Here is a 55,965-nt window from a genome sequence, read left to right as displayed (position 1 = left end):
CTCGCAACGCGGAGCGGGTTGGCGGCGTTCAGCGCCCCGGCGGATGAGGATCATCCTTCACCGTCTTGTCACGACACGCCGCCTTGCGAGGCGAAGGCCGAGACAACACTGTTTGCGCGACGGGCCGTGCCTCGCGCTCGCCGGGGCGTTTCGGCGGTGCGGGTCGTGTCCGTCTTGGTTTGGAGTTCGAGTTCATGCGCGTTCCGCTTCCCGGTCGCGACTATTTTCCGCCCCGCGTTCTGCTGCGCGGTGCTGCCCGTTCCACGGTGGACACGCTGTCCGCCGAGAAACGGGTGATGGAGCCGCGTGGTGGCCTGCTGGCCTTGCGCCCCGGCCCGATGGTGCTGCCCGCCTCGCCGCCGACGCCCATGATGGAATTGCACCCCACGGCCGCCTAAGCGGCCGAGGGAGGGAGATCAGGGAAGAACCGGCCGAGGGTCAAGCGAGGTCGAGAGCCAGAACAAGCCGAGATGCAGGTGCGGGCCGGTGACGCGGCCCGTAGCGCCGGAAAGGCCGATCACCTGCCCACGCGAAACCGCCTCGCCCTCGCGCACGTCATGCCGGGACATATGGGCGTAGAGGGTGGTCACCCCATGCCCGTGCTCAATCAGCAGCGTATTGCCGGTGAAGTAGAGATCGGCCGCCAGCGTCACACGGCCTGACGCGGCGGCCACTAGCGGCGTGCCGGTGGGCACGGCGATGTCCAGCCCCAGATGCGGCGCACGCGGCTGCCCGTTCAGGATCCGCTGGCTGCCATAGACGCCGCTGATCCGGCCCTGCGCGGGCCATTCGAAGCCTTCAGCGAAATAGGGCGTGGGCGTGTTGGTCCGGCGGGCGGCATTCAGCCGCTCCTGCTCCGCCCGGATGCGTGCCAGTGCCATGGCATCGGGCGTGACCATGCGGGGTGGCAGGCCGTGCAGCTGCTGGATATCCCATTCACGCGGAACCACGGTGAGGCGGCGCTCCTCGCGCCGGCCATCGGACGTGGTGATGCCGAGCGTGGCATGCGACCCGGCGTCGCGGCCGAAACCAAAGGCAAAGATTCCGTCCGGTGAAACGCGAAGATCGCGGCCCTCGAAAGTAAGGCGCGTGCCAGGATCCGCACGACCCGTCACGAGGGCGCCCTGCGTGACGTGCTCTGGGAGGATGACGGCGGCCTTGGCTCGCTTGGCGAGAAGCAGCGCCGGAAGGGCCAGGGCGGCGCGGCGGGAGAAAAAGGCCGGGGAGAAGAAATTCTCTCCAGGCTCCTTTTCATGTTGGGGCGCGCGAGTGGTCATCGGTGCTCCAGGAGTTAGATGGGGATGGAAGGGAGCCTTTCCCCGGTCCATCACAGCAGCGTCTCCTGCGGTGCAGCGGCCTTGCCGCGCCGCTTCCCCCTGTCATCCGTCACGCTCACGCTGCCATCCGCAAATTGCAGCGTCAGGCGCTGTCCGGGTGCCACGGCGGCGGCGGCGGTCACAGGCTGGCCACCATTGTCGCGCACCAGGGCGAAGCCACGTTCCAGCAGGGCCTGATAGGAAGCGCCCTCCAGCCGCGCGGAAAGTCCGCGCAGCGCGGCACGGCACTCGCGCAGGCGTGCGGCGACCAGCGGCGTCGCATCGGGAATGCGGGCAAGAGCGCTGCTGCGCTCCGTCAGGCGGCGCTGGGCCGCGGCGTCCAGCCGCTCCCCGATGCGGATGAAACCAGCGCGGCCCTCGCGCAGCCGGGCGCGGAGCAGCGGCGCCGGATTGGGCAGGGAGACCAGGGTGCGGGATTGCCGGTCCAGCACGGCCCGAGTGGCGCCGCCCAGGCGGAAGGCGATCAGGTTAAGGGCGCTGCGGCGCTGGGCGATGGCCTCCTGTGGCCGGGGCAGGCGGGCGGCAGCAGTTTCCAACGCGCGGCGCTTGGCGGCGATCAGCGCCCGGGGGGCGAGTTGCAGGCGATGGCCGCGGTCCTCCACCCGGTTGCGGCCGGCGGCGATCAGGGCGGGCAGGTCCGGCAGGCCGGCGCCGGCACGGCTCAGGCGCAGGCGGGCGCGGTCGAGCACGGAATGGCCGGCACGGGCCAGGCGTGTGGCACGTTGCTGCAGCGCGGCAAGAAGTTCCTCCCGCGCCGGAACGGCCAGTTCCGCAGCGGCGGTCGGGGTGGGGGCCCGGCGGTCGGCGGCGAAATCGATCAGTGTCGTGTCGGTCTCGTGCCCGACGGCGGAGATCAGCGGGATTGGTGAGGCGGCGGCGGCGCGGACGACGACCTCCTCGTTGAAGGCCATCAGATCCTCGAGGCTGCCACCGCCACGGGCGACGATGATCACATCGGGGCGCGGGATGCGGCCGAGAGGCGAGAGGCTGCCCATGGTGGCGATGGCGGCTGCCACCTGCTCTGCGGCGCCCTGGCCCTGCACGGCCACGGGGATCAGCAGCACGCGGCGGGGAAAGCGGCGGGCCAGGGTGGTGCGGATGTCGTGCAACACCGCGCCCTTCTCGCTGGTGATCACCCCAACCACTTCAGGCAGGAAGGGCAGGGGGCGCTTGCGGGCCTCATCGAAGAGGCCCTCGGCGCCGAGGCGCAGGCGCAGCTTTTCGATGCGGGCCAGCAACGCGCCTTCGCCGGCATATTCCAGCTTCTCGATCTGCAGCGCGTAGTCGGAGCGTTTGTCGGAGGCGGTGATCTTGCCGGTGGCGATCACCTCCACCCCGTTCTCGGGTTTCACGGCCAGCTTGGACATGGCGCCCCGCCAGATAATGGCGCGAATCGTGCCAGTCTCGTCCTTCATCGAAAGATAGGAGTGGCCGGAAGGATAGGTCTTGAACTCGCAGATCTCACCGCGCACGCGGATGCGGCCGAAGGCGCCTTCCAGCGTGCGCTTCACCGCGCCCGAGATCTCGGAAACACTGTATTCGGGAATGTTGCTCGGCGTGCCGTCCATCCCGGGATTATGACGCTTCACGGGCAAGGGCGCCACGGATCGGACAGAAACTTCTCTGCTTCGTCGCCCTTCCGTCCCTGCAACAGCAGGAGACTATACTTCTTCATGCCAGTGGAGACCACCGAAACGCCAATAGAGGGGCAGCTTGCGCGGTTGCGCCGCTATGGCGAAATGCTCAGCGATTTCGGCCGCATGGCGGCCGATAGCAGCGACGTGGAGCGGCTGGTCCAGCTCGCCTGCGTGCAGGCGGCGCGGGGCATCGGCATCCGTCACACCAAGGTTCTTCGGCACCGGCCCGAACACGGGGACCTGGTGATCGTAGGAGGCGTGGGCTGGAATCCGGGGGTGGTCGGCCATGTGCGCCTTGCGGCGGACCTTGCCTCCCCGCCCGGCCAGGCGCTGCGGACGAGTCAACCCAACATCATCGACGATCTGCCGAACGACCCGGAGTTCCGCTATGCGCCGGTGCTGAGGGACCATGGTGTCGTTTCGGCGCTCAATGTGCCGGTGACGGTAGACGGCGATGTCTGGGGCGTGCTGGAGGTGGACAGCGACGTGCCCCGCCATTTCGGGCCGGATGATGTGCAGTTCCTCTCGGCCCTGGCCAATACACTGGGGCTTGCACTGCGCAGCCGGCTGGGCCTGAGGGGGGTGCTGGACACTGCGGCCGACACGGCCCGCCTGCTGGCCCAGGAACGCATGTTGCGGAGCGAGTTGGAACACCGCAGCAAGAATGACCTGCAGCTCATCATGTCCCTGCTCGTCATGCAGCGGCGGCGGTCGACAGACCCCGAGGTGAAGCGCATGCTCAGTCATGTGTTGGACCGGGTGACCGCAATCGGCGTTGCGCATGATCAATTGAACCTGGACCGCAGCACCGGACAGATTGAGTTGTCCGATTACCTGCAAGCGCTCTGCGCCAACCTGTCACAACGGCGGGAGGGGGTGGCGATCGAGACGATGCTGGACCGGGTCGAGATGCCGCATGTGCGGGCCGTGCCGCTCGGGCTGATCGTAAACGAATTGGTGACGAATGCGCTGAAGCACGCCTTCCCGGAGGGGCGCTGCGGGACGATCCGGGTGGAATTCGCCAACTCGCCAGGGGGCGAGGGGCGGCTCTGTGTGCGCGATGATGGGGTGGGAATGGGGCCGCCGCGCCCGGGCAGTTCGGGCACGGAACTGGTGCAGCGCCTGGTGCAGCAGGTCGGCGGGCGGCTGGCCCGGGCCGAACAGATGCAGGGAACCGGCATCTGCGTGTTCTTCCCGCTGGTGACCTGAGGCCGGAGGGCAGAGCCTCCGGCCTCGCCAGCCGCCTCAGCGGATGACTGGCAACTCGTTGAAGGTGTGGAAGGGCGGCGGGGAGGCAACCTGCCATTCCAGCGTCGTCGCGCCTTCACCCCAGGGGTTCGCCGCTGCCTTGGGGCCGCGGGCCAGGGTCATAACCACCACGACCAGGAAAACGAGGAACGAGACCCCGCTGATATAGGAGCCAATGGAAGCAACGAGGTGCCAGCCGGCGAAGGCGTCGGGGTAGTCCGGATAGCGCCGCGGCATGCCCTGGGCGCCCAGAAAATGCATGGGGAAGAAGGTCACGTTGACCCCGATGAAGAAGGTCCAGAAGTGGATCTGGCCCAGCCGTTCCGGATACTGGCGGCCACTCATCTTGCCGACCCAATAATAGAAGCCCGCAAAGATGGCGAAGGCCGCTGCAATCGCCATCACATAGTGAAAATGCGCGACCACGTAATAGGTGTTGTGCAGGATCACGTCCACGCCGGCATTGGCCAGCTTCACGCCGGTCACGCCACCAACCGTAAAGACGAAGAGGAAGCCGATGGCGAAAAGCATCGGCGTCTTGAAGCTGATCGAACCGCCCCACATCGTTGCAATCCAGGAGAAGATCTTGATGCCCGTCGGCACCGCGATGATCATCGTCGCGGCCATGAAGTAGGCCCGCGTGTCCACCGAGATGCCCGAGGTGAACATGTGGTGTGCCCAGACCACGAAGCCCACCACGCCGATCGCCACCAGCGCGTAAACCATGCCCAGGTAGCCGAAGATCGGCTTGCGGCTGAAGGTGGACAGGACGTGGGAGATGATCCCGAAGGCCGGCAGGATGATGATGTAGACTTCGGGGTGGCCGAAGAACCAGAACAGGTGCTGGAACAGCACCGGGTCGCCGCCGCCCTCAGGCTTGAAGAAGGCCGTGCCGAAATTGCGGTCCGTGATCAGCATGGTGATTGCGCCGGCCAGAACCGGCAGGGACAGCAACAGCAGAAAGGCAGTGACGAGCTGTGCCCAGACGAAGAGCGGCATCTTGTGCAGCGTCATGCCCGGGGCGCGCATGTTGAAGATGGTGGCGATGAAGTTCATCGCGCTAAGGAGGGAGCTGACGCCGGAGAGGTGCAGCGAGAAGAGCTGCAGGTCCATCGCCGGCCCCGTATGGTAGGTATCGTCGGACAGCGGTGGATAGAGCGTCCATCCCGCCCCGGCATTGCCGATGAACAGGCTTGCATAGAGCATAATGACGGCGGGCACGACCAGCCAGAAGGAGATGTTGTTCAGGCGGGGGAAGGCCATGTCCGGCGCGCCGATCATGATCGGCACGAACCAGTTGCCGAAGCCGCCGATCAGGATGGGCATGATGACAAAGAAGATCATCGTCAGCCCGTGGATGGAGACAGTCGTGTTCCAGCTCTGTCCGTCCGGGAAGATCTGCAGCCCGGGCTCCATGAGCTCCGCCCGCATCAGGATGGAGATCGCGACCGCGAGTGTCGCCGAAAAGATGGAGAAGATGAAATAAAGTGTTCCGATATCCTTGTGGTTCGTGGAGAAGAGCCATCGGCGGATGAAGCCAGGCGGTCCGTGGTCGTGCTCGGCATGCGCCCCGTCATGGCCTGATACAGCATTGGGGTGGTGCGTGTTTGCCGCCATGCTCTTCAGCCTCGTGAGCCCGCGCCGAGTTGAGCGCCTCGCCCGAAGACCGGCCGCGGGACAATGTGTTTCGCGCAAATGCGTGGCCAAGCGGGCCGGCCGGACGCTGGATGATTCCGCTGCACTGCGCACTAACCTGTGTGAGCGGCGGCGGGCCTCCGGCTGATCCGGTCAGGTCTGGCGCTGATTGGTTTCCGGCGCGACTTGCTCGCGGTTGAGCACTGCGACCAGCGTGACACCCCCGAAGATTGCGCCCAGCAGGGTGAGGAGGAGAAAGCGCACGGCATAATCGCTCCAGCCCGCCTCTCCCGTTGCCACGAGACAGAATGCGTCCACGGATCCGGCGATGATATGTGAGAACTGCCCGAGCGAGACGAGATAGGTCAGGACCATGATGACCAGGGGGGCGGGCGGTTTCCGCCGCCGGCAGGAGCCAGACCATCAGCGCGATCAGCCACCCCGCGAAGATCGCCCTCAGAGGGGGCGTGCCGAATGGGTGGGCCAGGGCGTGGCGGGCGATTTCGGCGAAGGCCGCCTTGGCCTCCGCGTCGAAAACCGCAGTATGCACAACCGCATTGGCGAAGATCCAGGTCGCCGTCAGATTCCCGGCCAGGACAAGGCCCCAGAGGCGCAGCACGCGCCAGAGCGTGTGGATGCTGCGGTTGTGAAGGAGCGGAAGGATCGGGAAGAGCGTGTTCTCGGTGAAGAGCTGCTGCCGCCCGAGCACGACGATCAGGAAGCCTGTCGTATAGCCAAGATTGGTGACGAGCGGCCGCCAGGGTGCATCCGTCCCCACGCTCGATCCTCTCTTGGGCGACCGGCGCCTGGCAGACGCGGTCCGCCCCCATGAGCGCCCCGTTCCGCTGGCCGTTGGAGGTGGCGATACTTCCGCTTCTGCAGGCGGATGCAGACCGCACCTGGCGGAGCGCGGGGCGGCGAGATCGTATCAGCCGGGTCAGAGACCGGCCGCCTTATGCCGTGGAAGGGGCGCAGACGCGCGGCCCCTTCCACGGCATAAGGCGCCGCGACGGCTTCAGGGGGTTTGGGCGCGCATGAAGGTTCTTCTGGTCGGCGGCGGCGGCCGCGAGCACGCGCTGGCATGGCGGATTGCGGAGAGCCCGCTACTGACGAAGCTGTGGTGCGCCCCGGGCAATCCGGGAATCGCGGCCCATGCCGAATGCGTGGCGATCGGGGCGGAGGACATCCCGGCGCTGGTTGGCTTCGCCAGGGAGAACGGGGTGAAACTGGTGGTGGCGGGGCCCGAGGCGCCGCTGACGCTGGGTCTGGCCGATGCCTGCGCGGAGGCTGGGATCGCCTGCTTCGGGCCGAGCGCGGCGGCCGCCATGCTGGAGGGATCCAAGGCCTTCACCAAGGAGGTGCTGGATGCCGCCCAGGCGCCGACCGCCGCCTGGCAGCGCTTCGAGGATCCGGTGGCCGCGCGGGCCTATCTGCGGGCCCAGGGCGCTCCGATCGTGGTGAAGGCGGATGGGCTGGCCGCCGGCAAGGGCGTGGTGGTGGCCGCGACGCTGGAGGAGGCCGAGGCCGCCATCGCCGACATCATGGAAAGCCGTGTCCACGGCGCCGCCGGCGCCCGCGTGGTGATCGAGGAATGCATGATGGGGGAGGAGGCCTCCTTCTTCGCCCTCTGCGACGGCACGCGCGCCATTCCCCTCGCTGCCGCCCAGGACCACAAGCGCGTGGGCGATGGCGACACCGGCCCGAATACGGGTGGCATGGGCGCCTATTCTCCGCCCCCGGCCTTCACGGATGCCATGCGGGATGAGGTCATGGCCCGCGTGGTGAACCCCGTGCTGGCCGAGATGAGCCGGCGCGGCGCGCCTTTCCGGGGCGTGCTCTTTGTCGGGCTGATGCTGACCGCGACCGGCCCGCGCGTGATCGAGTTCAATGTGCGCTTCGGCGATCCTGAGTGTCAGGCGCTGATGATGCGGCTGAAGAGCGACCTGTTGCCGGCCCTGGTGGCCTCGGCGAAGGGAGACCTGTCCGGCGTATCCTTGGAATGGTCGGAGGATCCCTCCCTGGTCGTGGTGATGGCCGCGCGCGGCTATCCGGGCACGGTGAAGAAGGGCGAGCCTATCGGCGGGCTGGAGAAGGCCGCCGCGGTGCCGGGCGTGCGCGTGTTCCATGCGGGCACCGCGCGCGGGGCGGATGGGTCGGTCGTGGCCTCGGGCGGCCGGGTGCTTGGCATCGGCGCCACGGCCCCCGACCTGCGCGCGGCGCGGGAGGCTGCCTATGCTGCCGTCGACGCGCTGGACTGGCCCGGTGGCTTCTGCCGGCGCGACATCGCCCACAGGGCCTTGTGAGGGGGAAGATCCTGATGGAGGGCACAGCCTCTGTCCGCTGCGGCGACGATCTGCGGGGGCGCGTGCCCGGGGAGTATTTCTGCCTGGCCGATCCGGTATGCCAGGGGCCGGTGCAGGCGGGCTCCCTGCCCGAATACCTCTCCCGCCGGGCCGTCTTCGTGGCCGGGCATTACGGGCCGGACTTGGCGGCGGTGCGGTCCCGGCTGGGCACGGAATACACGGCGCTGCGCGGGCTGGCGGCGTATTCGCGCATCCTGCTGTGGTTCGAACACGATCTGTGGGACCAGGCGGTGCTGATCCGCCTGCTGTCGCTGCTCGCCGACATGCCGGTCCTGGCCGGGCGCCTCTACCTGATGCCCGCCGATGGGCGCCGGAGTTTCCCTGATCTGCCCCAGGGAGAACTGGAGGCGCTGGCGCCTGAGCCCCTGCCCTGGTCGGCGGTGGAGGCTGGGGCCGAGGCTTGGCGCGCCTTCGCCTCGCCGGACCCGACGGCGCTGGACCGGTTGTCACGCCGCGCCCTGCCCCTGCCACATCTGGCCCGCGCCATGCGCCGCCACCTGCAGGACCTGCCCTGGGTGACGGATGGCCTGGGCCTGACCGAGCGGATGATGATGCAGGCCATCGCGGAGGGCGCGCGGGACGAGGCCGCACTGTTTCGCCAGCTGCGCCCGGCTGATCAGGTCTTCCATTTCACGGATCTGATCGTGCGGGACTTGCTGAAGCGGCTTTCCACCAGCACGCGGCGGCTGGTCTCGCGCGATGCGCCCCATGCGCTGACGCCGCGTGGGGCTGCGATCCTGGCCGGCGAGGAGCGCTACGTGCCGCCCCCGCGCTTTCATGCGGGGGTGGTGGTGGGGCCAGGCGGGGGCTGGTGGTGGCACCCGCGGGCGGCCGGGGTGACCGACGTGCCGCCGGGCCGCCGGGCGATGGGGTTGTTCGGCTAGGGGTGAGGCTGCCGGGTCAGTAGTGATACTGGCCGGTCGGGGCCCAGGGCGTGACCAGCCCGCCGCCATCGAAGGCGCGGAGGGAGGGATCGGCCACCACCTGGGTCACTCCGCTCTGCGCGGCATAATCCGCACCCGCCATTCCGCCTCGGGCATAGGCCATATCGGCCGCGGAACTGGCCCCGCCGTAAGCGGCAGCGCTGCTCGCGTATTCCGCCGCCATGGGGCCGCTCATCGCCACCTCGGTCCCGAGGCGCGGGACCACATTGGCGAGGTAGTTGACCGTCTCGTCCGGCAGGATCATCGCGCCGGAAAGATAACCTTCCACCCGGTCCGGCCCGGCATTGTAGGCGGCAACGAAGCCCGGCGCGCCGAAGCGGTCATACATCTCCCGGATATAGGCGGCCCCGGCCAGGATGTTGTTACGCGGCTCATAGGGGTCGCTTCCCAGCGCGTACCGGGTCCGCATGATGTCATAGGTGCGGGGCATGACCTGCATGAGCCCCATGGCGCCCACGGGCGAAGTGATGGGCAGCCCATAGGAGTCGTAGAGGCGTCCGCCGCTCTCCTGCCGCATGATCGCGCGGATCCAGCGCTCCGGGACCCGGAAGCGGGCCGAGGCCTCCTGGATATACGGTCCCCAGGGATCGTCCGGCGTTCCCGGTACGGCGTAGGTGCTGGCAGCCTGGGCACGGTAGCTGCTGGCCTCGGCGCGGGAGGCGTTGAGGTCGTAGCCGTAATCGCCGTTCCCGTCATAGCCGCGGCGCCCGTCCCAGCTGGTCTGGTCTCCGCCCCCGCCCGCGCAGCCCGCCAGGAGCGCGGCCAGGAGAAGTGCCACGACGGGGCGGGCAGCGCCCTGCTGCCGGCGGGTGATCGGGGGGTAGGGAGGGATGTCGGCCTTGGGCACCGGATATGAACCTGACGCGATGGACGGCCACCCAGTCTGCCGCGCCACGGCCGGATTTATAGGCCCTATCCGGCTGTTCGGGGCAGATCCCGCGCCGGTGTGACCCGGCGTCAACGCTCCAGCCAGGCGCCCCTCACATGCAGCTGACGCAGCCCGAACCTTGACCCCGGCGGCACGCATGCCGACCTTCTGCCCCAAGCCACCGCTGGTGGTCCCCTTCGGGAATCGAGACGATATGAGCGAGCACACCAAGGCTGTCAGTGACGACAGCTTCAAGACCGACGTATTGGAGGCCTCTGGCCCCGTGCTGGTCGATTTCTGGGCCGAGTGGTGCGGCCCGTGCCGCATGGTCGGCCCGATCCTCGATGAGATCGGCAAGGAATATGCCGGCAAGCTGACCGTGGCGAAGGTCAACATCGACGAGAACCCGATGACGCCGAACGAGTATTCGGTGCGCGGCATCCCGACGATGATCCTGTTCAAGGATGGCAAGCCCGTGGACATGAAGGTGGGCGCCATGCCGCGCGGCCAGCTTCGGGCCTGGGTTGATCAGGCCCTCGGCGCCTGACCGGCTTGCGCGCCGTACTGCTTCTTGCGCTGGGGCTGGCCGCCTGCGCGGCCGGCCCTGTTCCGGCGCAGGAGGTGGTGCGGAGCGAAAGGGCCAGTTTCCGGGTGCGGGATTTCGCGGCCGGGCTGGACCACCCCTGGGGCGCCGCCTTCCTGCCGGATGGGCGGCTGCTGGTGACGGAGCGGCCTGGACGGCTACGGATCATCGGACGGGACGGTGCCGTTTCCCCGGCCCTGCCTGGCATGCCCGATGTGGTGGCGCAGGGCCAGGGCGGATTGCTGGACGTGGCGCTGGCCCCGGATTTCGACCGGACGCGGCAGGTCTATCTCTGCCTGGCAGGCGCGGCCCAGGGTGGGGTACTGACCCGGCTGGCGACCGCGACGCTCTCGCCGGACATGGCGCGGCTGGAGGGAACCCGGACCCTGCTGGATGCGACGCCGGCCCAGTCCTCCGGGCGGAACCATTATGGATGCCGGATTGCCTTTGGGCCGGACGGCAAGTTCTATCTTTCCACGGGCGAACGCTACAACGACAAGGGGCGGGCGCAGCGGCTGGATGATCTGGGCGGCAAGGTACTGCGGCTGGAGCGGGACGGACGCCCCGCCGAGGGCAATCCCTTCATCGGACGCCCGGATGCCCGACCGGAAATTTTCACCTATGGGCACCGGAACCCGCAGGGGCTGGCCGTCAACCCGGCCACCGGATCGCTGATCGAGATCGAGTTCGGTGCCCGGGGCGGCGATGAGGTGAACCGGTTGCGAGCCGGGGCGAATTACGGCTGGCCGCTCGTGTCCTACGGCACGGATTACGACGGCAGCCCAATCGGCACCGGGCAGGCGAGCGCGCCGGGAATCGAGGAACCGCTGAAGCACTGGACGCCGGCGGTGAGTCCTTCGGGCGGAAATTTCTATACGGGCGATGCCTTTCCGGCCTGGCGGGGCAACCTGTTCCTGGCCGCGCTGCGCACGCCCGGCCTGATCCGGCTGACAATGGATGGCGACCGCGTGGTGGGGGAGGAGCGGCTGCTCTGGGGCCGCACGCGCTTCCGCCAGGTGCTGCCTGGGCCTGACGGCTTCCTCTACATCCTGACGGACGAGACCCGGGGCCGCGTGCTCCGACTGGAGCCAGCATCGTGAGCACATCCGAGGCCCAGGAAGCCCTTTCAGGCCTTTATGCGCTATCGGCGCCGAAGCCTGATGGCGGTCGCGTGCCGCTCGCGGATTACCGCGGCCAGGTGCTGCTGATCGTGAACACGGCAAGCCAGTGCGGCTTCACGCCGCAATATGCGGGGCTGGAGGCGTTGCAACGCCGCTACGGGCCGCAGGGCTTCTCGGTGCTGGCCTTTCCCTGCAACCAGTTCGGGCGGCAGGAGCCCGGCGATGCCGCCGAAATCGCGAATTTCTGCACGACCAAATACGATGTCAGCTTCCCCGTCTTCGCCAAGATCGAGGTGAACGGGGCAGGAGCCGATCCGCTGTTCCGCTTTCTCAAGCAGGAGGCGCCGGGGGCGCTCGGGACGGAAGCGGTGAAGTGGAACTTCACCAAGTTCCTGGTGGACCGCAGCGGCCGCGTGGTGGCGCGCTACGCACCCGCGACCGCGCCGGAGAAGATCACCGGCGAGATCGAGCGGCTGCTCAGCGCGTAATGCCCTGCCTCAGGCGGTGCGAGCGCCGCCGGGACGGGGAACGCTGATCACGAAGAGGCGGTGGTTGGCGATGTCGATGTTGCGGCGCGCCTTCTCGTTCCACACGCGCTCGGCGGTCTTCGTGTCATGGAAGGGGCCGTAGCTCTCCTCCGATCCAGGCTCGAGGGTCGTAAAGGTCGCGTCGGTGAAGATGCCGCCCCAGATGAAATGAAGCTGGGGGTAGGTGTTGTCGGGCATGGCCTCGGCTCATCAACGGGTGCGGCGCAGCAAATACTCCCCTGGGGTGAATTTCCCAAGGGCGGGGGCCATGACATTCATGCGGGGCTGAACCTGGAAAGCGCCTGAATTCAGGATCTTTCCGCTTATTGTTCTTGATATGTTCTTGATGTCGCGCAGATTGCCTCTCATATCGGAGGGCCAGCCGTAAGGACCTTTCATGGATCTGCGCGAGAAGCTCGAGATCCTCGCCGATGCCGCGAAATACGACGCGTCCTGCGCGTCCTCCGGCACCGAAAAGCGTGACAGCCGCGAAGGTGGTCTGGGCAGCACGGAAGGCATGGGAATTTGCCATGCCTATGCGCCGGACGGCCGCTGCATCTCGCTCCTGAAGGTGCTGCTGACCAATGCCTGCGTCTTTGACTGCGCCTATTGCATCAACCGGGCCTCCTCGAATGTGCGGCGGGCGCGGTTCTCGGTGCGGGAAATCGTCGGGCTGACGCTCGACTTCTACCGGCGGAACTACATCGAGGGGCTGTTTCTCTCCTCCGGCATCATCCGCTCGCCGGACTACACGATGGAGCAGATCGTGCGGGTCGCGCGGGAGCTGCGGGAGACGCACGGCTTCAAGGGCTATATCCACCTCAAGACCATTCCCGATGCCGATCCCGCGCTGCTGGCGGAGGCCGGGCGGCATGCGGACCGGCTGTCGATCAATGTGGAGCTGCCTCAGGCCGGGAGCCTGAAGGCGCTGGCGCCGGAGAAGGACGCGGGCGCTATCCGCCTGGCCATGGCTGGGCTGCGGAGGCGGATCGACGAGGCGCGGGAGGCCAAGGCCGAGTCCTCGGTGGTGCGGGTGGCCATGTCAGGCGGGCGCCGGGCGACTGCCCCGCGCTTCGCCCCGGCCGGGCAATCCACGCAGATGATTGTGGGGGCGGACTCCTCGGATGATGCGGCGATCCTGGACACCAGCGTCCATCTCTATGGGGCCTACCGGCTGAAGCGGGTCTATTTCTCCGCCTATTCGCCGATCCCCGATGCCTCCTCCATCCTGCCGCCCGTGGCGCCGCCTCTGGTGCGGGAGCACCGGCTCTACCAGGCCGATTGGCTGCTCCGCTTCTACGGCTTCACCGCACCGGAGGTTCTGGCGGGCGGCGAAGGCGGGATGCTGGACCTGGAGTTGGACCCGAAGCTCGCCTGGGCGCTGAAGCACCGCGCGGTCTTCCCCGTGGATGTGAACCGGGCGGATCGCGAGATGCTGCTGCGCGTGCCCGGGCTAGGCGCGAAGACAGTGGAGAGGATTCTCGCCGCGCGCCATGTGCGGTCCTTCCGCATGGCGGATCTGGCGCGGCTGCGGGTGAATCTTCGGAAGATCGCGCCCTTTGTCACGACAGCGGACCACCATCCGCGCAGGGGGCTGCTGGACCGGGCCGATCTGCGCAACCTGCTGCTGCCGAAGGATGGGTTGGCCGAACGCGCCACCATCCTGCCGGCCGGCGGGATGATACGGCCGGTGCAGCTGCCACTGTTCGGGCCGGCGCCGCTGCCCCTTCCGGGGCAGGGCGCCGTGCCCGTGGCGGCTGCCTGATGCCGGTCGGCGGTCGCATCAGGCCAGGCGGGCACGGGATGTGCCCGCCATCGGCGGCCTCAGTAGCGGCGGCCGCGCCGCGCGTCGTGGCGGCCCTGCAAATAGGCACGTTCCTGTGCCCGTTCGGACTGGTCGTAGAGATAGCCAGCGCCGGCGCCCAGGCCGCCGCCGAGCAGCGCGCCCCAGCCGGCATTGCCGCTGAAGGAGCCGACAACCCCGCCCAGGGCGGCGCCGCCCAGGGCGCCGGTTCCAACGGTGCGCTGGGTGCGGTCCATGCCGGCACAGGCGCCGAGGGACAGGGTGGCGAGCAGGGGAAGGGCGAGGCGGGCGGCGCGCAGGGTCATGGTCGTCCTCATCTCAGCGGGTCGCCCGGGTGCTGCGGGCGCTGGGTTGGGCCGCCTGGGCCGGGCAGGGATAGGTGGCCTGGGCCCAGCGCAGCAGGCCGTCCGGCGCTGGTTCGCTGCCATATTGCGGGTTCTGCTTCGCCCAGTTCGCGAAGGCGATGGCCGACTGCGCCACGCTCGGCGTCGGGCTCGGCACGCAGAAGAGCGGCGGCACGCGGCCACCCGCCGGGTGCAGCAGGGCATGGTACTGGCCGATGGCCGTCACATAGCCCTGGCAATAGGCGATGGCCTCCAGCCGCTGCACGCCCGTGCTGTCCGGCAGGCAGATCGCCGCGAGATCAGCGGTGGTGGAGACCGAGGTCGGCGCGGAGGACGCCGGCGCTGCGGGAGACTGGGCCTGGGCGCTGGGCGCCGCAGCAAAGGCTGCAATGGTCAGGGCCGCCAGCGTGGCGGTCCGGTGGATGGTCCGCATGGATCGAAAATCTCCCCTCACCGGCCCGGCTGCGGGCGAAGCCCGCCCGCCATCCGGACCCATGACTGCAATGACACGCCCGGACAGGCGCGCCTGCGTTTTCTGTCCTTCCTCCGATGCTCCGCAACCCGTGGCGCCGGGCTGGGGCCATCAAGAATTGCTGCGGCGGCGCTTTCGCCGGGCTTTTGGAGGAATGGCATGACGCGGTGTTGCGTCAGGCTGAACGCACCGGATGACTTCGATGGCTGGCGCGAGGCCGCACGTGCGCTGGTGATGGTGGGACTCGGGCCCGCCGAGGTGACTTGGCTGGTGGAGGGCGATCCCGTGCCGCTCTTCGGCTCTGGGCCGCCGCCCCCGCCACCCGCCAGCGCCGCCGCGCCACGCGTGCCGCGCGGCTTCCCTGAACTGGCCCAGCTCGTATCGCGGCATCGCGATCCCGAGCGCTTTGCGCTGCTTCATTCCTTGCTGCACCGGCTGCAATCGGAGCGTGGGCTGTTGGACGACGCGGCCGATCCGGAGGTCGCGCGGGCCCAGGCCATGGCACGCGCGGTGCGGCGGGACGCGCATAAGATGCACGCCTTCCTGCGCTTCCGGGAGGTTCGCGTGGAGGATGGGACCTCCGCTGCCCCGGCATCCCGCTTCGTTGCCTGGTACGAGCCGGAGCACCACATCCTGCGAGCAGAGGCCGGCTTCTTTTTGCGCCGCTTCGCCAGCCTGCGCTGGTCCATCCTGACCCCGGCGCTCTCTGCCCATTGGGATGGGGAGGAGGTCCGGTACGGCCCGGGTGCGAGACGGACCGATGCGCCTTCCGAGGACGCCGCCGAGGGGCTCTGGCGGGCCTATTTCGCCTCGATCTTCAACCCGGCCCGGCTGAAGCCCGCCGCCATGCGGGCCGAGATGCCGAAGAAGTACTGGCGCAACCTGCCGGAGGCGCAGGACATTCCGCGCCTGGTGGCGGAAGCCCCGAAGCGCATGGCAGAGATGGTGGCCCGCGGCGCCACCCCGGCGGCGGAGCGCCGCCAGCGTGCGATTCACCTGCCCGCCCATCTGCGCGGCGCGCAGCCGCAGGCGGCCCAAAGCGTTGAAACCGCCATGCCGGCCGATCTGCTGACCAACACCGCCGATTTCGCCGAGGCCCAGGCCACGCTGCGCCGTGCCCTCCTGGCGCGCAACGACCTGCCGCCCTGGGTAGCCAATGCCACCCAGCCCGTGATGGGCGAGGGACCCCAGCACCCGCTGCTGATGTTCATCGGCGAGCAGCCCGGTGACGAGGAGGACATCCAGGGCCGTCCCTTCGTCGGCCCCGCAGGCCGGTTGTGGAACAGGGCACTGGAAGAGGCGGGCGTCTCGCGCGACGAAGCCTATGTCACCAATGCCGTGAAGCACTTCAAGTTCACGCCCACCGGCAAGCGGCGGCTGCACCAGTCCCCGGATGCGGGCGACATCGCCTTCTACCGCCCCTTCCTGCAGCGCGAGATCGGCTTCGTGCAGCCGCGCCTGATCGTCACCCTGGGCGCGACGGCGCTGCGGGCCGTTTCCGGCCGGGCCATGGCCGTGACGAAGCTGCGCGGCTCCCTGCTGCGCGATCCGGAAGGACGGCCCTTCTACCCGACCGTCCACCCGTCCTATCTGCTGCGGCTGCCGGACCCGGCGGCCAAGGCGCGGGAGTATGACCGCTTCGTCGAGGATCTCGGCCAGGCGGCGGCCACGGCGCGGACGCTGCCGTAGCGGCCAATGAAAAAGGACCGGGAAGAATTCCTTCTCCCCCGGTCTTTCTTACGCGCCCGCCATCGTCAGCCCTTCGATCCGCAGCGTCGGGCTATCCGTGCCGCGCTTGAAGCGAAGGTCGTTGGCCGGGGTGATGTTCAGGAACATCTCCAGCAGGTTCCCCGCCAGGGTCACGCCCGAGAAGGGTTCGGCAAGCTGGCCGTTGCGGATCATGAATCCGGAGGCGCCGCGGCTGTAATCGCCGGTCAGGCCGTTGATGCTGCTCCCGATCATCTCCGTGACGTAGAGGCCCTCGGTGATGTCGGCCATCAGCGCCTCTGGCGTCAGCGTGCCCGGCTCCAGCCACAGATTGGTGGTGGAGGGAGAGGGCGGGCCGCCGACGGAACGGGCGGCGCGGCCATTGGATTGCAGGCCGAGCTGACGGGCGGAGCGCCAGTCCAGCAGCCAGTGATTCAGCACGCCGTCCTCCACGATTGCGAGGGGGGCGGTGGGCATGCCCTCGGCATCGAAGGGACGGGAACGGAGACCGCGGGGGCGGGTGGGGTCGTCACGCAGGGTCAGGCCGCGGGCCATGACCTGCTGGCCCATCTTCTTCAGCAGGAAGCTGGTGCCGCGGGCGACGGCCGCGCCATTCGCCGCGCCGACAAGATGGCCGAGGATCGAGCCGGCCACGCGCGGATCATAGAGCACGGGCAGGCGCGCCGTGGCGGGGCGGATCGGATTCAGGCGGCGGACAGCCCGCTCCCCGGCATTGCGGCCAAGGGTCTCGGGATCATCCAGGTCGGAAAGATGGGTGGCGGAGCTGTAGTCGTAGTCCCGCTCCATCGCCGTACCCTCGCCGGCCAGGGCGGTGACGGACAGGCTGTGGCCGCTGCGGGTGTAACTGCCCATGAAGCCGTTCGAGGCGGCCAGCGCGATCATCGTCCGGCTCCAGCCGGCATCCGCACCCTCGGAATTGGTCACGCCGGCAACGGCGCGGGCGGCTTCCTCGGCGCGGCGGGCGCGCTCGGTCAGGGCAGCGACGTCGGGCTCCTGCCCGTCATCCATGTCCAGCGGCAGGTCGGCCAGGGCAGGCACCTGCTCGGGCAGCCCACCGAAGGGATCCTCCGGCACAGCCCAGGCCATGGCGACGGCGCGCTCCGCCAGGGCCCGGAAGCCCGCCGGGCTGGCATCGGTGGTGGAGACGGTGGCCTGTCGCTTCCCCAGGAAGACGCGCAGGCCGATATCGAAGCCCTCGGCACGCTCGACATTCTCCACCTCGCCCAGCCGCATCTGGACGGAGAGGGAGGAGCCGGCCACCAGCATGGCATCCGCCGCATCCGCCCCCGCCGCGCGGGCGGCGGAGACGAGGTCGGACAGGGTGTCGCGCGGGTCGGCCTTGGCCTGCTCGACCGCCGCGCTCACGCCGCGAGCCTCTCTGCGACCTCGGGGAGGTGCGGGACGCGGCCAGCCGGGCCAAGCGCGGCCAGGGTCGGCGGAGCGCGGAAGGCGCGGGCGGCCGCCTGCTGAACCTGCTCCACCGTCACGGCGGCGATCTTCGCCTTGGTCTCCTCGACCGGAATGATGCGGCCATGGACCTGGAGCTGGCGGGCAAGCTGCTCGCAGCGGGAGCCCGTGGATTCCAGGGACATGAGGACGGAGGCGCGGAGCTGAGCCTTGGCGCGGGCCAGTTCCTCCTCGGTCACGTCGTGCTGCACGCGGCGCAGCTCCTCCAGCGTGGCTGGCATCAGCTCGGCCGCCTGTTCCTCGCCTGTGCCGGCATAGATCGTGAAGAGGCCGGCATCCCGGTACGGGGAGTGGAATGAATAGACGGAATAGACGAGGCCGCGACGCTCGCGAATCTCCTGGAACAGGCGGGAGGACATGCCGCCACCGAGGATCGTGGAGAGCAGCATCGTCGGGTAGTGCATCGGGTCGCCATAGGCAGGCCCAGGGAAGCCCAGCAGCAGATGGACCTGATCCAGGTCCCGCTCCTCACGGAACTCGCCGCCCGTGTAGCGGGCGGGCTCGGCCTGGTGCTGCTCGATGGTGGGCAGGTCGGCGAAGTGCTTCTTCGTCAGATCGACCAGCTGGTCATGGTCCACGGCGCCAGCAGCGGCGATGACCATGCGGGACGGGCCGTAATGGCGGCGCATATAGCCCGTCAGGGCCTCGCGCGGCAGTTTCTCGATGATCTCCGCCGGGCCGAGGGTCGGGCGACCCATAGGCTGGCCGGCATAGGCGGTTTCCTGGAAGTGGTCGAAGACGATGTCATCAGGCGTGTCATTCGCCTGACCGATCTCCTGCAGGATCACGCCGCGCTCGCGCTCCACCTCCTCGGGGATGAAGGTGGAATGGGTCAGGATGTCGCCGAGGATATCGGCGGCCAGGGGCAGATCCTCCTTCAGGACCTTGGCGTAATAGGCGGTCGTCTCGCGGGCCGTGTAGGCATTCAGGTGGCCGCCCACCGCCTCGATCTCCCGTGCAATGGCATGGGCGTCGCGCTTTTCCGTGCCCTTGAAGGCCATGTGCTCCAGGAAGTGGGAGACGCCGTTCTCATGCGCCTCCTCGTCGCGCGTGCCGGTATGGGCGTAGGCGCCGATCGACGCGGTTTCCACGCGGGACATGGTGTCGGAGACGATGGTGAGGCCGTTGGGGAGGCGGGTAAGACGGACAGCGCCGCCGTTCAGTGCGGGGTCGGTGGCGGCGGCCAGGATCTGCTCGGTCATGCTTGGGGGATGGCTTCCGGAGACGGAGGGGCGTTTCAGCTCCTGAATGTAGGGCGTCCGGCGGCGGGGTGCGAGGCGTGAGCCTCCAATCGGTGCAGCGCGCGGCTTAGCGGGCGGCGTGGCGGGTGGGGGGTGGCGGTGCGGGCGGGGGAAGCGGGAGGGGCCGCTGGAGGGCGCTGCGGCGGGGCGTATCCGGCGTTTCGGGGGCCATCCGGGGGCAGAGCAGAATGAAGCCCGCCAGCACGCTGGCGGGAATGAGCGGCCCCGGAAGCCGCCAGGCGGGCGCCCGGGCCGGGCGGCGCGGGCGCCGGCGGCGGGCGCGGGTGGGCTCCTCGGATTCGGGCGCCGGATTGGCGGGAAACTGGAACAGGGTGTCCGCGCGTGGAAGATCGGAAACATGCAGGAGCAGCACGCCTACGCGGGCAGCCAGCGCATGGGCGGCGGCGGTATAGGGCGCGTTGGAGACGACGGCCGCGCCATCCGCGCCGGCATAGCCACGCCCCGCCAGGGCTTCCTGCACCGCCTTGTTGCCGACGGGGCGGGTATAGAGCTTGCACTGCAGCACCACGGTGCGGCCGCCTTTGCGGGCCAGCACGTCCACACCTTGATCCCCGGAACCACGGCCGACCGAGACGGACCAGCCGCGCGCGGCGAGGGCGTCGGCGCAATGCTGTTCGAACTGGCGGGGCGTGAGGGCAGAGACCTGGGCCTTGCCGCTTGGGGCGGCGGGAGCGGTTTCGGCGGGCACGCCATGGGCGATGAGCAGCACCGCCGCGAGAAGGAGGAGCGCAACCGCGGCGAGCAGCACCCCCAGACCCATGACCTCTCCGGCCGACTTGACGTCACCGGCGGGCCGCCGGGCGGCCTGTCCGGCACTTGCGACTCGGGGCTTGAGAACCTGACAGGCCTATTAGGTGCCGTTCTTCACAGGGAACTTCAACATCGGCGGCTAAATCAGGTCAGGAAATTCGCGTTTTCGATCAAAGATTTCGCGGTGAGGCGCCGGACGCGCCCGCGCACCATGCCGCGGCAGCCCCGAAAAAGAAGATGAGGGGGCCGGGGGAGAATTCCTTCTCCCCCGGAATCTATCCATCGGCGGATCAGGCGAGGGTCGCTGCCAGCGCCTCGGCCATCCGCCGCGCGAAGGCCGCTGGATCACGCGGAGTATCGCCGTCCTGGACCCGGGCGAGGTCGAGCAGCAGCCCAGCCGTCTCCTCCAGTCCGGTGCCCGTCTCGGCCTTTGCCGCGAGGCTCCGTACCAGCGGGTGGCGAGGATTGATCTCCAGCACGGGCATACCGGCGCCGACACTGCGGCCGGCCCGCTGCAGCAGGCGCTGCATATGCAGGTCGGGCCCGCCTGCGGCAGCCGCGAGCACGACGGCGCTGTCCACAAGGCGATCCGTGGCGCGCACATCGGAGACATCGGCCTTGAGGGCATCCTTCAGGATCGGAATCAGCTTGGAGACATCCGCGGCTTCCCCGGCTGCGCTCTCCCCGGCCGCGATCTTCGACAGGTCGACCGTACCCTGGGTGATGCTCCGGATCGGCTTCTCCTCGAAGCTGCCCAGCCGCTCCGGCCAGAAGGCATCGATCCCATCCGAGAGCAGCAGCACCTCAACGCCACGGGCGCGGAAGCCCTCAAGCTGGGGCGACTTCGCCAGCGCCTCCTGCGAGTCCCCGGCCAGGATGTAGATCGCCTCCTGTCCCTCCTTCATGCGGGAGACATAGTCGGCAAGAGAGGTCCAGCCCTCCAGGGCGGACGAACGGAAGCGCAGAAGGCCGGCCAGCTCCTTGCGGTGCTCCGAATCCTCCCAGACGCCCTCCTTCAGGATCGGGCCGAAATTCTCCCAGAACTTGGCGTAGCTCTCGGCATCCTTCGCGCGTGTCTTCAGCTCCGACATCACACGATTCGTCACCGCCCGGCGAATGCGAGCCAGCACCGGCGTCGCCTGCAGCATCTCGCGCGAGACATTCAGCGGCAGGTCCTCGGTGTCTACCACGCCTTGCACGAAGCGCAGCCAGGAGGGCAGCAACTCGGCTTCATCGGTGATGAACATCCGCCGCACATGCAGGCGCACGCGGCTCTCCCGCTCACCTTCCAGAACCTGGAAGGGCTTCATGCCCGGTATGAAGAGCAGCGCGCTGAACTCCAGCGCCCCCTCGGCATGCCAATGCAGCGTGGCCCAGGGCTCGTCGAAGACATGGCCGAGATGGCGGTAGAACTCGGTGTAGCTCTCCGCGCTGACCTCGGATTTCGGCTTGCGCCAGAGGGCCGTGCCCTCATTCGCGGGCTCGTCCTTGCCATCCCGGGCAACGGTAATGGGGATGGTGATGTGGTCCGCCCATTTGCGGATGATTGACTGAAGCCGGAATGGCTCCAGGAACTCCTCCGCATCGGACTTGATGTGCAGAACGATATCCGTCCCCGGCTCGTCGCGGCTGGCAGGGGCGAGTGTGTAGTCGCCCTGGCCCGTGGAGGCCCAGGTCCAGGCCTCGTCGCTTCCGGCGCGGCGGGAGGTGACCTCCACCCGGTCGGCGACCATGAAAGCGGAGTAGAAACCCACGCCGAACTGGCCGATCAGGCTGGGGCGATCGCCCGGCTTGGCCTCGGCCAGGGACTGCGTGAAGGCACGGGTGCCGGAGCGCGCGATGGTGCCGAGATTCTCGGCCAGATCGCCCTTGCTCATGCCGATGCCGGGATCGGAGATGGTGAGGGTCCGGGCGGCCTTGTCCGGGATGACCCGGACCGCGGCGCCCTCGGGCACTGCCGGGATGGGCTGGGTCAGGGAGTCGAAGCGGCGCCGGTCCACCGCATCGGCGGCATTCGCCACCAGTTCGCGCAGAAAGATCTCCCGGTCCGAGTAGAGGGCGTGGACCACCAGGTCCAGAAGCCGCCCGACCTCCGCGCCGAATTCGTGGCGCTCCACCGTCTCGCTCACAAGCGTCCTCCAGGGGATCAGAAACAACCGGCCCGCGATATGAAAGGTGTCCTGCCAGGCTTCAAGGCCCGCTCCTGCGCCAGGCCAGCCATGATCTCGTTCCGGACGTATCGCCAGCAGGATTGGGGCTGCTACCGGCGCGTCTTGTCTCCCGCTACCCTCGCCGCGCCAGCAGGGAGACCGTCATGGACACCGTTGGAGGAAAGCAGGCGGATGACGAGAGGCCCGGGCGTTCCGCTGCCGTGCCGATCCCTGCCAGCACCGGCGAGGCCATTACCGTCCTGGCCCATTTTCACCGCGCGGAGATCGGGCGGATGACGGGGTGGAGGGACCGGATTGACCTGACGACCAACTGGGCCATTACCGTGGTCGCCGGGATGCTCTCCGTCTCACTCTCGACTCCCGCCGCGCACCATGGCGTGCTTCTCTTCGCCATGGTGCTGGTGATGCTGCTGCTTTCCATCGAGGCGCGCCGCTACCGCTTCTTCGATGTCTACAGAACGCGAGTGCGGCGGCTCGAGCGGAACTATTATGCGCAGATCTTCGCACCCCGGCCTGGCAGGACGGATGACTGGGTGAGGGATCTGGGCGAGGATCTGCGCGAGCCAAAATTCCTGATGTCGCGGAGAGCGGCGATCTCGCGCAGGTTACGACGGAACTACTTCTGGATGTTCCTCGTGCTGCTGGCCGCCTGGATCCTCAAGATCTCCTCCTCGTGGCTGCTGCGGGACGAGGTTGCGGTGGACCCGGCGAAGCCCGTGCCCGGCATCATCCAGAATGTCGCGCTCGGCCCTGTTCCGGGATGGGCCGTGCTCATCGCGGTGGGCGTGTTCTACTGCTGGCTTTGCTACGCCACCTTTCGCCCGCGCGAGAAAGGCGGTGAGCTGGCTCATGGCGAGGTCCATGTCTGAGCCGGGAGCGAGGACCAGACCAATCTCAGCGGCGGGCCTGCCTGCTGGAAGGCGCTGATTGTGTGCGTTTGGAGGCGACAAGAAATCAGTCCTGTCGCCTCCGACAGATTTACCGCCCCAGCCCCATTCGCGCGGCCGTTGCCAGCTTGTCCGCGCGCTCGTTCATCGGATCCCCGGCATGGCCACGCACCCAGCGCCACTCGATCTGGTGCGGCTTGGCGGCGGCCAGCAGGCGCTGCCACAACTCATAATTCGCCACCGGTTCCTTCGCCGCATTGCGCCAGTTGTTGCGCACCCAGCCATGGACCCAGCGCGTCACGCCATTCTTCACGTACTCGCTGTCCGTATGGATCACCACGCGGCAGGGCTTCTTCAGTGCCTCCAGCGCGGAAGCCGCAGCGGTCAGTTCCATGCGGTTGTTGGTGGTGGCGGGCTCGGCGCCCGTCAGTTCCCGCTCATGCGCGCCGAAGCGCAGGATGGCGCCCCAGCCGCCGGGGCCGGGATTGGGCTTGCAGCCGCCATCGGTCCAGATTTCGACCACACCGCCACCCGTGGCGGCATCCTCAGAATCCATAAGCAGCAACTCCCGTGGCCTGGGCGTGGAAGCGCAGGCGACGCAGGTATTCGAGTGGATCTTTTCGGGTGACCAGGGCGCCGGGCGGCGTGTTGGTCCAGTCATAAAGCCGCGTCAGCAGGAAGCGCAGCGCCGCGCCGCGGCAAAGCACAGGCAGGGCCGCCAGCTCGGCTTCCGAGAGCGGGCGCGCGGCGTTGTAGCCGGCCAGCAGGGCGCGGGCCTTGGTCACATTGAAGGACAGGTCCGGCTCGAAGCACCAGGCGTTCAGGCAGATAGCCACGTCATAGGCCAGGATGTCCGTGCAGGCGAAATAGAAGTCGATCAGGCCGGACACGCGCGGACGCCCGTCCTCGCCCTCCAGAAAGAAGACATTGTCCGGGAAGAGATCCGCATGGATCTGCCCGCGCGGCAGATCACCGGGCCAGTCGCGCAGGATGGCGGGGAGATACCCGTCCAACTCGGCGCAGAGCCCGGGCTGCACCGTGTCTCCATTGGGTCGGCAGCGCTCCAGTAACGGTCCCCAGCCTGCGGGGCCGAGCGAGTTGGGCCGCTCCGCCGTGAAGCCTTTCCCGGCGGCGTGCAGGGCGGCCAGGGCAGTACCCAGCGGCCCGCAATGGGCGACGGTGGGGCGGCGCGGCCAGACGCCAGGCAGGAAGGTGCAGATCGCGGCCGGCCGTCCGGCCAGCTTCCGCAGTGCCTCCCCGTCCCGTCCCGCCACGGGCTCCGGGCAGGCCAGGCCGCGCGCGGCCAGATGGCGCATCAGCCCGAGGAACCAGGGCAGTTCCGCCGGATCCACCCGCTTTTCATAGAGGGTCAGGATGAAGTCGCCGCCCAGTGGAGAACCGGTGGTCTTCAGGGCGTAGTTGCTGTTCTCCACCCCTTCCGCAATGCCGCGGAAGGCCAGCAAATCGCCCAGATCATACTCCGACAGGAACGCGCGCAGCGCCTCGTCGGACACCTCGGTATAGACAGCCATGCAACCCCCTGAGCCGGGGTCCATGCATCAGCCGGGGCGGGACGGCAACCCGCCCGGCGCTATTCCGCCGGCGTGGTGGCGCGCGGGGCGCGCAGGGCGCGGGGCAGGTTGAAGATGATCTTCTCCTCCGCCACCGTCACATCCTCGATCGTGACGTCGAAGCGGGTCCGCAGCCGGTCCACCACCTCCTGCACCAGCAGCTCCGGCGCGCTGGCGCCGGCGGAGATGCCCACGGTCGAAAGCCCATCCGCCAGACTCGGATCGAAGTCCCGGCCGCGCTGGACCAGCACGGCGCGCGGGCAGCCGGCCTTCTCCGCCACTTCCCGCAGGCGCACGGAGTTGGAGGAGTTGGGGGCGCCCATGACCACGATTAGATCGCAGCGCTCCGCGATCGCCTTCACCGCCGCCTGGCGGTTGGTGGTGGCGTAGCAGATGTCTTCCTTGATCGGCGCGGCCATGTGCGGGAAGCGGGCGCGCAGCACGTCCAGCACTTCCGTCGTGTCGTCGATCGAGAGGGTGGTCTGGGTGGCATAGGCCAACGGCCCCTCGGGCGGCTGGACCGTTGCGGCCTGCTCGGCATCCTCCACCAGGGTCACGCTGCCGGCGGGCAGCTGGCCCATGGTGCCGATCACCTCCGGGTGCCCGGCATGGCCGATCAGCAGGATGTGGCAACCATTGGTGTGGTGGCGCTCAGCCTCCCGGTGGACCTTGCTGACCAGGGGGCAGGTGGCGTCCAGATAGAGCATCTGCCGCGCCTCGGCGGCCGCGGGCACCGATTTGGGCACGCCATGGGCCGAGAAGATCACGGGCTGCCCGTCATCGGGGATCTCGTCCAGTTCCTCGACGAAGATGGCCCCCTTGGCCTCCAGCCCCTCCACCACGAAGCGGTTATGAACGATCTCGTGCCGGACATAGACAGGGGCGCCGTAGCGCTCCAGCGCCAGCTCGACGATTTTGATGGCCCGGTCCACCCCCGCGCAGAAGCCGCGCGGGCCCGCCAGCAGCACCCTCAAGGAGGGCTTCCCCGAGGAGTGGGGGAGGTTTGCGATCTGATCCATGGCGTGCGACTTGGTCCCTCGGCGCCGGCGCGAACAGCCCCCGGCCGGACCGTGGGCGAGAACTATTCTAGCCGCCCTCGGCGCCGCCGCCCAGGGCCGTGCCGAGCATGCCCGCAATGTCCGAGGGCAAGGAGCATCCCCCGCGTGACCCGTCTTCCTCGTTCGGCCTTCCTCCTGGCCCTCGCGGCCCTGCCTGCACTGGCCGGCTGCAGCGGCAGGGGCGGCAGCGTGATGAACCAGCGCCCGACGGCGCCCTGCCCCCGCGTGGCCCTGCTGGCCGATGCGGTGGACCTGACCCGCTACCGGCCCGGCGCCCGGCCCGATATCGGCACGGTCGAGGTCGATGCGCGGATGATCGGCTTCCAGGCCCGCTGCGACTACGCCCCACGCGATGCCGGGCTGGACGTGATCCTGACGGTTCAGGTGTCGGCCGAGCGCGGGCCAGCGGCCACCAGCCGGACGGCCGGGCTGCCCTTCCTGATTGCCGTGACGGAAGGAACGGAAAGCCGGGTCCTGAACAAGGCTACCGATACGGTGCAGGTCACCTTCGGCGAGGGGGAGCGCAGCACCGTGGCCCAAAGCGCGGAGATGATGGTCCGCCTCCCCGGCAATCCGCAGCGTGCGGCGGAGAAGGTGATCCTGGTTGGTTTCCAGCTGACCCCGGAGCAGCTGGCGGAGAACCAGCGGCGCGGGGTGCGGTGAAAGCTTGGGGAGAAGAGATTCTCCCCGGAGGCCTCCGCCTTTTTCGAGTGGGGGGCATGCCGGTTTTACCGGCGCGCCGGTGCTACACCCCGAAACAGAGAAGGGAGATGCCTGCTCCAGGCCCCTTCTGACGGTTGCGTCCGGCCCTGCATTCGGGCAGGACTGGTCCACCCGCTGATCCCGTGCGGGAGAGAGGGGTGGAGACACCCCCGCCGAAGGCGCAACCGGCCCCCGGAAACGCTCAGGCCAAAGGACCGCGCGGGGAAGGGGCCTCTGGAAAGCCCGTGGCCTGAACCATTCACCTGGTCGGGCCATGGCACCGACGGAGTAAGGAAAGCCCCGCTTTCCGAATCTCTCAGGTCTCGGGACAGAGGGGGGCCACGATCTGAACCGGCCGCCTTCGTGCGGCCATGGGGGATGCGTGGCCGATACCGAAGCTTTGCTTGAAACGCCGCTGGCCGGCCTGCACCGCGAACTCGGCGGGCGCATGGTGGGCTTCGCGGGTTATGCGATGCCCGTCCAGTACCCGGCGGGCATCATCGCCGAACACCAGGCCTGCCGGACAGGCGCGGCGCTGTTCGATGTCTCCCATATGGGCCAGGCGGAACTGCGCGGCGATGGCGCGGCGGCCGCGCTGGAGCGCGTGACGCCCGCAGAGGTCCAGGCCCTGCGCCCTGGCCGCCAGCGCTACGCGCTGCTGATGAACGAGACCGGCGGAATCGTCGACGACTTCATGGTCGCCAATCTCGGCGACCGGCTGTTCCTGGTGCTGAACGCCTCCCGCAAGGTGGTGGACATCCAGGCGATCGGCGCCGCCCTGCCCGCGGGCGTGGCTATCGTGCCACGGCCTGATCGCGCGCTGTTGGCCCTGCAAGGCCCGGGCGCGGAGGCGATCCTGGCGCCCCTGGCCCAGGGAATCGCGGCCATGCCCTTCATGGGCGTACTGGAAACGCCCGTTGCTGGCATTCCGGCGCTCGTCACTCGCTCCGGCTATACCGGGGAGGATGGTTTCGAGATCGGCATCCCCGCCGAGGGTGCCGAAACCGTCGCCCGCGCCCTGCTGGCCGCCGGTGCGACGCCGGCCGGCCTCGGCGCCCGGGACAGCCTGCGGCTGGAGGCTGGGCTGCCCCTCTACGGCCAGGACATCGACGAAACGACCTCCCCGGTCGAGGCCGCGCTTACCTTCAGTCTGGGCAAGCGCCGCCGCATGACATGGGACTTCGCCGGCGCGGAGCGGGTGCGGGAAGAGCTGGACAACGGCCCCAAGCGCCTGCGCGTCGGCCTGCTGCCCGAGGGACGCCAGCCCGCCCGTGCCCATACGCAGATCGTGCTGGGCGGCCTTCCGATCGGCGAGGTGACCAGCGGTGGCTTCGGCCCCTCGCTGAACGCGCCGGTTGCGATGGGCTACGTCGCCCGCGCCCATGCCGCGGATGGCACGGCGCTTGAACTGATGGTGCGCGGCCGGTCCATCCCCGCCCGCATCGCCCCCACCCCCTTTGTGCCGCACCGCTATAAGCGCGCGGCCCTCACGAACAATGCCGGAGTTGCCGTATGAGCCAGACCCGCTTCGCCAAGAGCCACGAATGGGTCCGTCTGGACGGCGACGTCGCGGTCGTCGGCATTTCCGACCACGCGCAGAACGCGCTGGGCGACGTGGTCTTCGTGGAACTGCCCGAGCCCGGCCGGGAAGTGGAGGCCGGTGAGGCTGTGGCCGTGGTGGAGAGCGTGAAGGCCGCCTCCGACATCTACGCGCCCATCGCCGGCACCATCGCGGCGAACAATGCCGCGCTGGTGGACAATCCCGGCCTGGTGAACAGCGAGCCGATGGGCGAGGGCTGGTTCTTCACCATCACCCCGCGCGACGCCACGGAGATCGACGCGCTGATGGACGCGGACACCTACGCCAAGCACGCGGAGGAAGGGCAGTGAGCGCGCTCGACCAACTCGCGGCGCTGGAGGAGACCGCCGCCTTCGCCACCCGGCATATCGGGCCGGGCGAGGGGCAGATCGCCGCCATGCTGCGCGTGGTGGGTGCGGAGAGCCTGGAGGCGCTGGCCGCCCGCACCGTGCCCGCCGCCATCCGCGACAGCCACCTGGATGCGCTGCCGCCGCCGGTGGGCGAGGCTTCCGCCATCGCGGAGCTTCGCGCGCTGTCCGAGAAGAACCGTCGCGTGAAGTCGCTGATCGGCTGCGGCTATTACGGCACCCATACCCCGCCGGTGATCCTGCGTAACGTGCTGGAAAATCCGGGCTGGTACACGGCCTACACGCCCTATCAGGCGGAACTTGCCCAGGGCCGGCTGGAAGCCCTGCTGAACTTCCAGACCATGGTCTGCGACTTGACCGGCCTGTCCGTGGCCAATGCCTCCCTGCTGGACGAGGCGACGGCGGCGGCCGAGGCGATGGCGCTGGGCCTGGCCGCGCATAAGCAGAAATCCACCACCCTGGTGGTGGCGCCGGACCTGCATCCGCAGACCCTGGCCGTGCTGCGCACCCGTGCCGAACCCCTGGGGATCAGGATCGAGGTCACGGGTGATGTCGCGGCCTATGCCGCGCTGAAGCCCTTCGCCGTGGTGCTCTCCTATCCCGGCACCACGGGCGAGGTGCGCGACATCACCCCTGCCATCGCTGCCGCCCAGGCGGCCGGTGCCCTGGCGATCGTGGCCGCCGACATCCTGGCCCTGACCATCCTGACCCCGCCTGGCGAGATGGGCGCCGATGTGGTGGTGGGCAGCACGCAGCGCTTTGGCGTGCCTATGGGCTATGGCGGCCCGCATGCCGCCTATATGGCGGTGAAGGACGGGCTGAAGCGCCTGATGCCCGGCCGCCTGGTCGGCGTTTCCGTCGATGCCGCTGGCCGCCCGGCCATGCGCCTCGCCCTCCAGACTCGCGAGCAGCACATCCGCCGGGAGAAGGCGACGAGCAATATCTGCACGGCGCAGGTGTTGCTGGCCGTGATGGCCAGCATGTACGCCGTGTGGCACGGGCCGGAAGGCCTGACCCGCATCGCCCGCCGCACGCATCTGCTGGCCAGCCTGCTCGCCGATGCCGCCATGCGCGCCGGCTTCCGGCTGCGCCACGAATCCTTCTTCGACACGGTCGCGATCGAGGCCGGCGATAAGGCCGATGCGCTGATGGCAGCCGCGCTGACGGCCGGCTTCAATCTGCGCCGCGTGGATGCCGGCTGCGTTGCCGTCGCGTTGGATGAAACGGTGACGCGGCAGGACCTCATCGCGCTCGTCACCGCCCTCTGCGAGGCCGGAGCCTGCGAGCGCATCGGTCTGGGCGAGCTGAAGGCGGCGGATCACCTGCCTTCCGCCCTCGTGCGCCGCTCGCCTTTCCTGACGGCGTCCGTCTTCCGCGCGCACCACTCCGAGCACGCGATGCTGCGCTATCTCAAGGCGCTTGAGGACAAGGATGTCGCGCTGAATCGCAGCATGATCCCGCTGGGGTCCTGCACGATGAAGCTGAACGCGACGGCGGAGATGATTCCGATCACCTTCCCAGGCTTTTCCGACATCCATCCCTTCGCCCCGGTGGATCAGGCGCGCGGCTATATCGAGATGATCCGCCGCCTTGAGGCCTGGCTCTGCGCCTGCACGGGCTTCGCGGCGGTGTCGCTGCAGCCGAATGCGGGCAGCCAGGGCGAGTATGCCGGGCTGCTGGCCATCCGCGCCTATCATCAGGCGCGCGGGCAGGGGCATCGCGATATCTGCCTCATTCCCTCCTCCGCGCATGGCACCAACCCGGCCTCCGCCGTGATGGCGGGGATGCGCGTGGTCGTGGTGGGCTGTGACCGCGACGGCAATGTCGACCTGGACGACCTGCGCGCGAAGATCGATCAGCACGCGGAGAAGCTCTCCGCGCTGATGATCACCTATCCCAGCACGCATGGCGTGTTCGAGGAGGCCATCCGCGCGATCTGCGAGGCCGTGCACGCGGCCGGCGGGCAGGTCTACATGGATGGCGCCAACATGAACGCGCAGCTCGGCCTGACCAGCCCGGCCGCGATCGGCGCCGATGTGTGCCACCTGAATCTGCACAAGACCTTCTGCATCCCGCATGGCGGCGGCGGGCCGGGCGTTGGCCCGATCGGCGTGGCCGCGCATCTGGCGCCGCATCTGCCGAACCACCCGATGGTGGCCGAGGCCGGTCCGGCGACGGGCTTCGGCCCCGTCTCCGCCGCCCCCTTCGGCAGCGCCTGCATCCTGCCCATTTCTTACGCCTATATCCGCATGATGGGCGCCGAGGGGCTGACGCGCGCAACGCAGGTGGCGATTCTCAACGCCAACTACATCGCGAAGCGCCTGGATGGGCACTTCCCCGTGCTCTATCGCGGCCGCCAGGGCATGGTGGCGCATGAATGCATCCTGGATTGCCGCGGCTTCCAGCAGGGCGGCGGCGTGCTGGTGGAAGACATCGCCAAGCGCCTGCAGGATTACGGCTTCCACGCGCCGACCATGTCCTGGCCGGTCGCGGGCACGCTGATGGTGGAACCCACCGAAAGCGAGCCGCAGGAGGAGTTGGACCGCTTCGTGGAGGCCATGATCGCCATCCGCGCCGAGATCCGCGCGGTGGAGCAGGGCAGGGCGGACAAGGCCGACAACCCGCTGAAGAACGCTCCGCATACGGCTGAGGAAGTAACGGCGGAGAGCTGGTCTCACCCCTACACCCGCCAGGAGGCCGCCTTCCCACTGCCCTGGATAGCCGCCCACAAGTACTGGCCGCCGGTGAAGCGCGTGGACAATGTCTATGGCGACCGTAACCTCGCCTGCACCTGCGCGCCGCTGGAGGCCTATATGGAGGCGCCGAAGGCAGCCGCGGAATGACCGCGCATCCGCCGCCCTGGGAAGTTCTCTCCTCCCGCACCGCCCTCCGCGACCGCTGGATCGATGTGACGGCGGATGCGGTGCGGGACTCGAAGGGGAACGTGCTCGATCCCTTCTACACCCTGACCTATCCGGACTGGGTGCATGTGGTCGCGGTCACGCCGGCCGATGAGCTAGTGCTGGTGCGGCAATACCGGCACGGCTCCCGCTCCTGGGCGCTGGAACTGCCGGCCGGCGCGATGGATTCCACCGATGCGGACCCCATCACCGCGGCAGCGCGCGAGTTGCAGGAGGAAACCGGCTACACGGCGCCGGCCTACCGCGCTCTCTGCGCACTCAGCCCCAATCCGGCCACGCATCGCAACCGCGTGCATACGGTGCTGGCGCTGGGCGCCAGGCTGACGCATCCCACGGCCCATGAGGCCGGGGAGGACATCACCGTAGAGCTCTGGCCCCTTCAGCGCGTACTGGACAGACTTGGTGAGGGTGACATCCTTCACGCGCTGCACATCTCGTCCCTGCTGCTGGCGCTGAGGGCTGCCGGCCGCCTGGACCTCCGCCTGAAGGACCCGTCATGAGCGAAGTCCGCGTCATTCCCATCGAGCAGCGTCATCGGGCCGATTGGGATAAGCTCTACGCCGGTTACGCCGAGTTCTATCGCGTGACGCAGACACCGGAGATGCGCGACCGGGTCTGGTCCTGGATCCATGATCCCGCGCATGAAACAAATGGTCTGGTCGCGGAGGACACGGAAGGCCGCGCCGTCGGCCTCGCGCATTACCGCGCTTTCGCCCGCCCTCTTTCCGCGACGACTGGCGGCTATCTGGACGATCTCTTCGTCGATCCCCACATGCGCGGCAAGCGCGTGGCCGACGCGCTGATCGAAGCCATCGCCGAGGAAGGCCGCCGTTGCGGCTGGAGCGTCATCCGTTGGATCACCGCCGAGGACAATCACCGTGCCCGCGCGGTGTACGACCGGGTCGCGAAGCTCACACCCTGGCGGACCTACGACATCCCGCTCTGACAGGGGCTGCTGTACCGCGTCGGGCGCTGTTCGCGGCGCCCGCTCTGCTGCCCTTCCTCACCGCGCCCGGCTGCGCCGCCACGCCTTCGGCCCTGCCGCGCCCGACGGAGGCCAGCATCATCGAAACCCGCACCACCTTGCGCGATGCCGCCCGTGCGCGCGACATCCCTGTACTCATCCGCGAGCCCGCCGGCACCGGACTGGTGCCTGCCGTCATCATTTCCCATGGTCTCGGAGGCTCGCGCGAAGGCCTCGCCTATCTCGGCCGCGCCCTGGCGGAGAATGGGTATCTCGCGATCCACCTCCAGCACATCGGTTCCGATGACAGCCTGTGGCGCGGCGGGGGCGACCGCATGGTGGGCCTCGCGGCTGGCGCGCTGAACGTGCAGGCCGCGCTGGACAGGCTGCTGGACAGCAAATTCGCACTAGACAACCTGCCGCGCCGTGCCGATCCCGCGCGCCTTGCCATGGCTGGCCATTCCTTCGGTGCCTGGACGGTGCAGCACATGCTGGGCGAGCGCCTGCCTGGCGGCGACCGCGGCCTGGGCCTGCCTGATCCGCGTCTCAAGGCGGGCATTGCCATCTCGCCCATTCCCGCCATGGGCCTGCCGCCCCGCCTGGCCTATGGCGGCTATGTGGTCCCGCTCCTCCACATCACGGGCACGGAGGACCATGGCTTCATCGAGGGCATCCGCGCCCCTGCCCGCCGCGTGCCCTTCGAGCAATCGCGCAATCCCGGCGCCCTGGCCGTGCTGAACGGCGCCGCCCATGCCTCCTTCGCCGATGAGCAGGAGGCGGGCGGCCGTTACGCCGACAGGACCTACCACCAGCGCGCCGCCGCGCTCTCCGTCACCTTCCTTGACGCCGTGCTGCGCGGGGATGCGGCGGCCCTGGCCACGCTTCGCGGTGGCGCCGCGGGGCTGCTTGGGGCGGGGGATGAGTTTGTCGAGCGGGGGCTGTAGGAGCGGTGGCCCCTGGGTGAGGCTTTGCCTTCCCCAGACCCCCTCCACCGGGGAGCATGATGCTCCCCGGCCCCCACCATCTGTTGGCGGTTGAACCGGAGCTCCGCCGAGGCTCTATGACCCTCGGCGATGGGCAGTGCCGCCTTCGGGGCCTGAGTTAGAGGCCTGCGGCGCTACCCTCGATCGCTGTTTCGCCGAAAACTCGACGCGGGGTCCGGGGTGGCCGCTGCCACCCCGGCGGAGGGACTGGGAGGCAGCGCCTCCCAGAGGCCGCCGCCTCCGCAAATCAGAACAAGCGCCCGGAGGGGCATGTTTCCCCTTCCGCATCCCGTGCCCTGGCGTCAGAAGGGGTCCTCTCGCATGCCCGGCCCTGCCGAGGCCCAGAACGAAGATTGGTTCCGCATGAGCGTCGCCTCCAGCCCGGCCACCGACCTGGCCGATACCCTGCCCGAGCGCATTCGGGGGGTTGGTACCAGCCAGATCGGCCTTGTGGCGGACAAGGGGCGGGACGATCCGGAGGTCGTGAAGCTCTGGATCGGGGAGGGCGACCTGCCCACCCCCGACTTCGTCGTGGAGGCTGCACACCGGGCCATGCTGGCGGGCGAGACCCGCTACACCTATTCCCGCGGCCTGCCCCGGCTGCATCAGGCGCTGAGCGACTATCATCGCCGCCACTGGGGCGTGGAAGTGTCACCGGAGCGGTTCACCATCACCTCCGGCGGCATGAACGCCATCATGCAGGCCTGCCAGGCGCTGATCGAACCGGGCGACGAGATCATCATTCCTACCCCGAACTGGCCTAACCTGGCCGAGGCGGCGCGGGTGAACGGGGCGGTGCCGGTGACCGTGCCCTACCGTAACTCCGCCGATGGCCGCTTCACCCTGCCGATCGAGGATATTGAGGCCGCGATCACGCCGCGCACCCGCATCCTGGTGGTGAACTCGCCCTCCAACCCCACGGGCTGGGTGATGCCGCTGGCCGAGATGGAGGCGCTGCGCGACCTGGCGCGGGAGCGGAACCTCTGGATCATCTCCGACGAGGTCTATGCCCACTTCACCTATGGCAACTCGATCGCCCCGTCCTTCCTGCAGATCTGCACGCCGTCGGACCGGCTGATCGTCACGAACACCTTCTCCAAGAACTGGGCGATGACGGGCTGGCGCGCCGGCTGGATGATCTATCCGGAGGGGCTGACGGGCACCTTCTCCAAGCTCGGCCAGTACAATACGACGTCCATCCCCACCTTCATCCAGCACGCGGCCATCGCGGCGCTGGAGGAGGGCGACGCCTTCATCCGCACCATGGTTGGCCGCTGCGCCGAAAGCCGCGCCATCATGGTGGAGGGCCTGTCGCGCCTGAAGGGCGTGGCGGTCTTCGCGCCGGAGGGTGCCTTCTATCTGATGGCCAAGGTGGAAACCGGCGAGACCAGCCTGGACCTCGCCTTCCGCCTGCTGCGCGAGGCCAAGGTGGGCGTTGCCCCCGGCACCGCCTTTGGGCCGGAGGGCGAGGGCTTCATCCGCATCTGCTTCGCCGTCAGCCCCGGCCTGGCGCGGGAGGCGGTGGCGCGGCTGACCCGGGTGCTGGGCGAGCGCGCCTGACAGGCTGTCACGCGTGAACCGTCTTGCCCCCAGCCCCTTCCAGGGCGAGTCTGCGCCCATGGAAGGATTCACCATCGACTGCCAATGCCGGCCCGTCCGTCCAGGCGCGGCGGAGCAGGGACTGGGCCTCTGATGGCGCGCCGGCCGGCCTCCCGCCCCGATTTTTCCTTGGAAGCCGCTCATCCCGGCCCGGTGGCGGGGGTGGACGAGGCCGGGCGCGGTCCGCTGGCCGGACCCGTGCTGGCCGCGGCCGTCATTTTCCCCGGCCACCCGCCGGAGGAACTCGCCGCGTTGCTGGACGACAGCAAGCGCCTGGACGCGGCGCGGCGCGAGGCCGCCTATGAGGCGCTGCTAGAGGCGCGGGCCGCCGGCACGGCCCTGATCGGCGTCGGTGCTGCCAGCGCCGCCGAGATCGGGACGCTGAACATCCTCTGCGCCACGCATCTCGCCATGGCGCGCGCCATTTCCCGCCTGCCGGTGGCGCCTGATCTGGCGCTGGTGGACGGCAATGCCCCGCCGCGGCTGCCCTGCCCGGTGCGCTGTGTTGTGGGTGGGGACGGTCTGTCGCTGTCCATCGCGGCGGCCTCGATCATGGCGAAGGTGGTGCGGGACCGGGCCATGACGCGGTTGAGCGTCCGCTGGCCGGATTACGGCTTCGCCCGACATGCCGGTTATCCCACGCCGGCGCATCGTGAGGCCCTGGCGCGGCTCGGTCCCTGCCCTCATCACCGGCGCGGTTTCAGCCCGGTTGATCAAGCCGTTCTGTCTCTTTCTTGACGCGGCGACTCCGCCATGGGCATGGTGCCCCCGAGGTAAGATCCGGCGCGACGCGGGGGCGCGGTGCCGGACCAGGCGATGAGTCGGGGGATAGTGCGCGCGTGGGAACGGGGCTGGACCTGCCGCTGGACAGCGTGCTGCGCGGCGACTGCATCGAGAGCCTGCGCCGTCTGCCGCCCGCCTCCGTGCACGCCATTTTCGCGGATCCGCCCTATAACCTCCAACTCAAGGGCGCGCTGCGCCGCCCGGATGACAGCCTGGTCGACGCAGTGGACGAGGAGTGGGACCGCTTCGACGATCTGGCCACCTATGACCGCTTCACCCGCGAATGGCTGACTGAATGCCGCCGCGTGCTGCGGCGAGACGGCACGATCTGGGTGATGGGCGCCTATCACAACATCTTCCGCCTGGGCGTCGCGCTGCAGGATCTGGGCTTCTGGATCCTGAACGACGTGGTGTGGCGGAAATCCAACCCCATGCCGAATTTCCGCGGGCGCCGCTTCACCAACGCGCATGAGACCCTGATCTGGGCTGCGCGCGGGCCGGAAAGCCGATACCGCTTCAACTACGCCGCCATGAAGGCGATGAATGACGACAAGCAGATGCGGAGCGACTGGCTCATTCCGCTCTGCACCGGCAATGAGCGCCTGCGTGGGGAGGACGGCCGCAAGCTGCACCCGACGCAGAAGCCCGAGGCGCTGCTGCATCGCGTGATCCTCGCCTGCACGGCGCCGGGGGAGGTCGTGCTGGATCCCTTTCTGGGCACCGGCACCACCGCCGCCGTCGCGAAGCGCCTGGGCCGCCGCTATATCGGGTTGGAGCGTGACGACGGCTATGCCGACGCCGCCGAAGCCCGGCTGGCCACCATCGAGCCGCTGCCGGAAAGCATCGCCCTGACGCTGCCGGCAAAGCGCGAGCAGCCCCGCATTCCCTTCGGCGCGCTGGTGGAGCGCGGACTCGTGCCGCCCGGCACGAAGCTGTGGGACCGGCACCGCCGCTGGCAGGCAGAGGTGGGCGCCGATGCGACCCTGCGCTGCGGCCGCGTGGCCGGAAGCATCCACCAGGTCGGCGCCGCCGTGCAGGAGGCGCCCTCCTGCAACGGCTGGACCTTCTGGCACATTGAGCGGCGCGACGGCACGCTGCGCGTGCTGGACGAGTTGCGCGCGGAACTGGCGCCGGGGGCGTAGCCCTGCCTCCACGAGGTCCGGGCCGGCGAGGCGCTGCCGGCGGACCTGATAGCAGTAAATGGAGAAGGCCGTGTCCTTCCCTCGAATTGGAATGCGTCGGCGCGCCGATGCGTCGCTCAAAAGGTGAAGAGAACCCAGGGAAAGCTCTTCTCGACCGTTTCGTGAACGCATGAAGGCGTGGACAGGTACCGGTTCCGCCCGTCAGGCTGGTGATGCCAAGGCCCAGCAGGGCCCATGACGAATACGGGAAACGAACGAGATGACGCGCCGCGACCTTCTCCGCGCCACATTGGCCGCCACCGCCCTGCCGGCGCTCGCGGCCCCCGCCCTGCGGGCGCAGAGCTTTGACCACACCATCCGAATCATCGTGCCCAACCCCCCCGGCGGCACCAGCGACATCCTGGCCCGGCTGATCGCGCCGGAGCTGACGCGTGACCTCGGCCAGAATGTTGTGGTGGAGAACCGCGCGGGCGCGGGCGGGAATATCGGCGCCGATGTCGTGGCCAAGAGTCAGCCCGACGGCCACACTCTGCTGCTGATGGATGTGACGACCATCGCCACCAACCCGGCCCTCTTCCCGCGTCTGCCTTTCGACAACCAGCGGGATCTCGCGCCGGTTTCGATGCTGATCTATGCGCCCTACATCCTGGGCGTTGCCAACGCGCTGCCGGTGAAGGATGCGGCCGGGCTGGCCGCCTATGCCAAATCTGCCCCGCGCCCGCTCAATGGCGGGAATGCCGGCGTCGGCACGTCTTCTCATCTCACCCTGATCGAACTTGCCGATCGCTGGGGCCGCGAGATGACCCATGTGCCCTATCGCGGCGGCGCGCCCGCCCTCACCGCCGTCGTCTCGGGCGAGGCAGACCTGACCATCCAGGGAGCCACCCAGTCTCAGCCCTTTGCCGTCAACGGCCAGATGCGCGCGATCGCTGTCACGGGCACGCACAGGCTGGCCGCGCTGCCGAATGTCCCGACCTTTAGGGAGGTCGGTTGGCCCGCGGTCGATGCCGGTACCTGGCAAGGCGTGATGGTCCAGGGCAACACGCCGCGCCCCGTGGTGGAGCGCCTGCACACCGCCCTGCGCAAGGCTGCGGCCCAGCCTGCCATCGCCGCGCGCCTGACCGAACTCGGCGCCGAACCCCGCACGGACGGACCCGATGCCTTCCGCGACTGGCTGACGCGGCAGACCGAGACCTACACGCGGCTCATCCGCGAGAACAACATCCGGGTCGATTGAATTCCGACATGCCCCGGAGGCGGCCAGCGATGCGCCCACGGCCGCATCGCTGGCACCTTCACCAGAGGCGCAGCTTCCTGACCGGCGCGACCGGGTTGACGGCCGCAACGGGGGCGCTCGGATCGCTTCCGCGCGCGAACATTCTCGACCGGAACCAGGGCCATTGCTTCGCGTCGGGGGGCTGGAAGCTGCCATGCACCCCGTTCTTGCAGGCCTGCAGGAACGCCGTGAGCTGTTTCAGGTCCGAGGCATCATCCAGGCGCATGGAGAAGCGCCGGGGGATGTTCTTGTAGGTGAAGCCGCAGGCCAGGCAGGGGCCGTCATCCCATACGGGGTAGAAGCGCGGGCCGAAGCCTTGGACCTCGCTGAACTCCTTCTGCAGCAGCCGGGATTGCCCGAGAAGGGCACTGACTTTCTCGGCCACATAAAGGATGCCATGGCGCGTCAGCCGGCCCTGGGCAACCAGCGCGGCCCCCGTCGCTGCACTGGTCGCAGCAGCTGGGCCAGCCGCTCGGCCGCCGGCGGGCTCGAAGCTGTCCATGGCCATGACGGCCCTTGGGGCATAGCGCAGCATCGCCGTCCGGATGGCCGCGCCCGCAGGCGCATCCAGTCCGGCGAGGCTGACAGCTTCCGATGCGACGACGGCTGCCTCGAAGGCGGCATAGACAATCGGCAAGACCACGCTGATCGCTCCAGGATGGGGCGCGGACAATACTCATATCTAAATCGTAATCAACTACCCGCGGCGCGGGCGCGGGTGATGCCTCCGGTGAACACCGCGCCGATGCTGTCGCGATCATCGCGGGCCACTGACCGAGGATCAGGCCCGGAGGCCGGGGGCGCCCTGCCCGGGAGGCCGCCTGCCGGGACTGCCCGTCACAAGCCCTCGGGCTTGCCCGCCACCGTCACGGCCAGTTCATCCGGCCGCAGCACCCGCGCTGCCACCGCCACCAGCTTCTCGCGTGACAGAGCCGCCAGGCGCGCCGGGCGTTTCGCCAGCCAATCCAGCGGCCGGTTGTTCCGGCGCAGCGCCAGCATGATGCCTGCGATCTGCCGGGTGGAAGTGAAGGAAAGGGGCTGGCTGCCCGTGAGATAGGCGATCGCCTCCTCCCGCTCCGCCTCGGTCGGGCCGGAAGCGGCCATGCGGGCCCATTCGCTCCGCAGCACCGACAGCGTCTCGCCCATCCGGGCGTTCTCGGTCGCGACTGAACCGATGATGATGCTCTGGCCCACGATGGGTTCCGGTCCGGCCCCGATGCCATAAGCCAGGCCGCGCTCCACCCGCACCGCATTCATCAGGCGGGAGGAGAAGCCGCCGCCGCACAGGATCCGCAGCACCACCCCCGCGGCCTCCCAGTCCGGATCATCCACGGCAAGGCCGGGCTGGCCGAAGACGGCGCTGGATTGCGGGCTGTCGAAGGTCACCACTTGCACGCCGCGCGCGGAGAAGGGGGGAAGGCTGGGCAGGCCTTCCGGCGCGCCCTCCGGCCAATCGCCGAACAGCTCGGCCAGAACCTCCCGCAACTGGTCCGCGGTGATGGCGCCCGAGGCGGCTACCATGAGCCCGCCCCGGTGGAACTGCCGCCCCGGAATACGCTTGAGCAGATCGCCGGGCACCGTGGCCAGGCTCTCCGCCGTGCCGCCGGGCGAGCGGCCGAAGGGGCCTGGCAGCGCGGCCGCCCAGAAGGCGCGGCTGGCCTGCCCGCGCGGGTTTTCCAGCGCCTGGCGGGCGCCGGCGATCGCGCGGGCGCGTACCCGCTCGATATCCGGCGCCTCCATGCGGGGCTCTCGGAGCGCCAAACGGGCCAGGCGCGTCGCCTCGGGCAGCGCTTCGGTCAGGCAGCGGAAGCTGCCCGAGAATTCGTCGCGGTCGGCCGAGAAAGAGAAGGAAATGGCCGCGTCGCGCACCGCCTCCTGGAAAGCGCTGGCGTCCAGCTCGCCGGCGCCCTCGGTCAGCAGGGCGGCGGCCAGGGCCCCGGCGCCCTCCCGTCCCTCCGGATCCAGTGCGGCGCCGCCGGGGACGGAGAAGGCAAGCGAGATGACGGGAACGGCATGGTCCTCGGCCAGCCAGGCGGTCACGCCGGCCGATTCGACCACCTGCACCGGCAGGGTGAAGCCGCTGGGAATGGTTTCGGTCATGGCGCGCGCACGCCCTCGGGCAGCAGCCAGCCGGTGATGGAGGGATGGGTGAAGACCGCGCGGGCGGCGGCCATCACGGCCTCCGGCGTCACGGCGCGCACGCTGGCGGGCCAGTGCTCCACGGCATCGGCGGGCAGGCCGATGGCGAGGGTTCCGCCCAGAAGACGCGGCGCGGCGCCCAGCCCATCCAGCGAAAGCAGCGCCCCGGCGGTGAGCTGGCGCTGGCTGCGCGCCACCTCCTCCGCTGTCACGCCCGCATCCAGCAGGCGCATCACCTGATCCTCGATCGCTTCTTCCAGCTGCGCGGGCGTCGTATCGCCGCGCGGCGTGGCATAGATGCCGAAGGCCGTGGCGCCCAGCTCGTCGCTGTCATAGCCAGCCCCGGCCCCGACAGCGAGGCCTCCCTGGACCAGCGCCCGGTGCAGGCGCGACCCCGGGCCGCCGCCGAGCAGATGGGACAGTACCTCAAGGGCGATGGCGTGCTCCTTGCCTGCGCCCTCGCGCCCCCAGGTCAGGGTCGGCGCGATCCATGAGCGCAGCATCTGAGCCTCCCGCACGCCAGGGTCGTTGCGGACCAGGCGGGATTGCAGCGGAGCGGGCGGCGGCTCCGCCCGCTGGCGGGGTGTGACGGCGCGGCTCTCGACGCCGCCATACTCGTCCTCCACCACGCGGCGCAGCGCGGCCTCGTCCACCGCGCCATTCACCACCAGCACGGCATTGCCCGGGGTGTACCAGCGCTGGTGGAATTCCATCAGGTCGTCACGGGTCAGGGCGCGGATCTCATCGGCCCAGCCGATGATCGGGCGGCCGCGCCAGTGCTGGCGGCCCCACATGGCCGCGTCATAGGCCTCGCGGAAGCGGGCACGGGGGGAGCTGTCGGTGCGCTGGCGCCGCTCCTCCAGCACCACGGCGCGCTCAGGCTCCACCGTGGCGGCGGGGAAGGCCGGCGCGCGCAGGCGGTCGGCCTCCATCATCGCGACCAGCTTCAGACGCGTCGCCTCCACGGTCTGGTGGTAGGCGGTCACGTCACGGGAGGTGAAGGCATTGTCCTGCCCACCCTCCTGCGCCACGCGGCGGGAGAACTCGCCATCCGCCACATGGGCGCTGCCCTTGAACATCATGTGCTCAAGGAAATGGGCCAGGCCGGACTTGCCCTCCGGGTCATCGCCCGAGCCGACGCCATAGAACAGGTAATGCGCCACCACGGGCGCGCCGCGCGTGCCGACATAGGCGACGCGGAGCCCGTTGGGCATGCGCCAGAGATTCGCGCCGAAAAGCGGCCGGTCGACCGGAATCGGCGGCGGCGCGGCAACGGCGGCGGAAGGGGAGGATGGGGCGGCCGGGGCACGGCCGGCCAGGGCGGCGGGCGCGACGGCGGCGGTCACCAGCGCGGCACGGCGGGTCAGGGAAGGCATCCCTGACATTTGGTACAGGACCGGGCCGGAGGAAATGGCCGGGCGGGTTGCTTCATGGAAATACCCACCCGGCGGCGCTCCCTAGAACAAGCCTTGCAGCAGGCCGCGCTCGCGCCGCTGGATGATCGGTGTCTCGCCATCCTCCGGGGACCGGCCGAGGGCCGCGTTCTCCCGCAGGCGCTGCGCTTCCTTTTGGGGATCGATCACCGTGCCGGGCGTGGGTGACTGCTGCCAGAACATCAGCCGCTCCACCAGCCCGCGCTGCGGGCGGTCGAGCCGGAGGCTCTCCTCGTCCACCTGGCGGCGGATGCCGCGGTCCACACTGCCGACGCCGGCGGCCTGGCCAGCCTGGGCGAGCAGCGCGACCTCTGCGCCCGTGGGGCGTTCGCTCCGGCCCTCACCAAGCGCCGTGGCGGGGGCGAGGGCGCTTTCGGCGCTATCACGCGCCGAAAGCTCCTGCGGGCGCTGGGCGCCGGGGCGGGGGGGCGGCAGGTCGCCCATGCTGGGCGGAATGGAGAGGGGGGCGCGGGTGACGACCTGGAACTCGTCCGGCGCCTCACGGGTCAGGCCGAGGGTGCGTGCCGTGTCGCCGCCGCAGGCGGCCAGCAGCAACAGGGGGGCCAGAAGGAGGGGGCGGAGGATCATGGCAGGCGCCTTCTAGCAAAACTGCGGGGCATGCGGAAACAGGCGGCGGCTCCGAATACGTTTCGTCACGCCGCCCGGCTGGCGCCAGGACCTTACGCCGGTTCGGAGGCCGGGCGGGCCCTCAGCGCCTCTACCAGGAGGACGAGGACGCCCAGCACGATCGCGGCATCCGCGACGTTGAAGACATACCAGTGCCACCCCGCCGCATAGGCGTCGATGAAATCGACCACCGCGCCGAAGCGGATGCGGTCGATCACATTGCCCACCGCCCCGCCGACAATGGCGCCTAGCGCGAGGGCGGTGCCACGGTTCTCGGCCTTTGCCATCCAGCGGATCAGGAAGACCGCGATGGCCGCCGCCAGCACCGCCAGGGCCCAGGCATGCCAGGGCGCAGTGCCCGAGAGCAGCCCGAAGGTGACGCCACGGTTCCAGACCATGGTCAGGTCCAGCCCGAAGCTGCCGCCGCCGAGCAGCGGCACGTTGCGGCGGGTCGGCAGGTCCAGGACCTCCAGGATCCACCATTTGCTGGCCTGGTCCGCGACCAGGACCAGCAGGGCGAGGATCAGGCCGCGCGTCAGGTTGCGGGCGGCCATTAGGCGATGGCCGCTTCGCAGCGCAGGCAGAGGGTGGGGTGGGCGGCGCTGCGCCCGACCTCCGGCAGGACGCGCCAGCAGCGGTCGCACTTGTTGCCGGGGGCAGGGGCGAAGCGGGCGGAGGCACCACCTTCCGCCTCCACGCCCTCGCCTTCCAGCGGGGTGCCGGTGAGCGTCAGGTCGGAGGTGATGCAGAGCTCGGCCCAGGGCAGATCCGCGAGATCCGCCTGGGCCTCACCCAGATGCAGCTCCGGCGCCGCCTGGAGGGAGCTTCCGATGATGCCGGCCGCGCGCGCCTTTTCCAGCGCGCCGGTGACGAGGCCGCGCACGGCGCGCGCCCGGGCCCAGCGCTCGGCCAGGGCTTCGTTCCGCCATTCCTGGGGAACCGAGACGAAGGTCTGGAGATGGACGCTGTCCGCATCCTGCCCGAAGCGGGCCAGCCAGGCTTCCTCGGCCGTAAAGACCAGCACCGGTGCCAGCCATGTGCAGAGGCAGCGGTGCAGCACATCGAGCACCGTGCGCGCGGCACGGCGGCGCGGATCATCCGCGCGGTCGCAATAAAGGCTGTCCTTCCGGATATCGAAGAGGAAGGCCGAGAGGTCGGAGGCGCAGAAATTGTGGATCTCCGGCATCACGCCGGACCAGTCGTAATCCGACGCGGCCTTGCGGATGCGCGCATCGATCTCGGCCACGCGGTGCAGGATGAAGCGCTCCAGCTCCGGCAGTTCGGCGTAGGAGACCTTCTCGGCATCCGTGAAGCCATCCAGGCTGCCGAGCAGCCAGCGCAGCGTGTTGCGGATGCGGCGATACAGCTCCGCCTGCTGGCCGAGGATGGTCTTGCCGATCCGCAGATCCTCCGCGAAGTCGGAATTCATCACCCAAAGCCGCAGGATGTCGGCGCCGTAATCCTTCATCACCTCCTGCGGGGCGGTGACGTTACCCAGCGACTTCGACATCTTCCGGCCGGACTCATCCAGCACGAAGCCATGGGTCAGGATGGCCTTGAAAGGCGCGATGCCGCGCGTGCCGACGGATTCGAGCAGGGAGGAATGGAACCAGCCGCGATGCTGGTCGGAGCCTTCCAGATAGAGATCGGCCGGGAAGGGCAGGTTGTGATCGGGCAGGCAGAAGGCGTGGGTCGAGCCGGACTCGAACCACACATCCACGATGTCCATCACCTGCTCGTAGTCATCGGGGTTCCGTTCATTGCCCAGGAAGCGGGCGGCGGCGCCGGGCTTGTACCAGGCATCGGCGCCTTCCTCGCGGAAGGCGGCGAGGATGCGGTCCATCACGGCGGGGTCGCGCAGCGGCTCGCCCGTGCGCTTGTCCACGAAGACAGCGATGGGCACGCCCCAGGCGCGCTGGCGGCTGATGCACCAGTCCGGCCGCGCGGCGACCATGGAGCCGATGCGGTTGCGGCCCTGGTCAGGCACGAAATGCGTGTTGGCGATGGCGTCCAGCGCCTTGGCGCGGATCTGGTTGGCATCGTCCATCGCGATGAACCATTGCGGCGTCGCGCGGAAGATGACGGGCTTCTTGCTGCGCCAGCTATGCGGGTAGCTGTGCCTCAGGCTGCCCTTGGCCGCCAGCGTGCCCATGCTCTCCAGCGCCGCCCAGACGGGCTCATGCGCCTTGAAGACATGGATGCCGGTGAAGCCCGGCGCCTGCACCGTATAGGTGCCGTCGTCATTCACCGTCTCCGGCACCGGAATGTCATGGGCGCGGCCCAGGGCGAAGTCGTCCTCACCATGGCCGGGGGCGATGTGGACGAAGCCCGTGCCGGCATCGGCGGTCACGAAATCGCCCGCCAGCAGCGGCACGTCGAAGTCGTAGCCGCCCTCGGCCGGCGCCCAGCCGCGCAGCGGATGCGCCAGCACCGTGCCGGCCAGCTCCACGCCCTTGAACACGCGGCGCAGGGAGTGGGCGGCGAGGCCGGCTTCCTTCTCGAAGGCCGGAAGGAGCGGAAGGGCGACGATCAGCTTGTCGCCGGTGGCCAGCAGCGAGCCCTCCGCGATGCCGTCGACATGCACCAGCGCGTAGTCGATCTCCTCACCAAAGGCGACGGCGCGGTTGCCGGGGATGGTCCAGGGCGTGGTGGTCCAGATCACCACCCGCGCTCCCTCCAGATCCGGCGCTTTTGTGCTCACCACAGGGAAGGCGGCGTGGAGCGTCGGGCTGGTGATGTCGTGGTACTCGACCTCGGCATCGGCCAGGGCAGTCTTCTCCACCGGGCTCCACATCACCGGGCGCAGGCCGCGATAGAGTGAGCCGTTCATCAGGAACCGCCCGATCTCCTCGGCGATCACCGCCTCGGAGGTGAAGTCCATCGTGGCATAGGGGGTTTCCCAGTCACCCAGCACGCCCAGGCGCTTGAATTCCTCGCGCTGCACGTTCAGCCAGTGGCGGGCGTATTGCCGGCACTCCTCGCGGAACTCGAGGATGGGGACCGAGTCCTTGTCCTGCTTCTTGGCGCGGTACTGCTCCTCCACCTTCCACTCGATCGGCAGGCCATGGCAGTCCCAGCCCGGGACGTAATCCGCGTCCTTGCCCGACATCTGGGCGGCGCGGTTGATCACGTCCTTCAGGATCTTGTTCAGCGCGTGGCCGATATGGAGCGGGCCGTTCGCATAGGGCGGGCCGTCATGCAGGACGAATTTCTGCAGGCCCCGGGAACGTTCGCGGAGCTGCCCGCGCAGGTCCTGGGCCTGCCAGCGGGCGAGGGTGGCGGGCTCGCGCTTCGGCAGGTCGCCCCGCATGGGGAAGGGGGTCTTGGGCAGGAAGACGGTGCTGCGGTAGTCGCGGGCAGCTTCGGCGGGGGCGTCGTTCATGGTCGGTCCGGGTCTCGGGGCCACGCATCCGGGGCGCGGCAAAGGGGCAGGCGCGGCGGTATCTCCCGGCCCTCAAAAGAGGACCGGGCCGGGAATTCGCGCGCGGGGCGGCCGGAAGAGCATGGGCGCCATATGCGGAGGGCGAGGGGGAGGGGTCAAGCGAGGGGCGTGAATGTCATCCCTCCGGCCAGATCTCGGGATTGCCATGCCGGAACGAAACGCGGTGCCCGCCGCCTCCGCGCGCTTCTGCCAGGCGCCGCCGCCCCCTAGGCTCCCGCCATGGAGCTTTTCGAGACCATCATCGCCCTCCTCCTGGCCGCGGCCCTGCTCACCACCCTGGCCAACCGCCTTGCCGTGCCCTACCCGGCGCTGCTGGCCCTGGCCGGCGCCGTGGCCGCCTTCATCCCGGGCGTGCCCACCGTCACGCCGGACCCGGCGCTGGTCCTGACCCTTTTCGTCGCCCCGGTGCTGCTGGACGCGGCCTTCGATGCCTCCCCGCGTGACCTCAAGGCCAACCTGCTTCCGGTCGCGACCCTCGCCTTGGTCGCGGTGGGCCTGACCGTCGCATCGGTCGCGGCCGTCGCCCGCTGGTGCCTGCCGGAAATGCCGCTGGCCGCCGCCGTCGCGCTCGGCGCCATCGTCGCGCCCCCGGATGCCTCGGCCGCCACCGCCGTGCTTCGCCGCCTGCGCCCGCCCCACCGTCTGCTGGTGGTGCTGGAAGGGGAAAGCCTGTTCAACGATGCCAGCGCGCTGCTGATTTACCGCCTGGCCCTGGGCGCCGTCGTGACTGGCAGCTTCTCCCTTCTGGGCGCCGGGCCGACCTTGCTCCTCACGGTTGGCGGAGGCGCGCTGTTCGGCTGGGCCGTCGCGCGGCTCTACCTGGCCCTGGCCGAGCGCCTTTTCCCGGACATCGCGATCAACGTCCTCGTCCAGTTCCTCGGCACCTTCGGCGTCTGGATCGCGGCGGAAGCACTGCACCTCTCCGCCATTATCACCGTGGTGGTCTATGGCATGACCATCGCCCGCCACGCGCCAAGGCGGATGGGCGCCCGGCGCCGGATCGTCTCCTACGCGGTGTGGGAGGTGGCGGTCTTCGTGCTGAACGCCCTGGCCTTCCTGCTGATCGGGCTGCAGATGCGCGCCATCGTCGGGCGGCTGCAGGCGGACTGGGGAGCGGTGGCGCTGCTCGCGGCCGGCACCTGCGTGGCGGTGATCCTGACCCGGATCGCCTGGGTGATGGCCTATAACACGGTCATTCGATGGGTGATTGGCCGCTTCGGCCTGTCCATGCCGCGCCCGACATGGGGCGATGGGCTGGTCGCCGCCTGGTGTGGCATGCGGGGGGTGGTCACCCTGGCCACGGCCCTCGCCCTGCCGGAGGACCTGCCCCATCGGGACGAGATCGTCTTCGCCGCCGTCTGCGTGGTGATCGTCACCCTCGGGCTCCAGGGCACGACCCTCGGCCCGCTCCTGCGGCGCGTCGGGCTGTCGGATGACGGCACGGTGGAGGCCGAGGCCGCCCTGGCGCGGGCGGAAACCACGAAGGCGGCGATGCGGGTGCTGGAGGGCGAGCCTCCCTCCCCGGCGCTCGAAACCCTGCGGCGCGAGCTCACGGCTCGCGCGGAACTCGGGGAGGATGGGCCGCCGGAGGAGGCCGAGGGCACCGCCCGGCTCCGGCAGAGGGCGGTGGATGTCTCCCGCGACGTGCTGGAAGAACTCCGCCGCGCCGGCACGATCGGCGACGACGCCTTCCACCGGATCGAGGAGGAACTGGACCTGCTGGAGCTGACGGCGGACCCCCGGGTGCGGCCCGCCTGAAGCCGGTGGCCCCGGATCAGCCCTCCGGGCTGGCCTGCGGGGCGTCCTGCTCTGCGCCCTCTTCCCGGAGATAGGGCTCGACCTTGCCCTGGAGCTTCATGGTCATCGGCTTGCCCTTGCGGTCCAGCGCCTTGCCGACGGAAAGCCGCACCCAGCCCTCGCTGACGCAGTATTCCTCGACATTGTTCTTTTCAACGCCCTTGAAGCGGATGCCGACGCCGCGCTGGAGCAGCTCGGCATTGAAATAGGGGCTGCTTGGGTCGGTGGAGAGGCGGTCGGGCAGGGTATCGGTCATCGTGGCGGGCCTTGCGTGCGCGTCGTGGCGGGCGGTGTTAGCGAAGGGCGGAGGCGGAGTCCAAGGGGGTCAGCCGAACAGGCCGGCCCGGTAGTCCCGCATGGCCTGGCGGATTTCCTCCTGCGTGTTCATCACGAAGGGGCCCTGCGTCACCACCGGCTCCCCGATCGGCTCGGCATGGCCGAGCAGGATGACGGCATCGGCCTCCGCCGAAAGGGCGATCTCATCGCCGTCGTCATTCAGCTCCACCAGGTTGAAGGCCAGGGCAGGCATCCCGCCCACCCGCACCGCGCCACGCACGACATAGAGGAACACGGCCCGCCCGTGCGGTGCCGGGAGCAGTGCCTCGCCGCCCGCCGCCATCCGCAGCACCGCCATGGCGATCCCGGTCAGGGACCGGAAGGGGCCGGAAACCGGGCCCCAGTCGCCGGAGACGGCCTCCACCGAGACGCGGCCGTCATCCAGCGGAAAATCCGGGATGGCATCGGCCTGGAGACCGGTATAGGCCGGATCCGTCATCTTCAGCCGGGCCGGCAGGTTCACCCAGAGCTGGAGGATTTCCAGCGGTCCACCCTCTCGCAGGAATTCAGGCGGGGAGATCTCGGCATGAACCAGGCCCCGCCCGGCCGTCATCCACTGCACGCCACCCGCGCGGATGATGCTCTCGTGGCCTCCCGTGTCGCGGTGGGCCAGCGAACCCTCCAGAATGAAGGTCACCGTCTCGAAGCCCCGGTGCGGATGGGGGCCGAAGGGCAGGCCATGATTGCCGGGCGGGTAGGTCTGCGGCCCGTGGTGATTGAGGAACAGGAAAGGGTCCAGTCCTTCGATCCCCGGCCCCGGCAGGGGGCGGCGGGTGACGAGGTCCCCGATGTCGTCCCGCAGCGCGGGATGCAGGGCCTTGGCGGTGCGTTCGCTCATGCCAGCCAGATGCGGGGCCCGGCCCCGCTCGGCAATGGGCCGCGTGCTCAGCCCGGCAGCGTCGCCTCGGGCGTCCCGGGCTCCAGCGTCACGCCCAGCCGGGCATAGACCTCCGCCAGCCGTCGTTCATAGGCCGCCGCGCTGAACATCGCCGCCTGCCGCCGCCCGGCCCAGGACAGGTGCTCGCGCAGTTCCGCGTCGGAATCCAGCGCCCGGATGCCCTCCACCATGGCACGGATATCGTAGGGATTCACCTTCACCGCGGCATCCCCCACCACCTCCGGCAGGGAGGAGGTGTTGGAGGCCAGAACCGGCGTTCCCAGGCTCATCGCCTCCAGCGCCGGCAGGCCGAAGCCCTCATAGAGAGAGGGGAAGAGCACGGATTTCGCGCCGCGTATGACGGAGACGAGCAGCCGGAAGGGCGCATAGTCCAGCAGGATCACCTGCTCCCGCAGCTTGCGCTGGGTCAGCTTCTGCTCGCCTTGCTGGGTCATCCAGCGCTGGTGGTCCTCGAAGAGCAGCCGCATTTCCTGGTCGCTCTTCCATGCCTGCTTGCCCAGGATCACCAGCGGCGTCTCGACGCCGGAAACGAGATGCGCCTCGATCAGCCGGCCCAGGTTCTTCTTCGGCTCGATCGCCCCGAAAAAGAGGTGATAGCCCTTCCATTCCAGCCCGAAGGCGCCGCGGATTTCGTCGCGCGCCTGATCCTCCGGCTTGTTTGCCAGGTAGGGCGGCAGTTCCACGGACTGATAGGTGTTCGTCACCTTTTCCGGATCGGCGCCGAGCAGGGTGATAATGTCGCGCCGCGACGCCTCGCTGACCGTCAGAACATGGTCGGCCTGGGCCAGCAGCAGCCGGCACAGGCGGAAATAGCGGCGCTTGTGGTCCAGCGTGGTAAAGGGCAGGCGCAGCGGCACCAGGTCGTGGAACGTGTAGATATTGCGCGCGCCGGGCATCCGGAGCGGCAGCGGATAGGTCCAGTGGGCGACCGCCGGGGGCTGCCCGGGCAGGCTCACCGGCACGGTCCGCGCCCGCCATTTGAAGCGGTTATGGGCGCGGTTGAAGACGTCCTCCACATTCCAGAGCCGGTCGAAATAGGGCAGCCGGTTGGCGAAGCTGTCGATGACCACCTGGCCGGTGACCGGGATGTCGATGGCCGTCTCGCCGAGCCCCGCCATGACCGTGCGCCGCAGGCGCCGCATGCGCCGGCGGAAGGTCATGCGCTCGATCGCCGGGTCGTCGAAGAAGGCGACCTCCCGCATCAGGCCGGCCCATTTCGGGTTTACATGGCGGCCATAGAGCACCTCCACGGCGGCCCCGGCGGTGCCGAGCCGGTAGGAGAGGTTCCGGGCATAGGTGGAAACGCCCGTTCCGTGCTCCAGCGCGAGGTTGAAGCCGTCGATCAGAATCCGTGGGCGCATCGGCGCCACCCTAAACCATGATCCGGCCAGACCGAAGGGCACCCGGCCCGACCTCGCGCGACCGGGATCGGCTGGCCTCGCGCCGATGGGCGCGGCATGGTCGGGCGGAGCAGGAGGGGGACAGGCATTGCAGGGCGAGGGCTGGATGGGCATGGACGAACCGGGGAGGCTGCTGGAGCGGGCCGATGCCGCCCGGGACGCGCGCCGCTGGAGCGAGGCCGCCGAGGCCTATGGAACCTATCTCCGCCTGCGCCCTGATGACCGCGGCATCATCGTCCAGCGCGGCCATTGCCTGAAGGAGGCCGGGGACCCCGGCGCCGCCCTGGCCCTCTATCGCCAGGCCGAGGCGATGGAGCCCGACGAGCCGGACATCCACCTGCAGATCGGCCATGCGCTGAAGTTGCTCGGCCGGACGGGCGCGGCGGTGGAGGCCTATGGCCGCTCCATGCTGCTGGACCCCTTGGCCAACCCCGCCTGGGAGGAGTGGCGGGCGCTGCTGTCCCATATCGTGCCGCACCGGCCACAGGGGCCGGTGCTGGATCTTTCCGACCTGCTGGCCTGGTTCACCTACCGCCGGGTGCCCAGCGGCATCCAGCGGGTCCAGGCCGAAATCGCCGCCGTATCCGGCGGCACGACCCTCTGCGCCATGCATCCCGAGGAGCCGTTCTGGCAGGCCCTGCCGGCGCCGCTCTTCCAGCGCCTCTACCGCCTCTCTCGTACCGGGGCGGGTATGGAGGATCTGGCTTGGCAGGACGCGCTTAACACCCTGGTGGTCTGGCGCCGGCTGGCGCCGCCCCTGGCGCTCGGGGCGGGCGCGATCCTTGTCACGCTGGGCAGCGCCTGGGGCCTGCCGCATCATGCGCCGGCGCTGCGCGCGGCCCGTGCAGCGGGGGCATGTTATGTTCCGGTCCTGCATGATTGCGGCCCGCTTCTGCCTGATGTCACCGATGCGGGAACCCGCGCCCGTTTCGCGCGGTGGTTCGCTGCCCTGCCGGTCATGGCGGAGGGGGTCGTCGCCGTCTCGCATGCCACGGCCACCGATTACCGCCGCCAGATGGAGCGTCATCTGTCGGACTGGCCGGCGCCGCCCGTCCGGGTGGTGCGCCCGGATGGGCGGCACGAGGTGCCCGGGGAGGAAGGGGCGCCCGCCCCGGAGGAGGGGCCCGCGCCTGCCGGCACCGGCCTGTTCGGGCTCGCGCTACGGCGCCAGGTGCCTCCGCCGCCCCCCAAGACTCCGCGCGCCGGCCGGGCGCATCCGGACTTGCCGGAGGGGCCCTTCGTCCTGCTCGTCTCCAGCCTGGAGCCGCGCAAGAACCACGCGCTGGCCCTCGCGGCCTGGCGGATGCTGCTCGATCGTCGCGGGGCGGCGGGCACACCGCGCCTTGTCTTCGCCGGCCGCCGCGCGCCGGGGGACGAGGCGGTGATGGCGATGTTGGCCGCCGACCCCACCCTGGCCGCCCATGTCACCCTTCTGCACGATCTCGACGACGCGGCCCTGGACCGGCTCTACCGCTTCTGCCTCTTCACCCTCTATCCCAGCCGGCACGAGGGTTGGGGCCTGCCCGTCTCCGAATCCCTCCTTCATCGTCGGGTGCCGCTGGTCGCGGAAATCCCCGCGCTGATGGAGAGCGGCCAGCACGGTGCAGTCTTCTTCACCCCCAACAGTGCCGAGGACCTGGCCGTGGTGGCGGAGGGGCTGATCGCTGATCCGTCCCGCCTGGCCGCCGCGGCCGCCCGCATCCCGCGCGGCGGCGGCCTGCGCCCCTGGACCGAGGTGGCCGAGGACCTGCTCGCCGCTGCCCGCCGCCTGGCCGGGACGGAGCGGGAGCTACCGCCCGTTCCCCTCTCCCGCTGCATTGCCCTGGGTCATGGCGACCTGTCTGACCCGGCCTCCCGTCTCGCCTGGGCGGAGGCCGTGCAGGTGGGCGGCGGTTGGCATCCGGCCGAGGCCTGGGGCGCCTGGACCCGGCCGGGCTGTGCCATGCTGCGCCTGCCCGTGGCGTCGGAGGAGCCCATCCGGGTGGCCCTCTCACTCCGCCCGCCACCCGGGGCGCAGGGCCTTGTGCGGCTCACCCTCTCACGCGCGGGGGCCGCGCCGGCCACGGTGGAGCGGCGCGCCGCGGATATCGGCGAGAGCGCGCTGGAGATCGACGCGGGCGGTCCCGAGCTGCGTCTGGCGCTGGAGAGCGAGCCCGGCACGCCGCTGCCTGGTGAGGAACCGGTGATGGCGGTGGGAGCCGGCGTGGAATCGGTGGCGGTGATGCGCGGGCAGTCGCCAGCCGACCGGATCGCTTATCTGGAAGCTCGCATCCTCGTGCCGGCGCAGCCGGTCTGACGCTGGGAAAGAAAAAAGCCGGGGGAGGTGAACTTCCCCGGACCCCCCTCCTTTTCATGCCCGTCGAGTGGCGCGCCGGCAGCACGGTCACGCCCAGGCGGCGATTGACGCGGCGGCTGCGGCGAATAATCAGCATGGCGGCTCGCCCGGAAGGCTTCGCGAAGGTTCGCTGGTGAATCCACCTCTCCCCCGACATTTCCCGCTCCGTATTGCCAGAGTTCTTCCCTCGTGACCGTCCGTCATCAGCGGGCGAGTGGTGCCATCGACATCACCTTCGCCGCGCCGAACGGGGCCACGGTCCTGCGGAATCTGTTTCAGTCATCGCCGCTGCGCGTACTGTTTCCCACGGCCGAGCTTGGCACGCCGATCATGGGAGCGCTGGTGAACACGGCCGGCGGACTCGCCGGTGGTGACGAGCTTCAGATCCAGGCCAGAGTCGGGGAAGGTGGAGCCGCCCTGCTCTGCACGCCAGCGGCGGAGAAGTTGTACCGCTCCCTTGGCCCGGAGACGCGGATCGGGACGACACTGCATGTCGAGCCCGGGGCCGTGCTGGAATGGCTGCCACAGGAGACCATCCTCTTTGACGGCGCGCGGCTGCGTCGGAGGCTCGATGTCCATCTGGCTCCCGATGCACGGCTGCTCGCGGCGGAGATGCTCGTCTTTGGCCGCGCCGCCCGTGGCGAGCGATTCCAGCACGGGCTCCTGCACGATTCCTGGCGACTGCGGGTGGGGGGCGGATTGCGCTGGGCTGACGCGCTGCGGCTCGACGCGCCGGAGGAGGGGCTGACAGACCGGTTTGGCTTCGATGGTGCGGGATCCTTTGCCACCCTGCTCTATGCTGGTGCCAATGCCGGCGCGCATCTGCCGCTGCTGCGCGAACTCGCCGGGCCACTCGGTGCCGCGACCCTCCCGCGTGATGGCGTCGCGCTGCTTCGCTGGCTCGGCCCCGCTGTTCCGGTGCGGGCGGCGCTCGCCTCGGCCATTCCGGCCCTGCGCGCGGCGCTGTTCGGCCTGCCTCCCGTGCTGCCCCGGCTCTGGACCACGTGACGCCACCGCCGCCATACTCCGCTGCCCACCGGATCGGACCCGCCCATGCATCTGACGCCGCGCGAGAAGGACAAGCTGCTGATCGCCATGGCCGCGAATGTCGCGCGGCGGCGGCTGGAGCGGGGCGTGAAGCTGAATCATCCCGAGGCAGTGGCGCTGGTGACTGACTTCGTGGTGGAGGGCGCACGCGATGGCCGCAGCGTGGCGGAGCTGATGCGCGACGGCGCCAATGTCCTCACGCGTGATCAGGTGATGGAAGGCGTGGCCGAGATGATCCACGAGATCCAGGTGGAGGCGACCTTCCCCGACGGCACGAAGCTCGTCACCGTCCATCAGCCGATCCGTTGAGGAGTTGCCGATGATCCCCGGAGAGGTGTTTCCCGCCGCGGGCGAGATCGAGCTGAATGCGGGCCGCCCCGTGACGGAGATGGAGGTCGCCAATACTGGTGACCGCCCCGTGCAGGTCGGCAGCCACTACCACTTCGCTGAAACCAATCCCGAGCTTGCCTTCGACCGGAAGAAGGCGCGCGGCATGCGCCTGGACATTCCCGCCGGCACCGCCGTGCGCTTCGAACCCGGGCAGACCCGCAGCGTGCGGCTGATTCCCTTCGCCGGGGCACGAATCGTGCACGGCTTCCGCGGCGACGTCGAGGGAGCGCTCTGACATGCCCGCCCGGATATCCCGTTCCGCCTATGCCGGCATGTATGGCCCGACCACGGGCGACCGCGTCCGGCTGGCCGATACCGACATCATCATCGAGGTGGAACGCGACCTCACCACCTATGGTGAGGAGGTGAAATTCGGCGGCGGGAAGGTGATCCGCGACGGCATGGGCCAGTCCCAGGTCGGGCGTGATGGCGGCGCCATGGACACGGTGATCACCAATGCGCTGATCCTGGACCATACCGGCATCTACAAGGCGGATGTCGGGCTGCGCGATGGCCGCATCGCTGCCATCGGCAAGGCCGGCAACCCCGATACCCAGCCGGGCGTGGATATCGTGATCGGCCCGGGCACGGAGATCATCGCCTGCGAGGGGCGCATCCTCACCTCCGGTGGCATCGATGTGCATATCCACTTCATCTGCCCGCAGCAGATCGAGGAAGCACTGGCATCGGGCGTCACGACCATGTTCGGCGGCGGCACCGGTCCGGCCCATGGCACGCTGGCCACCACTGCCACGCCAGGCGCCTTCCACCTGGCCCGCATGCTGCAGGCGGCCGAGGGCTTCCCGATGAATCTCGGCTTCCTCGGCAAAGGCAACGCCGCCCTGCCGAAGGGGCTGGAGGAGCAGATCCTGGCCGGCGCCGCCGGGATGAAGCTGCATGAGGACTGGGGCACGACGCCCAAGGCGATCGATACCTGCCTTGCCGTGGCCGATGCGCTGGATGTGCAGGTGGCCATCCACACGGATACGCTGAACGAAAGCGGCTTCGTCGAGAGCACGATCAAGGCGATCGGCGGCCGCACCATCCAGGCCTTCCACACGGAAGGCGCGGGCGGCGGCCATGCGCCGGATATCCTGCGACTGGTGGGCGAGGCCAATGTGCTGCCGAGCAGCACCAACCCCACCATGCCCTATACGGTGAACACGCTGGACGAGCATCTCGACATGCTCATGGTGTGTCATCACCTCGATCCGCGCATTCCCGAGGATGTGGCCTTCGCCGAAAGCCGCATCCGGCGCGAGACCATCGCGGCCGAGGACATCCTGCACGACCTCGGCGCCATCTCCATGATGTCCTCCGACAGCCAGGCCATGGGGCGTGTGGGCGAGGTGATCATCCGCACCTGGCAGACCGCGCATAAGATGAAGCAGCAGCGCGGCCGTCTGCCTGGCGAGAGCGGCGACAACGACAACCTGCGCGCCCGCCGCTACGTCGCGAAATACACGATCAACCCCGCCATCTCCCAGGGCATTGCGGAGCATGTGGGCAGCGTGGAGGTCGGCAAGCTGGCCGATCTGGTGATGTGGAGCCCTGCCTTTTTCGGCGTGAAGCCCGAGATGGTGCTCAAATGCGGCACCATCGTCATGGCGCCGATGGGGGATCCGAATGCCTCGATTCCCACGCCGCAGCCCGTGCATTACCGCCCGATGTTCGGCGGCTTTGGCCGCGCCCTGCCCGCCGTGGGCGTGACTTTCACCTCCCAGGCGGCGCTGGAGGCTGGAATCGGCGAGAAGCTGCGGCTGGAACGCTCCTTGCTTGCCGTGCGCAACACACGCGGCGGGATCTCGAAGCGGGACATGGTGCTGAACGATCTCTGCCCGCGCATCGAGGTGGATGCCGAGACCTATGAGGTCCGCGCCGATGGCGAACTTCTGGTCTGCGAACCCGCCACGGTGCTGCCCATGGCCCAGCGCTACTTCCTGTTCTGAGAAACGCGATGACCGAAGACAGCTTGCCGCGCGCCACCAAGGTCCTGCCCGCCGGCCAATGGAATGCCGCCGAAGCGC

The 55,965-nt window shown here is 69.3% G+C and carries 52 protein-coding genes, 1 pseudogene and 2 riboswitches (1 of these 55 cut by a window edge); of the genes and pseudogenes, 28 read left to right on the top strand and 25 right to left on the bottom strand.

Annotated features, from left to right (window positions below):
- Window positions 1-194 precede the first annotated feature (194 nt).
- Window positions 195-398 (top strand): hypothetical protein, encoded by a 204-nt coding sequence (locus ACO1BU_RS08340; RefSeq protein ID WP_424135453.1) that lies wholly within the window; start codon window positions 195-197, stop codon window positions 396-398.
- 18 nt (window positions 399-416) lie between these two features.
- Here the strand turns inward: ACO1BU_RS08340 and ACO1BU_RS08335 are convergent, their stop codons facing one another.
- Both ACO1BU_RS08335 and xseA read right to left on the bottom strand, forming a co-directional pair.
- Entirely contained in the window at window positions 417-1,277 is an 861-nt protein-coding gene (locus ACO1BU_RS08335; protein ID WP_424135452.1) for a M23 family metallopeptidase, read from the bottom strand.
- 50 nt (window positions 1,278-1,327) lie between these two features.
- Complete coding sequence (gene xseA / locus ACO1BU_RS08330) at window positions 1,328-2,905, bottom strand: exodeoxyribonuclease VII large subunit (RefSeq protein WP_424135530.1); 1,578 nt, start codon at window positions 2,903-2,905, stop codon at window positions 1,328-1,330.
- 105 nt (window positions 2,906-3,010) lie between these two features.
- Between xseA and ACO1BU_RS08325 the strand changes: the two genes are divergently transcribed.
- Window positions 3,011-4,183, top strand: a complete 1,173-nt coding sequence (locus ACO1BU_RS08325; RefSeq protein ID WP_424135451.1) for a sensor histidine kinase — start codon at window positions 3,011-3,013, stop codon at window positions 4,181-4,183.
- A 36-nt stretch (window positions 4,184-4,219) separates the two neighbouring features.
- Here the strand turns inward: ACO1BU_RS08325 and ctaD are convergent, their stop codons facing one another.
- The 3 genes and pseudogenes from ctaD to ACO1BU_RS08310 form a co-directional block, all read right to left on the bottom strand.
- On the bottom strand, window positions 4,220-5,839 hold the full coding sequence (gene ctaD / locus ACO1BU_RS08320) for a cytochrome c oxidase subunit I (RefSeq protein WP_424135450.1): 1,620 nt from the start codon (window positions 5,837-5,839) through the stop codon (window positions 4,220-4,222).
- A 171-nt stretch (window positions 5,840-6,010) separates the two neighbouring features.
- Window positions 6,011-6,232: a hypothetical protein gene (locus ACO1BU_RS08315; protein ID WP_424135533.1), complete on the bottom strand. Its 222-nt coding sequence runs from the start codon at window positions 6,230-6,232 to the stop codon at window positions 6,011-6,013.
- Between the two features lie 31 nt (window positions 6,233-6,263).
- Window positions 6,264-6,635 (bottom strand): annotated as a pseudogene (locus ACO1BU_RS08310) (formate/nitrite transporter family protein); the annotation flags it as partial.
- Between the two features lie 256 nt (window positions 6,636-6,891).
- Between ACO1BU_RS08310 and purD the strand changes: the two are divergent.
- Together purD and ACO1BU_RS08300 are read left to right on the top strand one after the other, a co-directional pair.
- Window positions 6,892-8,160, top strand: a complete 1,269-nt coding sequence (gene purD / locus ACO1BU_RS08305) for a phosphoribosylamine--glycine ligase (RefSeq protein WP_424135449.1) — start codon at window positions 6,892-6,894, stop codon at window positions 8,158-8,160.
- Window positions 8,161-8,174: 14 nt separating this feature from the next.
- The gene (locus tag ACO1BU_RS08300) at window positions 8,175-9,104 is read left to right on the top strand and encodes a hypothetical protein (RefSeq protein ID WP_424135448.1); all 930 of its coding nucleotides are present in this window, start codon (window positions 8,175-8,177) and stop codon (window positions 9,102-9,104) included.
- 16 nt (window positions 9,105-9,120) lie between these two features.
- On the opposite strand, the gene ACO1BU_RS08295 is transcribed toward ACO1BU_RS08300, so the two are convergent.
- The gene (locus tag ACO1BU_RS08295) at window positions 9,121-10,011 is read right to left on the bottom strand and encodes a lytic transglycosylase domain-containing protein (protein ID WP_424135447.1); all 891 of its coding nucleotides are present in this window, start codon (window positions 10,009-10,011) and stop codon (window positions 9,121-9,123) included.
- A 235-nt stretch (window positions 10,012-10,246) separates the two neighbouring features.
- Here ACO1BU_RS08295 and trxA point away from each other — a divergent pair, with 235 nt between their 5' ends.
- Genes trxA through ACO1BU_RS08280 form a run of 3 tightly spaced genes read left to right on the top strand, consistent with a single transcriptional unit; the run spans window position 10,247 to window position 12,224 of the window.
- Window positions 10,247-10,579, top strand: coding sequence for a thioredoxin TrxA (gene trxA, locus ACO1BU_RS08290; protein WP_424135446.1), 333 nt, complete (start codon window positions 10,247-10,249; stop codon window positions 10,577-10,579).
- Window positions 10,580-10,584: 5 nt separating this feature from the next.
- Window positions 10,585-11,715, top strand: a complete 1,131-nt coding sequence (locus ACO1BU_RS08285) for a PQQ-dependent sugar dehydrogenase (RefSeq protein WP_424135445.1) — start codon at window positions 10,585-10,587, stop codon at window positions 11,713-11,715.
- Window positions 11,712-12,224 carry a glutathione peroxidase gene (locus tag ACO1BU_RS08280; protein ID WP_424135444.1) on the top strand — a complete coding sequence of 171 codons (513 nt, stop codon included), beginning with the start codon at window positions 11,712-11,714 and terminating at the stop codon, window positions 12,222-12,224. Before ACO1BU_RS08285 ends, ACO1BU_RS08280 begins: the two co-directional genes overlap by 4 nt.
- A gap of 9 nt (window positions 12,225-12,233) precedes the next feature.
- On the opposite strand, the gene ACO1BU_RS08275 is transcribed toward ACO1BU_RS08280, so the two are convergent.
- The gene (locus ACO1BU_RS08275) at window positions 12,234-12,461 is read right to left on the bottom strand and encodes a DUF4170 domain-containing protein (protein ID WP_424135443.1); all 228 of its coding nucleotides are present in this window, start codon (window positions 12,459-12,461) and stop codon (window positions 12,234-12,236) included.
- A 199-nt stretch (window positions 12,462-12,660) separates the two neighbouring features.
- Here ACO1BU_RS08275 and ACO1BU_RS08270 point away from each other — a divergent pair, with 199 nt between their 5' ends.
- Entirely contained in the window at window positions 12,661-14,028 is a 1,368-nt protein-coding gene (locus tag ACO1BU_RS08270; RefSeq protein ID WP_424135442.1) for a putative DNA modification/repair radical SAM protein, read from the top strand.
- 59 nt (window positions 14,029-14,087) lie between these two features.
- Here the strand turns inward: ACO1BU_RS08270 and ACO1BU_RS08265 are convergent, their stop codons facing one another.
- Together ACO1BU_RS08265 and ACO1BU_RS08260 are read right to left on the bottom strand one after the other, a co-directional pair.
- Complete coding sequence (locus ACO1BU_RS08265) at window positions 14,088-14,372, bottom strand: glycine zipper domain-containing protein (RefSeq protein WP_424135441.1); 285 nt, start codon at window positions 14,370-14,372, stop codon at window positions 14,088-14,090.
- Between the two features lie 13 nt (window positions 14,373-14,385).
- Window positions 14,386-14,844, bottom strand: a complete 459-nt coding sequence (locus tag ACO1BU_RS08260; protein WP_424135440.1) for a Rap1a/Tai family immunity protein — start codon at window positions 14,842-14,844, stop codon at window positions 14,386-14,388.
- 198 nt (window positions 14,845-15,042) lie between these two features.
- Between ACO1BU_RS08260 and ACO1BU_RS08255 the strand changes: the two genes are divergently transcribed.
- Window positions 15,043-16,572 (top strand): UdgX family uracil-DNA binding protein, encoded by a 1,530-nt coding sequence (locus ACO1BU_RS08255; protein WP_424135439.1) that lies wholly within the window; start codon window positions 15,043-15,045, stop codon window positions 16,570-16,572.
- A gap of 48 nt (window positions 16,573-16,620) precedes the next feature.
- On the opposite strand, the gene ACO1BU_RS08250 is transcribed toward ACO1BU_RS08255, so the two are convergent.
- The 4 genes from ACO1BU_RS08250 to htpG all read right to left on the bottom strand — a co-directional run bounded on the left by ACO1BU_RS08250 (window position 16,621) and on the right by htpG (window position 22,219).
- On the bottom strand, window positions 16,621-17,976 hold the full coding sequence (locus tag ACO1BU_RS08250) for a TldD/PmbA family protein (protein WP_424135438.1): 1,356 nt from the start codon (window positions 17,974-17,976) through the stop codon (window positions 16,621-16,623).
- Window positions 17,973-19,280, bottom strand: coding sequence for a M16 family metallopeptidase (locus ACO1BU_RS08245; protein ID WP_424135437.1), 1,308 nt, complete (start codon window positions 19,278-19,280; stop codon window positions 17,973-17,975). The genes ACO1BU_RS08250 and ACO1BU_RS08245 overlap by 4 nt, the downstream gene beginning before the upstream one ends.
- A 106-nt stretch (window positions 19,281-19,386) precedes the next feature.
- Window positions 19,387-20,100, bottom strand: a complete 714-nt coding sequence (locus tag ACO1BU_RS08240) for a restriction endonuclease (RefSeq protein WP_424135436.1) — start codon at window positions 20,098-20,100, stop codon at window positions 19,387-19,389.
- Between the two features lie 280 nt (window positions 20,101-20,380).
- Window positions 20,381-22,219 (bottom strand): molecular chaperone HtpG, encoded by a 1,839-nt coding sequence (htpG, locus tag ACO1BU_RS08235; protein ID WP_424135435.1) that lies wholly within the window; start codon window positions 22,217-22,219, stop codon window positions 20,381-20,383.
- Between the two features lie 185 nt (window positions 22,220-22,404).
- On the opposite strand from htpG, the gene ACO1BU_RS08230 reads away from it, so the two are divergent.
- Complete coding sequence (locus tag ACO1BU_RS08230) at window positions 22,405-23,130, top strand: DUF2270 domain-containing protein (RefSeq protein ID WP_424135434.1); 726 nt, start codon at window positions 22,405-22,407, stop codon at window positions 23,128-23,130.
- A gap of 109 nt (window positions 23,131-23,239) precedes the next feature.
- Here ACO1BU_RS08230 and rnhA read toward each other — a convergent pair whose 3' ends face one another.
- Genes rnhA through ispH form a run of 3 tightly spaced genes read right to left on the bottom strand, consistent with a single transcriptional unit; the run spans window position 23,240 to window position 25,738 of the window.
- On the bottom strand, window positions 23,240-23,704 hold the full coding sequence (gene rnhA, locus ACO1BU_RS08225; protein ID WP_424135433.1) for a ribonuclease HI: 465 nt from the start codon (window positions 23,702-23,704) through the stop codon (window positions 23,240-23,242).
- Window positions 23,694-24,680 (bottom strand): homoserine kinase, encoded by a 987-nt coding sequence (locus tag ACO1BU_RS08220; protein ID WP_424135432.1) that lies wholly within the window; start codon window positions 24,678-24,680, stop codon window positions 23,694-23,696. The genes rnhA and ACO1BU_RS08220 overlap by 11 nt, the downstream gene beginning before the upstream one ends.
- Before the next feature lie 59 nt (window positions 24,681-24,739).
- Window positions 24,740-25,738, bottom strand: a complete 999-nt coding sequence (ispH, locus tag ACO1BU_RS08215; RefSeq protein WP_424135431.1) for a 4-hydroxy-3-methylbut-2-enyl diphosphate reductase — start codon at window positions 25,736-25,738, stop codon at window positions 24,740-24,742.
- Between the two features lie 144 nt (window positions 25,739-25,882).
- Here ispH and ACO1BU_RS08210 point away from each other — a divergent pair, with 144 nt between their 5' ends.
- From ACO1BU_RS08210 to ACO1BU_RS08160, 11 genes are all read left to right on the top strand, one after another.
- Complete coding sequence (locus ACO1BU_RS08210) at window positions 25,883-26,440, top strand: hypothetical protein (RefSeq protein WP_424135430.1); 558 nt, start codon at window positions 25,883-25,885, stop codon at window positions 26,438-26,440.
- Between the two features lie 175 nt (window positions 26,441-26,615).
- Window positions 26,616-26,707, top strand: a riboswitch (glycine riboswitch).
- A 3-nt stretch (window positions 26,708-26,710) separates the two neighbouring features.
- Window positions 26,711-26,814, top strand: a riboswitch (glycine riboswitch).
- Between the two features lie 47 nt (window positions 26,815-26,861).
- Window positions 26,862-27,995, top strand: coding sequence for a glycine cleavage system aminomethyltransferase GcvT (gcvT, locus tag ACO1BU_RS08205; RefSeq protein WP_424135429.1), 1,134 nt, complete (start codon window positions 26,862-26,864; stop codon window positions 27,993-27,995).
- Window positions 27,992-28,369, top strand: coding sequence for a glycine cleavage system protein GcvH (gcvH, locus tag ACO1BU_RS08200; protein ID WP_424135428.1), 378 nt, complete (start codon window positions 27,992-27,994; stop codon window positions 28,367-28,369). Before gcvT ends, gcvH begins: the two co-directional genes overlap by 4 nt.
- The gene (gcvP, locus tag ACO1BU_RS08195; RefSeq protein WP_424135427.1) at window positions 28,366-31,269 is read left to right on the top strand and encodes an aminomethyl-transferring glycine dehydrogenase; all 2,904 of its coding nucleotides are present in this window, start codon (window positions 28,366-28,368) and stop codon (window positions 31,267-31,269) included. Before gcvH ends, gcvP begins: the two co-directional genes overlap by 4 nt.
- Window positions 31,266-31,847, top strand: coding sequence for an NUDIX hydrolase (locus ACO1BU_RS08190; RefSeq protein WP_424135426.1), 582 nt, complete (start codon window positions 31,266-31,268; stop codon window positions 31,845-31,847). The genes gcvP and ACO1BU_RS08190 overlap by 4 nt, the downstream gene beginning before the upstream one ends.
- Complete coding sequence (locus ACO1BU_RS08185) at window positions 31,844-32,293, top strand: GNAT family N-acetyltransferase (RefSeq protein ID WP_424135425.1); 450 nt, start codon at window positions 31,844-31,846, stop codon at window positions 32,291-32,293. The genes ACO1BU_RS08190 and ACO1BU_RS08185 overlap by 4 nt, the downstream gene beginning before the upstream one ends.
- Window positions 32,294-32,430: 137 nt before the next feature.
- Window positions 32,431-33,255, top strand: a complete 825-nt coding sequence (locus ACO1BU_RS08180; protein ID WP_424135424.1) for an alpha/beta hydrolase family protein — start codon at window positions 32,431-32,433, stop codon at window positions 33,253-33,255.
- A gap of 360 nt (window positions 33,256-33,615) precedes the next feature.
- Window positions 33,616-34,854: a pyridoxal phosphate-dependent aminotransferase gene (locus ACO1BU_RS08175; protein ID WP_424135423.1), complete on the top strand. Its 1,239-nt coding sequence runs from the start codon at window positions 33,616-33,618 to the stop codon at window positions 34,852-34,854.
- Between the two features lie 132 nt (window positions 34,855-34,986).
- Window positions 34,987-35,631, top strand: a complete 645-nt coding sequence (locus tag ACO1BU_RS08170) for a ribonuclease HII (RefSeq protein ID WP_424135422.1) — start codon at window positions 34,987-34,989, stop codon at window positions 35,629-35,631.
- A gap of 101 nt (window positions 35,632-35,732) precedes the next feature.
- Window positions 35,733-36,818, top strand: coding sequence for a site-specific DNA-methyltransferase (locus ACO1BU_RS08165; RefSeq protein WP_424135421.1), 1,086 nt, complete (start codon window positions 35,733-35,735; stop codon window positions 36,816-36,818).
- Between the two features lie 259 nt (window positions 36,819-37,077).
- Window positions 37,078-38,055 (top strand): Bug family tripartite tricarboxylate transporter substrate binding protein, encoded by a 978-nt coding sequence (locus tag ACO1BU_RS08160; RefSeq protein WP_424135420.1) that lies wholly within the window; start codon window positions 37,078-37,080, stop codon window positions 38,053-38,055.
- A gap of 58 nt (window positions 38,056-38,113) precedes the next feature.
- On the opposite strand, the gene ACO1BU_RS08155 is transcribed toward ACO1BU_RS08160, so the two are convergent.
- The 6 genes from ACO1BU_RS08155 to ileS form a co-directional block, all read right to left on the bottom strand.
- Window positions 38,114-38,737, bottom strand: a complete 624-nt coding sequence (locus tag ACO1BU_RS08155; RefSeq protein WP_424135419.1) for a hypothetical protein — start codon at window positions 38,735-38,737, stop codon at window positions 38,114-38,116.
- Between the two features lie 194 nt (window positions 38,738-38,931).
- Window positions 38,932-40,194 (bottom strand): M16 family metallopeptidase, encoded by a 1,263-nt coding sequence (locus tag ACO1BU_RS08150; protein WP_424135418.1) that lies wholly within the window; start codon window positions 40,192-40,194, stop codon window positions 38,932-38,934.
- Window positions 40,191-41,609, bottom strand: coding sequence for a M16 family metallopeptidase (locus ACO1BU_RS08145; protein ID WP_424135417.1), 1,419 nt, complete (start codon window positions 41,607-41,609; stop codon window positions 40,191-40,193). The genes ACO1BU_RS08150 and ACO1BU_RS08145 overlap by 4 nt, the downstream gene beginning before the upstream one ends.
- A gap of 81 nt (window positions 41,610-41,690) precedes the next feature.
- On the bottom strand, window positions 41,691-42,254 hold the full coding sequence (locus ACO1BU_RS08140) for a DUF3035 domain-containing protein (RefSeq protein WP_424135416.1): 564 nt from the start codon (window positions 42,252-42,254) through the stop codon (window positions 41,691-41,693).
- A 92-nt stretch (window positions 42,255-42,346) separates the two neighbouring features.
- Window positions 42,347-42,847, bottom strand: a complete 501-nt coding sequence (lspA, locus tag ACO1BU_RS08135) for a signal peptidase II (protein ID WP_424135415.1) — start codon at window positions 42,845-42,847, stop codon at window positions 42,347-42,349.
- Window positions 42,847-45,675, bottom strand: a complete 2,829-nt coding sequence (gene ileS, locus ACO1BU_RS08130; RefSeq protein ID WP_424135414.1) for an isoleucine--tRNA ligase — start codon at window positions 45,673-45,675, stop codon at window positions 42,847-42,849. The genes lspA and ileS overlap by 1 nt, the downstream gene beginning before the upstream one ends.
- A 279-nt stretch (window positions 45,676-45,954) precedes the next feature.
- On the opposite strand from ileS, the gene ACO1BU_RS08125 reads away from it, so the two are divergent.
- On the top strand, window positions 45,955-47,493 hold the full coding sequence (locus ACO1BU_RS08125; RefSeq protein WP_424135413.1) for a cation:proton antiporter: 1,539 nt from the start codon (window positions 45,955-45,957) through the stop codon (window positions 47,491-47,493).
- 16 nt (window positions 47,494-47,509) lie between these two features.
- Here the strand turns inward: ACO1BU_RS08125 and ACO1BU_RS08120 are convergent, their stop codons facing one another.
- The 3 genes from ACO1BU_RS08120 to ACO1BU_RS08110 all read right to left on the bottom strand — a co-directional run bounded on the left by ACO1BU_RS08120 (window position 47,510) and on the right by ACO1BU_RS08110 (window position 50,127).
- Window positions 47,510-47,788: a DUF3297 family protein gene (locus ACO1BU_RS08120; RefSeq protein WP_424135412.1), complete on the bottom strand. Its 279-nt coding sequence runs from the start codon at window positions 47,786-47,788 to the stop codon at window positions 47,510-47,512.
- A 69-nt stretch (window positions 47,789-47,857) separates the two neighbouring features.
- Complete coding sequence (locus ACO1BU_RS08115) at window positions 47,858-48,706, bottom strand: pirin family protein (RefSeq protein ID WP_424135411.1); 849 nt, start codon at window positions 48,704-48,706, stop codon at window positions 47,858-47,860.
- Window positions 48,707-48,753: 47 nt separating this feature from the next.
- On the bottom strand, window positions 48,754-50,127 hold the full coding sequence (locus tag ACO1BU_RS08110) for a glycosyltransferase family 4 protein (RefSeq protein WP_424135410.1): 1,374 nt from the start codon (window positions 50,125-50,127) through the stop codon (window positions 48,754-48,756).
- Window positions 50,128-50,254: 127 nt separating this feature from the next.
- On the opposite strand from ACO1BU_RS08110, the gene ACO1BU_RS08105 reads away from it, so the two are divergent.
- The 6 genes from ACO1BU_RS08105 to ACO1BU_RS08080 form a co-directional block, all read left to right on the top strand.
- A complete protein-coding gene (locus ACO1BU_RS08105; protein ID WP_424135409.1) occupies window positions 50,255-52,462 on the top strand; it encodes a glycosyltransferase in 2,208 nt (735 codons plus the stop codon).
- 228 nt (window positions 52,463-52,690) lie between these two features.
- Complete coding sequence (locus ACO1BU_RS08100; protein ID WP_424135408.1) at window positions 52,691-53,509, top strand: urease accessory protein UreD; 819 nt, start codon at window positions 52,691-52,693, stop codon at window positions 53,507-53,509.
- A 45-nt stretch (window positions 53,510-53,554) separates the two neighbouring features.
- On the top strand, window positions 53,555-53,857 hold the full coding sequence (locus ACO1BU_RS08095; RefSeq protein ID WP_424135407.1) for an urease subunit gamma: 303 nt from the start codon (window positions 53,555-53,557) through the stop codon (window positions 53,855-53,857).
- Between the two features lie 10 nt (window positions 53,858-53,867).
- On the top strand, window positions 53,868-54,173 hold the full coding sequence (locus ACO1BU_RS08090; RefSeq protein WP_424135406.1) for an urease subunit beta: 306 nt from the start codon (window positions 53,868-53,870) through the stop codon (window positions 54,171-54,173).
- A 1-nt stretch (window position 54,174) separates the two neighbouring features.
- Complete coding sequence (gene ureC / locus ACO1BU_RS08085; RefSeq protein WP_424135405.1) at window positions 54,175-55,887, top strand: urease subunit alpha; 1,713 nt, start codon at window positions 54,175-54,177, stop codon at window positions 55,885-55,887.
- An 8-nt stretch (window positions 55,888-55,895) separates the two neighbouring features.
- Window positions 55,896-55,965 carry the start of an urease accessory protein UreE gene (locus tag ACO1BU_RS08080; protein WP_424135404.1) on the top strand. Its footprint extends 506 nt past the window's final position, so 70 of the gene's 576 nt are visible here — the first part of the coding sequence; the start codon lies at window positions 55,896-55,898; its stop codon lies off the right edge, out of view.

Origin of the sequence: Roseomonas chloroacetimidivorans (assembly GCF_049629625.1) — a bacterium.
GTDB classification, from domain to species: domain Bacteria; phylum Pseudomonadota; class Alphaproteobacteria; order Acetobacterales; family Acetobacteraceae; genus Roseomonas; species Roseomonas chloroacetimidivorans.
Note: the sequence above shows the minus strand (reverse complement) of the source record. Positions and strands in the feature narration are given on the sequence as shown.

Coding starts and splice junctions, on each gene's coding strand:
- ACO1BU_RS08090 (WP_424135406.1), top strand. CDS start 53,868: ATGATCCCCGGAGAGGTGTTTCCCGCCGCGGGCGAGATCGAGCTGAAT.
- ACO1BU_RS08260 (WP_424135440.1), bottom strand. CDS start 14,844: ATGCGGACCATCCACCGGACCGCCACGCTGGCGGCCCTGACCATTGCA.
- ACO1BU_RS08160 (WP_424135420.1), top strand. CDS start 37,078: ATGACGCGCCGCGACCTTCTCCGCGCCACATTGGCCGCCACCGCCCTG.
- ACO1BU_RS08125 (WP_424135413.1), top strand. CDS start 45,955: ATGGAGCTTTTCGAGACCATCATCGCCCTCCTCCTGGCCGCGGCCCTG.
- ACO1BU_RS08140 (WP_424135416.1), bottom strand. CDS start 42,254: ATGATCCTCCGCCCCCTCCTTCTGGCCCCCCTGTTGCTGCTGGCCGCC.
- ACO1BU_RS08110 (WP_424135410.1), bottom strand. CDS start 50,127: ATGCGCCCACGGATTCTGATCGACGGCTTCAACCTCGCGCTGGAGCAC.
- ACO1BU_RS08265 (WP_424135441.1), bottom strand. CDS start 14,372: ATGACCCTGCGCGCCGCCCGCCTCGCCCTTCCCCTGCTCGCCACCCTG.
- ACO1BU_RS08175 (WP_424135423.1), top strand. CDS start 33,616: ATGCCCGGCCCTGCCGAGGCCCAGAACGAAGATTGGTTCCGCATGAGC.
- ACO1BU_RS08325 (WP_424135451.1), top strand. CDS start 3,011: ATGCCAGTGGAGACCACCGAAACGCCAATAGAGGGGCAGCTTGCGCGG.
- ACO1BU_RS08120 (WP_424135412.1), bottom strand. CDS start 47,788: ATGACCGATACCCTGCCCGACCGCCTCTCCACCGACCCAAGCAGCCCC.
- ACO1BU_RS08150 (WP_424135418.1), bottom strand. CDS start 40,194: ATGACCGAAACCATTCCCAGCGGCTTCACCCTGCCGGTGCAGGTGGTC.
- ACO1BU_RS08190 (WP_424135426.1), top strand. CDS start 31,266: ATGACCGCGCATCCGCCGCCCTGGGAAGTTCTCTCCTCCCGCACCGCC.
- ACO1BU_RS08240 (WP_424135436.1), bottom strand. CDS start 20,100: ATGGGTCTGGGGGTGCTGCTCGCCGCGGTTGCGCTCCTCCTTCTCGCG.
- ACO1BU_RS08095 (WP_424135407.1), top strand. CDS start 53,555: ATGCATCTGACGCCGCGCGAGAAGGACAAGCTGCTGATCGCCATGGCC.
- lspA (WP_424135415.1), bottom strand. CDS start 42,847: ATGGCCGCCCGCAACCTGACGCGCGGCCTGATCCTCGCCCTGCTGGTC.
- ACO1BU_RS08115 (WP_424135411.1), bottom strand. CDS start 48,706: ATGAGCGAACGCACCGCCAAGGCCCTGCATCCCGCGCTGCGGGACGAC.
- ACO1BU_RS08340 (WP_424135453.1), top strand. CDS start 195: ATGCGCGTTCCGCTTCCCGGTCGCGACTATTTTCCGCCCCGCGTTCTG.
- ACO1BU_RS08255 (WP_424135439.1), top strand. CDS start 15,043: ATGACGCGGTGTTGCGTCAGGCTGAACGCACCGGATGACTTCGATGGC.
- purD (WP_424135449.1), top strand. CDS start 6,892: ATGAAGGTTCTTCTGGTCGGCGGCGGCGGCCGCGAGCACGCGCTGGCA.
- ACO1BU_RS08185 (WP_424135425.1), top strand. CDS start 31,844: ATGAGCGAAGTCCGCGTCATTCCCATCGAGCAGCGTCATCGGGCCGAT.
- ACO1BU_RS08270 (WP_424135442.1), top strand. CDS start 12,661: ATGGATCTGCGCGAGAAGCTCGAGATCCTCGCCGATGCCGCGAAATAC.
- ACO1BU_RS08275 (WP_424135443.1), bottom strand. CDS start 12,461: ATGCCCGACAACACCTACCCCCAGCTTCATTTCATCTGGGGCGGCATC.
- ureC (WP_424135405.1), top strand. CDS start 54,175: ATGCCCGCCCGGATATCCCGTTCCGCCTATGCCGGCATGTATGGCCCG.
- trxA (WP_424135446.1), top strand. CDS start 10,247: ATGAGCGAGCACACCAAGGCTGTCAGTGACGACAGCTTCAAGACCGAC.
- xseA (WP_424135530.1), bottom strand. CDS start 2,905: ATGGACGGCACGCCGAGCAACATTCCCGAATACAGTGTTTCCGAGATC.
- ACO1BU_RS08315 (WP_424135533.1), bottom strand. CDS start 6,232: ATGGTCCTGACCTATCTCGTCTCGCTCGGGCAGTTCTCACATATCATC.
- ileS (WP_424135414.1), bottom strand. CDS start 45,675: ATGAACGACGCCCCCGCCGAAGCTGCCCGCGACTACCGCAGCACCGTC.
- ACO1BU_RS08220 (WP_424135432.1), bottom strand. CDS start 24,680: ATGGCTGTCTATACCGAGGTGTCCGACGAGGCGCTGCGCGCGTTCCTG.
- ispH (WP_424135431.1), bottom strand. CDS start 25,738: ATGGATCAGATCGCAAACCTCCCCCACTCCTCGGGGAAGCCCTCCTTG.
- gcvH (WP_424135428.1), top strand. CDS start 27,992: ATGAGCCAGACCCGCTTCGCCAAGAGCCACGAATGGGTCCGTCTGGAC.
- ACO1BU_RS08170 (WP_424135422.1), top strand. CDS start 34,987: ATGGCGCGCCGGCCGGCCTCCCGCCCCGATTTTTCCTTGGAAGCCGCT.
- ACO1BU_RS08335 (WP_424135452.1), bottom strand. CDS start 1,277: ATGACCACTCGCGCGCCCCAACATGAAAAGGAGCCTGGAGAGAATTTC.
- rnhA (WP_424135433.1), bottom strand. CDS start 23,704: ATGGATTCTGAGGATGCCGCCACGGGTGGCGGTGTGGTCGAAATCTGG.
- ctaD (WP_424135450.1), bottom strand. CDS start 5,839: ATGGCGGCAAACACGCACCACCCCAATGCTGTATCAGGCCATGACGGG.
- ACO1BU_RS08300 (WP_424135448.1), top strand. CDS start 8,175: ATGGAGGGCACAGCCTCTGTCCGCTGCGGCGACGATCTGCGGGGGCGC.
- ACO1BU_RS08230 (WP_424135434.1), top strand. CDS start 22,405: ATGGACACCGTTGGAGGAAAGCAGGCGGATGACGAGAGGCCCGGGCGT.
- ACO1BU_RS08145 (WP_424135417.1), bottom strand. CDS start 41,609: ATGCCTTCCCTGACCCGCCGTGCCGCGCTGGTGACCGCCGCCGTCGCG.
- ACO1BU_RS08245 (WP_424135437.1), bottom strand. CDS start 19,280: ATGACCGAGCAGATCCTGGCCGCCGCCACCGACCCCGCACTGAACGGC.